This is a genomic window from Streptomyces sp. NA04227 (assembly GCF_013364195.1).
Classification (GTDB): Bacteria; Actinomycetota; Actinomycetes; order Streptomycetales; family Streptomycetaceae; genus Streptomyces.
Genome location: NZ_CP054918.1, coordinates 2,422,838 through 2,479,477 on the forward strand (window position 1 = coordinate 2,422,838; position 56,640 = coordinate 2,479,477).

50 protein-coding genes, 2 pseudogenes and 1 riboswitch (2 of these 53 only partly in view) are annotated in these 56,640 nt (G+C 69.6%); of the genes and pseudogenes, 25 read left to right on the forward strand and 27 right to left on the reverse strand.

The window, feature by feature from the left end; translation table 11 throughout:
- From HUT18_RS10140 to HUT18_RS10160, 5 genes and pseudogenes are all read left to right on the forward strand, one after another.
- On the forward strand, positions 1-668 hold the 3' portion of the coding sequence (locus tag HUT18_RS10140) for a FadR/GntR family transcriptional regulator (protein WP_176099724.1). The gene continues 97 nt to the left of window position 1, outside the view; 668 of the gene's 765 nt are visible here — the last part of the coding sequence; the start codon falls outside the window, past its left edge; it ends in the stop codon at positions 666-668.
- A gap of 309 nt (positions 669-977) precedes the next feature.
- Positions 978-2,783 (forward strand): annotated as a pseudogene (locus HUT18_RS10145) (glycosyltransferase family 2 protein); the annotation flags it as partial.
- Positions 2,784-3,560: 777 nt separating this feature from the next.
- Positions 3,561-5,423 carry a kelch motif-containing protein gene (locus HUT18_RS10150; protein ID WP_254878966.1) on the forward strand — a complete coding sequence of 621 codons (1,863 nt, stop codon included), beginning with the start codon at positions 3,561-3,563 and terminating at the stop codon, positions 5,421-5,423.
- A 153-nt stretch (positions 5,424-5,576) separates the two neighbouring features.
- Positions 5,577-6,251, forward strand: a complete 675-nt coding sequence (locus HUT18_RS10155; RefSeq protein ID WP_176099728.1) for an AIM24 family protein — start codon at positions 5,577-5,579, stop codon at positions 6,249-6,251.
- 112 nt (positions 6,252-6,363) lie between these two features.
- On the forward strand, positions 6,364-7,590 hold the full coding sequence (locus HUT18_RS10160; RefSeq protein WP_176099730.1) for an IS30 family transposase: 1,227 nt from the start codon (positions 6,364-6,366) through the stop codon (positions 7,588-7,590).
- Positions 7,591-7,728: 138 nt separating this feature from the next.
- Here HUT18_RS10160 and HUT18_RS10165 read toward each other — a convergent pair whose 3' ends face one another.
- The gene (locus tag HUT18_RS10165; RefSeq protein ID WP_254878515.1) at positions 7,729-8,850 is read right to left on the reverse strand and encodes a glycoside hydrolase family 6 protein; all 1,122 of its coding nucleotides are present in this window, start codon (positions 8,848-8,850) and stop codon (positions 7,729-7,731) included.
- Between the two features lie 170 nt (positions 8,851-9,020).
- A riboswitch (cobalamin riboswitch) is annotated at positions 9,021-9,096 on the forward strand.
- A gap of 55 nt (positions 9,097-9,151) precedes the next feature.
- Between HUT18_RS10165 and HUT18_RS10170 the strand changes: the two genes are divergently transcribed.
- Both HUT18_RS10170 and HUT18_RS10175 read left to right on the forward strand, forming a co-directional pair.
- Positions 9,152-9,364, forward strand: coding sequence for a CbtB-domain containing protein (locus HUT18_RS10170; RefSeq protein WP_176099731.1), 213 nt, complete (start codon positions 9,152-9,154; stop codon positions 9,362-9,364).
- A 20-nt stretch (positions 9,365-9,384) separates the two neighbouring features.
- Positions 9,385-10,158, forward strand: coding sequence for a CbtA family protein (locus HUT18_RS10175; protein WP_176099733.1), 774 nt, complete (start codon positions 9,385-9,387; stop codon positions 10,156-10,158).
- Between the two features lie 198 nt (positions 10,159-10,356).
- On the opposite strand, the gene HUT18_RS10180 is transcribed toward HUT18_RS10175, so the two are convergent.
- From HUT18_RS10180 to HUT18_RS10190, 3 genes are all read right to left on the reverse strand, one after another.
- Positions 10,357-11,118, reverse strand: a complete 762-nt coding sequence (locus HUT18_RS10180; protein WP_176096577.1) for a hypothetical protein — start codon at positions 11,116-11,118, stop codon at positions 10,357-10,359.
- Between the two features lie 167 nt (positions 11,119-11,285).
- Positions 11,286-12,065 (reverse strand): HAD-IIA family hydrolase, encoded by a 780-nt coding sequence (locus HUT18_RS10185; protein ID WP_176099735.1) that lies wholly within the window; start codon positions 12,063-12,065, stop codon positions 11,286-11,288.
- 87 nt (positions 12,066-12,152) lie between these two features.
- Complete coding sequence (locus HUT18_RS10190; protein ID WP_176099737.1) at positions 12,153-12,527, reverse strand: ATP-binding protein; 375 nt, start codon at positions 12,525-12,527, stop codon at positions 12,153-12,155.
- A 279-nt stretch (positions 12,528-12,806) separates the two neighbouring features.
- Between HUT18_RS10190 and HUT18_RS10195 the strand changes: the two genes are divergently transcribed.
- Both HUT18_RS10195 and HUT18_RS10200 read left to right on the forward strand, forming a co-directional pair.
- On the forward strand, positions 12,807-13,619 hold the full coding sequence (locus HUT18_RS10195; RefSeq protein ID WP_176099739.1) for a helix-turn-helix transcriptional regulator: 813 nt from the start codon (positions 12,807-12,809) through the stop codon (positions 13,617-13,619).
- Positions 13,595-13,801 carry a DUF397 domain-containing protein gene (locus HUT18_RS10200; protein ID WP_176099740.1) on the forward strand — a complete coding sequence of 69 codons (207 nt, stop codon included), beginning with the start codon at positions 13,595-13,597 and terminating at the stop codon, positions 13,799-13,801. Before HUT18_RS10195 ends, HUT18_RS10200 begins: the two co-directional genes overlap by 25 nt.
- Before the next feature lie 77 nt (positions 13,802-13,878).
- Here the strand turns inward: HUT18_RS10200 and HUT18_RS10205 are convergent, their stop codons facing one another.
- From HUT18_RS10205 to HUT18_RS10240, 8 genes are all read right to left on the reverse strand, one after another.
- Entirely contained in the window at positions 13,879-15,393 is a 1,515-nt protein-coding gene (locus tag HUT18_RS10205; protein WP_176099742.1) for an alkaline phosphatase family protein, read from the reverse strand.
- 32 nt (positions 15,394-15,425) lie between these two features.
- On the reverse strand, positions 15,426-16,337 hold the full coding sequence (locus HUT18_RS10210) for an alkaline phosphatase family protein (protein WP_254878516.1): 912 nt from the start codon (positions 16,335-16,337) through the stop codon (positions 15,426-15,428).
- 361 nt (positions 16,338-16,698) lie between these two features.
- On the reverse strand, positions 16,699-17,790 hold the full coding sequence (locus tag HUT18_RS10215; RefSeq protein WP_176099746.1) for a 2-aminoethylphosphonate ABC transporter substrate-binding protein: 1,092 nt from the start codon (positions 17,788-17,790) through the stop codon (positions 16,699-16,701).
- Between the two features lie 138 nt (positions 17,791-17,928).
- Positions 17,929-18,726 carry an ABC transporter permease gene (locus HUT18_RS10220; RefSeq protein WP_176099748.1) on the reverse strand — a complete coding sequence of 266 codons (798 nt, stop codon included), beginning with the start codon at positions 18,724-18,726 and terminating at the stop codon, positions 17,929-17,931.
- Positions 18,713-19,528 carry a 2-aminoethylphosphonate ABC transporter permease subunit gene (locus HUT18_RS10225; protein ID WP_254878967.1) on the reverse strand — a complete coding sequence of 272 codons (816 nt, stop codon included), beginning with the start codon at positions 19,526-19,528 and terminating at the stop codon, positions 18,713-18,715. Before HUT18_RS10225 ends, HUT18_RS10220 begins: the two co-directional genes overlap by 14 nt.
- Positions 19,529-19,631: 103 nt before the next feature.
- Positions 19,632-20,792 carry an ABC transporter ATP-binding protein gene (locus HUT18_RS10230; RefSeq protein WP_176099751.1) on the reverse strand — a complete coding sequence of 387 codons (1,161 nt, stop codon included), beginning with the start codon at positions 20,790-20,792 and terminating at the stop codon, positions 19,632-19,634.
- The gene (locus tag HUT18_RS10235) at positions 20,789-21,541 is read right to left on the reverse strand and encodes a phosphonatase-like hydrolase (protein WP_303246537.1); all 753 of its coding nucleotides are present in this window, start codon (positions 21,539-21,541) and stop codon (positions 20,789-20,791) included. The genes HUT18_RS10230 and HUT18_RS10235 overlap by 4 nt, the downstream gene beginning before the upstream one ends.
- Positions 21,542-21,546: 5 nt before the next feature.
- Positions 21,547-22,668 carry a TIGR03364 family FAD-dependent oxidoreductase gene (locus HUT18_RS10240; protein WP_176099753.1) on the reverse strand — a complete coding sequence of 374 codons (1,122 nt, stop codon included), beginning with the start codon at positions 22,666-22,668 and terminating at the stop codon, positions 21,547-21,549.
- 637 nt (positions 22,669-23,305) lie between these two features.
- On the opposite strand from HUT18_RS10240, the gene HUT18_RS10245 reads away from it, so the two are divergent.
- Entirely contained in the window at positions 23,306-23,830 is a 525-nt protein-coding gene (locus tag HUT18_RS10245) for a DUF2690 domain-containing protein (RefSeq protein WP_176099755.1), read from the forward strand.
- Between the two features lie 130 nt (positions 23,831-23,960).
- Here HUT18_RS10245 and HUT18_RS10250 read toward each other — a convergent pair whose 3' ends face one another.
- Positions 23,961-24,731 (reverse strand): GntR family transcriptional regulator, encoded by a 771-nt coding sequence (locus HUT18_RS10250; protein ID WP_176099756.1) that lies wholly within the window; start codon positions 24,729-24,731, stop codon positions 23,961-23,963.
- A gap of 73 nt (positions 24,732-24,804) precedes the next feature.
- Complete coding sequence (locus HUT18_RS33645; RefSeq protein ID WP_254878968.1) at positions 24,805-27,996, reverse strand: SpoIIE family protein phosphatase; 3,192 nt, start codon at positions 27,994-27,996, stop codon at positions 24,805-24,807.
- 90 nt (positions 27,997-28,086) lie between these two features.
- On the opposite strand from HUT18_RS33645, the gene HUT18_RS33650 reads away from it, so the two are divergent.
- Positions 28,087-28,257 (forward strand): hypothetical protein, encoded by a 171-nt coding sequence (locus HUT18_RS33650; RefSeq protein WP_254878517.1) that lies wholly within the window; start codon positions 28,087-28,089, stop codon positions 28,255-28,257.
- 5 nt (positions 28,258-28,262) lie between these two features.
- On the opposite strand, the gene HUT18_RS10270 is transcribed toward HUT18_RS33650, so the two are convergent.
- On the reverse strand, positions 28,263-29,186 hold the full coding sequence (locus HUT18_RS10270) for a hypothetical protein (RefSeq protein ID WP_176099758.1): 924 nt from the start codon (positions 29,184-29,186) through the stop codon (positions 28,263-28,265).
- Between the two features lie 221 nt (positions 29,187-29,407).
- On the opposite strand from HUT18_RS10270, the gene HUT18_RS10275 reads away from it, so the two are divergent.
- Positions 29,408-30,499 (forward strand): Gfo/Idh/MocA family oxidoreductase, encoded by a 1,092-nt coding sequence (locus HUT18_RS10275; RefSeq protein ID WP_176099760.1) that lies wholly within the window; start codon positions 29,408-29,410, stop codon positions 30,497-30,499.
- Between the two features lie 361 nt (positions 30,500-30,860).
- Here the strand turns inward: HUT18_RS10275 and HUT18_RS10280 are convergent.
- Together HUT18_RS10280 and HUT18_RS10285 are read right to left on the reverse strand one after the other, a co-directional pair.
- Positions 30,861-31,589: pseudogene (locus HUT18_RS10280) on the reverse strand (YidC/Oxa1 family membrane protein insertase); the annotation flags it as partial.
- A 352-nt stretch (positions 31,590-31,941) separates the two neighbouring features.
- Positions 31,942-32,310 (reverse strand): DUF6412 domain-containing protein, encoded by a 369-nt coding sequence (locus HUT18_RS10285; protein ID WP_254878518.1) that lies wholly within the window; start codon positions 32,308-32,310, stop codon positions 31,942-31,944.
- A gap of 286 nt (positions 32,311-32,596) precedes the next feature.
- Here HUT18_RS10285 and HUT18_RS10290 point away from each other — a divergent pair, with 286 nt between their 5' ends.
- The 4 genes from HUT18_RS10290 to HUT18_RS10305 all read left to right on the forward strand — a co-directional run bounded on the left by HUT18_RS10290 (position 32,597) and on the right by HUT18_RS10305 (position 36,302).
- Positions 32,597-33,616, forward strand: coding sequence for an SEC-C metal-binding domain-containing protein (locus HUT18_RS10290; RefSeq protein WP_176099762.1), 1,020 nt, complete (start codon positions 32,597-32,599; stop codon positions 33,614-33,616).
- A 217-nt stretch (positions 33,617-33,833) separates the two neighbouring features.
- Positions 33,834-34,835, forward strand: coding sequence for a NaeI family type II restriction endonuclease (locus HUT18_RS10295; protein WP_368661515.1), 1,002 nt, complete (start codon positions 33,834-33,836; stop codon positions 34,833-34,835).
- Between the two features lie 69 nt (positions 34,836-34,904).
- Entirely contained in the window at positions 34,905-35,699 is a 795-nt protein-coding gene (locus tag HUT18_RS10300; RefSeq protein WP_176099764.1) for an NgoMIV family type II restriction endonuclease, read from the forward strand.
- 153 nt (positions 35,700-35,852) lie between these two features.
- Positions 35,853-36,302, forward strand: a complete 450-nt coding sequence (locus HUT18_RS10305) for a very short patch repair endonuclease (protein ID WP_303246577.1) — start codon at positions 35,853-35,855, stop codon at positions 36,300-36,302.
- Here HUT18_RS10305 and HUT18_RS10310 read toward each other — a convergent pair whose 3' ends face one another.
- Complete coding sequence (locus tag HUT18_RS10310; RefSeq protein WP_176099765.1) at positions 36,303-37,493, reverse strand: DNA cytosine methyltransferase; 1,191 nt, start codon at positions 37,491-37,493, stop codon at positions 36,303-36,305. It abuts the gene before it with no gap.
- Positions 37,494-37,953: 460 nt separating this feature from the next.
- On the opposite strand from HUT18_RS10310, the gene HUT18_RS33655 reads away from it, so the two are divergent.
- Positions 37,954-38,424 carry an HNH endonuclease gene (locus HUT18_RS33655; RefSeq protein WP_254878969.1) on the forward strand — a complete coding sequence of 157 codons (471 nt, stop codon included), beginning with the start codon at positions 37,954-37,956 and terminating at the stop codon, positions 38,422-38,424.
- Here the strand turns inward: HUT18_RS33655 and HUT18_RS10320 are convergent.
- Positions 38,397-39,035 (reverse strand): ATP-binding protein, encoded by a 639-nt coding sequence (locus HUT18_RS10320; RefSeq protein ID WP_176099769.1) that lies wholly within the window; start codon positions 39,033-39,035, stop codon positions 38,397-38,399. The genes HUT18_RS33655 and HUT18_RS10320 overlap by 28 nt on opposite strands.
- A 203-nt stretch (positions 39,036-39,238) precedes the next feature.
- Between HUT18_RS10320 and HUT18_RS10325 the strand changes: the two genes are divergently transcribed.
- The 3 genes from HUT18_RS10325 (at position 39,239) to HUT18_RS10335 (ending at position 40,752) form a co-directional block, all read left to right on the forward strand.
- Positions 39,239-40,087, forward strand: a complete 849-nt coding sequence (locus HUT18_RS10325) for a helix-turn-helix transcriptional regulator (RefSeq protein WP_176099771.1) — start codon at positions 39,239-39,241, stop codon at positions 40,085-40,087.
- The gene (locus tag HUT18_RS10330; RefSeq protein ID WP_254878519.1) at positions 40,084-40,299 is read left to right on the forward strand and encodes a DUF397 domain-containing protein; all 216 of its coding nucleotides are present in this window, start codon (positions 40,084-40,086) and stop codon (positions 40,297-40,299) included. The genes HUT18_RS10325 and HUT18_RS10330 overlap by 4 nt, the downstream gene beginning before the upstream one ends.
- 150 nt (positions 40,300-40,449) lie before the next feature.
- Positions 40,450-40,752 (forward strand): hypothetical protein, encoded by a 303-nt coding sequence (locus HUT18_RS10335; RefSeq protein WP_176099772.1) that lies wholly within the window; start codon positions 40,450-40,452, stop codon positions 40,750-40,752.
- A 100-nt stretch (positions 40,753-40,852) separates the two neighbouring features.
- Here the strand turns inward: HUT18_RS10335 and HUT18_RS10340 are convergent, their stop codons facing one another.
- Together HUT18_RS10340 and HUT18_RS10345 are read right to left on the reverse strand one after the other, a co-directional pair.
- Positions 40,853-41,209 carry a VOC family protein gene (locus HUT18_RS10340; RefSeq protein WP_176099774.1) on the reverse strand — a complete coding sequence of 119 codons (357 nt, stop codon included), beginning with the start codon at positions 41,207-41,209 and terminating at the stop codon, positions 40,853-40,855.
- 108 nt (positions 41,210-41,317) lie between these two features.
- A complete protein-coding gene (locus HUT18_RS10345; protein ID WP_176104419.1) occupies positions 41,318-42,337 on the reverse strand; it encodes a GlxA family transcriptional regulator in 1,020 nt (339 codons plus the stop codon).
- Positions 42,338-42,555: 218 nt separating this feature from the next.
- Between HUT18_RS10345 and HUT18_RS10350 the strand changes: the two genes are divergently transcribed.
- Entirely contained in the window at positions 42,556-43,971 is a 1,416-nt protein-coding gene (locus tag HUT18_RS10350; protein WP_176099776.1) for an MFS transporter, read from the forward strand.
- On the opposite strand, the gene HUT18_RS10355 is transcribed toward HUT18_RS10350, so the two are convergent.
- A complete protein-coding gene (locus HUT18_RS10355) occupies positions 43,941-45,251 on the reverse strand; it encodes a DUF445 domain-containing protein (protein ID WP_254878970.1) in 1,311 nt (436 codons plus the stop codon). The two genes, HUT18_RS10350 and HUT18_RS10355, sit on opposite strands and share 31 nt — an antisense overlap.
- 352 nt (positions 45,252-45,603) lie before the next feature.
- On the opposite strand from HUT18_RS10355, the gene HUT18_RS10360 reads away from it, so the two are divergent.
- Positions 45,604-46,923, forward strand: a complete 1,320-nt coding sequence (locus tag HUT18_RS10360; RefSeq protein ID WP_176099779.1) for an SGNH/GDSL hydrolase family protein — start codon at positions 45,604-45,606, stop codon at positions 46,921-46,923.
- 59 nt (positions 46,924-46,982) lie between these two features.
- Here HUT18_RS10360 and HUT18_RS10365 read toward each other — a convergent pair whose 3' ends face one another.
- Positions 46,983-47,891, reverse strand: a complete 909-nt coding sequence (locus HUT18_RS10365; RefSeq protein WP_176099781.1) for an SDR family NAD(P)-dependent oxidoreductase — start codon at positions 47,889-47,891, stop codon at positions 46,983-46,985.
- 214 nt (positions 47,892-48,105) lie between these two features.
- On the opposite strand from HUT18_RS10365, the gene HUT18_RS10370 reads away from it, so the two are divergent.
- A complete protein-coding gene (locus HUT18_RS10370; protein WP_176099783.1) occupies positions 48,106-49,392 on the forward strand; it encodes a sensor histidine kinase in 1,287 nt (428 codons plus the stop codon).
- A 35-nt stretch (positions 49,393-49,427) separates the two neighbouring features.
- Positions 49,428-50,072, forward strand: a complete 645-nt coding sequence (locus tag HUT18_RS10375; protein WP_176099785.1) for a response regulator transcription factor — start codon at positions 49,428-49,430, stop codon at positions 50,070-50,072.
- 42 nt (positions 50,073-50,114) lie between these two features.
- Here HUT18_RS10375 and HUT18_RS10380 read toward each other — a convergent pair whose 3' ends face one another.
- The 4 genes from HUT18_RS10380 to HUT18_RS10395 all read right to left on the reverse strand — a co-directional run bounded on the left by HUT18_RS10380 (position 50,115) and on the right by HUT18_RS10395 (position 53,845).
- Entirely contained in the window at positions 50,115-50,975 is an 861-nt protein-coding gene (locus HUT18_RS10380) for a DUF1707 domain-containing protein (protein ID WP_176099787.1), read from the reverse strand.
- 10 nt (positions 50,976-50,985) lie between these two features.
- Positions 50,986-51,987: an ATP-binding cassette domain-containing protein gene (locus HUT18_RS10385; protein ID WP_176099789.1), complete on the reverse strand. Its 1,002-nt coding sequence runs from the start codon at positions 51,985-51,987 to the stop codon at positions 50,986-50,988.
- Positions 51,988-52,080: 93 nt separating this feature from the next.
- Positions 52,081-52,884 carry an ABC transporter permease gene (locus tag HUT18_RS10390; protein WP_176104421.1) on the reverse strand — a complete coding sequence of 268 codons (804 nt, stop codon included), beginning with the start codon at positions 52,882-52,884 and terminating at the stop codon, positions 52,081-52,083.
- Between the two features lie 160 nt (positions 52,885-53,044).
- Positions 53,045-53,845 carry an ABC-2 family transporter protein gene (locus HUT18_RS10395; protein ID WP_176104420.1) on the reverse strand — a complete coding sequence of 267 codons (801 nt, stop codon included), beginning with the start codon at positions 53,843-53,845 and terminating at the stop codon, positions 53,045-53,047.
- A gap of 285 nt (positions 53,846-54,130) precedes the next feature.
- Here HUT18_RS10395 and HUT18_RS10400 point away from each other — a divergent pair, with 285 nt between their 5' ends.
- Positions 54,131-56,640, forward strand: partial view of a transglycosylase domain-containing protein gene (locus tag HUT18_RS10400; protein WP_176099791.1) — the 5' portion only. 154 nt of this gene lie beyond the right edge of the window; only the first 2,510 of its 2,664 coding nucleotides appear in the window; its start codon is at positions 54,131-54,133; its stop codon lies off the right edge, out of view.

The window sequence follows — 56,640 nt, forward strand, 5'->3', positions numbered from 1 at the left end:
TGCTCGGGGTGAGCCGCAACTCGGTGCGCGAGGCGCTCAAAGCCCTGCAGGCCATCGGCCTGGTCGACATACGGCACGGCTTCGGTACGTACGTGGGGCCGATGTCCCTGGCGCCGATGAGCGAGGGCCTCGCCTTTCGCACCGTGGCCGGGCACCACCGCGGCGAGGACAGCCTGCGCCAGCTCCTCGAACTGCGGGAGGCCATGGAGATCGGCCTGGTCGCCCAGCACGCCTGCAAGCTGCCCGAGGAGGAGCTCGCCGTCCTGGAGGCGCTGGTCGACCGGATGGACGCGATGGCCGAGGCGGGCGCGGAGCTCGAACTGGCCGAGACCGACCGCCGGTTCCACGCCGCGCTCTACCGCGGTCTGCGCAATCCCCTGCTCGGCGAGGTCCTGGAGGCCTTCTGGGACGCGTTCCACCAGGTGCAGCGCGACCTCATGGACGTACCGCAGGATCCGCGCGTCACCTGCCGCAAGCATCGCGACATCCTGGAGGCGGTGCGCTCGGGCGACGTCCTGCGCGCGGAGCGCACCATGCGCGACCACTTCGATCACTTGCGCACCCGCGTGGGAGCCGCCGCACAGGACCGGGCACCGGACCGGGCGCCGGGCCGCGAACAGGGCGCCGAGCAGGGCCGGGAGCGGCTGCGGGCCGGACGGCCGAGCTGAACGGAGCCCCGTGTGGCGGGTGTTCCACCCTTGCGATCATGGCGCGAGGGGAGAATTCTGTGCCGGATCACGACCGGAATCACGGCTACCGCGTCGGCGCCCCGGCCGATGGCCGGGGAACGATACCCCTTTCGTATCGAATGGGCCGCGGCAGGCATGATGCAACCGGACGGTAGCTACGGCTGTCTAAGGTGACGAGTGGCCATCGACCTGACCGGTACGGCCATACCGGTCGGCCACACCGTCGGGGGGACGAGCAACACCATGAGAACGACGACTGCGCATGCGTGCGCGCGGGGGGAATGAGCGATGAAGTCGACGCCGGACGGCGGCCGGCCCGAGCGCGAGGACCCTTCGCGGACCACTCAGCTCAGGCTGCCCGGATCGCTGACCCTCACCGGGGGATTCCGACGCCTGCGCAAGGAACTTCCGCGCTACGACTACGAGCACTACAGCCGTCTGGCGGGTCCACTGCACCAGCCTGAACCGGGTAAGCCGTACAAGGTGCGGTACCGCTCGCTTCTCTCACAGGAACCGCACAAAGTCCGCGCCGCGCTCATGCTCGGCGCGGCCCCGCTGCTGTCGCTCGTCCTGCTCGCCTGGCTGCTCCAGCCCACGCACTGGACCGAACGCGAGTATCCGGCCTACGACTTCCTGCCCACGCTCGACGTCATCATGCTGGTCTCGATCGGTCTGATCGAGTTCTTCCGCTGCATGAACGTGCTCTCCAACGCGCACGCCACGCTCGTCGCCCGGGACCCGATACCCGTGGTCCCCGAGTCCGGCACCCGGGTCGCCTTCCTCACCTCCTTCGTGCCCGGCAAGGAACCCCTTGAGATGGTGACGAAGACCCTGGAGGCGGCGGTCAAGATCCGTCACCGGGGGACGATGCACGTCTGGCTGCTCGACGAGGGCGACGACCCCGCGGTCAAGGAGGTCTGCCTGAGGCTCGGCGTGCACCACTTCACCCGCAAGGGCGTCCCGGAGTGGAACCAGGCCAAGGGCCCGCACCGCGCCAAGACCAAGCACGGCAACTACAACGCCTGGCTCCAGGCCCACGGCGACGACTACGACTACTTCGCCTCGGTCGACACCGACCACGTCCCGATGCCGAACTACCTGGAGCGGATGCTCGGCTTCTTCCGCGACCCGGACGTCGGCTTCGTCATCGGCCCGCAGGTGTACGGCAATTACGACACCTTCGTCACCAAGGCCGCCGAGTCGCAGCAGTTCCTGTTCCACGCGCTGATCCAGCGGGCGGGCAACCGCTACGGCGCCCCGATGTTCGTCGGCACCTCCAACGCCGTACGCATCAAGGCGCTCAAGCAGATCGGCGGCCTGTACGACTCGATCACCGAGGACATGGCCACCGGCTTCGAGATGCACCGGGCCAAGAACCCGGTCACCGGCCGCAAGTGGAAGTCCGTGTACACCCCGGACGTGCTGGCCGTCGGTGAGGGCCCGAACGCCTGGACCGACTTCTTCACGCAGCAGCTGCGCTGGTCGCGCGGTACCTACGAGACCATCCTCAAGCAGTTCTGGAAGGCGCCGTTCACGCTGCCGCCGGGACGCTTCTTCAACTACACGATGATGGTCATCTTCTACCCGATGTCCGCCCTCAACTGGATCCTCGCGGCCATCAGTTGCGCGCTGTTCCTCGGGCTCGGCGCCTCGGGTGTGAACATCGACCCGGCCATCTGGCTGATGCTCTACGGCAACGCCTCGGCGCTGCAGATCGGCCTGTACATCTGGAACCGGCGGCACAATGTCTCGCCGCACGAGCCGGAGGGCAGCGGCGGCGTCGCGGGCATGGTGATGTCCGCGCTCTCGGCGCCGATCTACGCCCGCTCGCTGACGGATGCGATCCTGCGCCGCAAGAGCAAGTTCGTGGTGACGCCCAAGGGCGACTCGGCAAGCCCGGACACCCTGTTCGGGACCTTCCGTATCCACCTGTTCTTCATCATGATCTTCGCCGGTTCGATGGTGGCGGCCTTCGTCTGGGACCACGCCCACCCGGCGATGATCACCTGGGCCACCTTCGCGCTGCTGATCACGGCGGCGCCGATCTTCGCCTGGCGCTGGGGCATGCGCCAGGAGCGCAAGCAGCGCGGCAGCCGGGGCACGCCCCCGGCCGCGAGCGCCAGCCCCGCGCCGCCCGCCCCGGCGCCCGCCGCCGTCCCCGCGCCCTCACCCACGCCCGCGTACAGCGCGCCCGCGCCCGCGTCCGCGTCCGACGGGGGCTACGGCGCGTACGCCCCCGAGCCCACCGTCCAACTGCCGTACGTGCAGGAGCAGTACGCACAACCGTCGTACACCGAGCAGTCGTACACCGAGCAGTCGTACGCGCAGCAGCCGTACGCCGAGCCTTCGTACGCGGACCAGCCGCACGCACAGCAGTCGTACGCGGACCAGCAGTACGCGCAGCAGTCGTACACGCAACAGCCGTACGCCCAGCAGGAGCACCAAGCTCCCCGGGTACCCCAGCAGTACGGGGACCCCGAGCAGGGCGGGCAGTACGGGTCCGGGCAGTACGAGTCGGGGCAGTACGGGTCCGACCACTACGGGTCCGACCGGTACGGCGCCGAGCAGTACGGATCCGAGCAGGCGCCCCGGGTGCCCGGTCGGCAGCAGCCGTCCTGGTCGGAGGCGGACCCGACGACACCCATGCCACGCATCCACGAGTGAGGGCGGCGGCGCGCCCGGACCGGCACCGTCCGTCCCCGCGCGCCGCCCGCACCACTCCCCCGCGGCCGGACGATCCCGGCCGCCGCGCACCACCCACGACCACGAACTGCTCTCGAGTACCACGGGGTTCCAGTGAAAGTCAGCTTCCGAAGCCGTCGGATACGTCGCATCGCGATCGTCTCGGCGGTCGTCGTCGCGCTCGCGGGGATGAACGGGCCCGCGCTGTTCCGGTTCGCCTCGGAGGAGTACCACGACTACAAGATCAACAGGCCCGAGTACAAGGCGGACAACGGGCACTGGGACGTCCTGGAGTTCTCCGAGAAGGACCGGCTGAACACCATTCACGCGGCCCTTCTGCGCACCGGCAAGGTGCTGCTCGTGGCGGGCAGCGGCAACAACCAGAAGAACTTCGACGCGAAGAAGTTCGACACCCGGCTGTGGGACCCGGCCACCAACACGGTCAAGAACATCCCCACCCCGACCGACCTGTTCTGCACCGGCCACACCCAACTGGGCAACGGCAACCTGCTGATCGCGGGCGGCACCAAGCGCTACGAGAAGCTCCAGGGCGACGTCACCAAGGCGGGCGGCCTGATGATCGTCCACAACGAGGACCCGGACAAGCCGATCACGCTGCCCGCCGGGACCCGCTTCAGCGGCCGCAAGAACGGCAAGACCTTCGTCTCCAAGGACCCGGTCGTCGTCGAGCGCGCCAAGAAGGTCTTCGACCCGGTCACCGGCGCCTTCGAGCGCACCGAGCCGGGCCTCGGCCGGATCTACGTGGAGGCCCAGCGCAGCGGCACCCAGTACGAGACCGGCACCCAGGACAACTACCGCGTCCAGGGCCTGACCGGCTCGGACGCGCGCAACGTCTACGGCATCGCACAGAAACTCGCCCTCGACAAGAAGGACTTCCAGGGCATCCGCGACGCCTACGAGTTCGACCCGGTCGCCGAGAAGTACATCAAGGTCGACCCGATGAAGGAGGCGCGCTGGTACCCGACGCTGACCACGCTCTCCGACGGCAAGGTGCTCAGCATGTCCGGTCTCGACGAGATCGGTCAGCTCGTGCCGGGCAAGAACGAGGTGTACGACCCGAAGACCAAGAAGTGGACGTACACCGAGGGCATCCGGCAGTTCCCGACCTACCCGGCCGTCTTCCTGATGCAGAACGGCAAGCTCTTCTACTCGGGCTCCAACGCCGGATACGGCCCCGACGACGTCGGCCGCGACCCGGGCGTCTGGGACCTGGACACCAACAAGTTCGACAAGCTCCCCGGCCTGAGCGACGCGGACCTGATGGAGACCTCGGGCACCGTGCTGCTGCCGCCCGCGCAGGACGAGAAGTACATGGTGGTCGGCGGCGGCGGCGTCGGTGAGTCGAAGGAGTCCAGCGCCAAGACCCGCCTCATCGACCTGAAGGACGACGCGCCGCGCTTCACCGACGGGCCCGAGCTGGACAAGGGCACCCGCTACCCGCAGGCCTCGGTGCTCCCCGACGACACCGTCCTGCTCTCCGGCGGCTCGGAGGACTACCGGGGCCGCGGCGGCTCCGACATCCTCCAGGCCCACCTCTACGACCCGAAGTCCAACTCCCTTGACCGGGTGGCCGATCCGGCGATCGGACGCAACTACCACTCGGGCTCGCTGCTGCTGCCCGACGGCCGGGTGATGTTCTTCGGCTCCGACTCGCTCTACGGGGACTCGGCCAACACCAAGCCGGGCACCTTCGAGCAGCGCATCGAGATCTACACCCCGCCCTACCTGTACCGCGACTCGCGCCCCACGCTCAGCGGCGGCCCGAAGACGGTGGCCCGCGGCGCCTCGGCGACCTTCACCTCGCCGACCGCCTCCGAACTGAAGAACGCGCGCCTGATCCGGCCGAGCGCCTCCACCCACGTCACCGACGTCGACCAGCGCTCGATCGCCCTGGACATGAAGGCCTCCGGCGACGACGTCACGGTGACCATTCCGAAGAACCGCAACCTGGTCCAGTCGGGCTGGTACATGCTCTTCGTGACGGACGAGAAGGGCACGCCGTCCAAGGCGCAATGGGTGAAGGTGCCGTAGGGCACGGGCGGTTGACGGGCCCGTGCCGACCTCGGCCGGGGCGGGCCCACGGGCACCGACAGCAGCCGACGGAAGCCGACGGATTCGGCTCAGGACGGCTCGGGACGACTCGTAAGACGATGGACGCAAGAGGGATGAAAGAGAGATGAGCGTATGAAGGGCGATCTTTTCTCCGCGGAACACCTGGTGCAGCCCGCGACCGCTCCCGGAATGAGCGTGCAGAACTCCAAGTCCATCCGGTACACCGTGAACGGCGAGATGTACGCGCGGCAGGGCGCGATGATCGCCTTCCGCGGGAACCTCCAGTTCGAGCGGAAGGGCCAGGGCGTCGGGGGCATGCTCAAGCGGGCGGTCACCGGTGAGGGACTGGCGCTGATGGCGGTGCGCGGGCAGGGCGAGGCCTGGTTCGCGCACGAGGCGCAGAACTGCTTCATCGTGGACATCGAGCCCGGCGACGTCTTCACCGTCAACGGCCGCAACGTCCTGTGCTTTGACCCCACGCTCTCGTACGAGATCAAGACCGTGAGGGGCGCCGGCATGACCGGGGGCGGCCTCTTCAACAGCGTCTTCTCCGGCCAGGGCAAGCTCGGCCTGATCTGTGACGGCAGCCCGCTGGTCATCCCCGTCTCGGCGCAGGCGCCGGTGCTCGTGGACACCGACGCGGTGGTCGGCTGGTCCGCCGCGCTGCAGACCTCGCTGCACCGTTCGCAGTCCATGGGCTCGATGCTGCGCGGCGGTTCGGGCGAGGCCGTCCAACTCAAGCTGGAGGGCGAGGGGTTCGTGGTCGTCCGCCCGAGCGAACTGACCCAGCAGCACGCGAAGCAGTAGCAGAAGCAGTGGCCAGTAGGCAGTAACAGCAGGAGTTACGGCGAAGGGCCCGAAGCCGACCCGGTGGCTTCCGTTCTAGTGGTCGTCGCAACACCCCAGTTCAGGGGTTGCGATGGACTTCGAGATTCGGAAGGTGCGGAGCCCTCAGGGCCGCAGGAAGCTCTCTGCTGAGCGGGCCGCATACTTCCAGCTCATGCAGCAGGGTGTGAGCAACGAGGAAGCGTGCCGGATCGTCGGGGTGAACTCGAAGACCGGCAGGCGCTGGCGCAACGGACGTCGACCGTCCGGCCGGAGCAAGGAGGCGCGACCGGTTCGTCCGGTGGTGCCTCCTTCGGCTTCCTCGCAGCGGTACCTGAGCCAGGACGAGCGGATCTACATTGCCGACCGGCTGCGGGAGAAGGCGCCTGCCAGGGCCATCGCCACCGAGCTGGGCCGCAGCCCGTCCACCATCAGCCGCGAGATCCGCCGCAACCGCACCACGGGCGCCAACGGCCGGTGGCACTATCGGCCCTACGCCGCGCAGGCTCGCGCGGACAGCCGCCGCCCCCGCCCCAAGCCGCGGAAGATCCACCAGAGTCCTGAGCTGCGAGACTTCGTCCAGGCCGGCCTGGACCGCCGGTGGAGCCCGGAACAGATATGCCACGCTCTGAAGGCACAGTTTCCCGACCGGCCGGAGATGCATGTGGTCCACGAGACGGTCTACCAGGCTCTCTACGTCCAGGGCCGAGGGGAACTGCGCCGTGAGCTGGTCCGCGCACTGCGCTCGGGGCGCACCCGCCGCAAGCCCCAACGGCAGACCCGCAGCCGGCAGCCCCGCTTCCGGGACCCCATGGTCATGATCAGTGAACGTCCTGCCGAGGCCGAGGAGCGGGCAGTGCCCGGCCACTGGGAAGGCGACTTGATCATCGGCAAGGACGGTGCCTCGGCCATCGGCACCCTCGTCGAACGCGCCACCCGCTACGTGATGCTCCTGCACCTGCCAGGCGGCCGCAGCGCCGAACTCGTCCGGGACGCGCTGGTGGACACCGTCCGGACACTGCCCAGGCATCTGGTCCGCTCGCTCACCTGGGACCAAGGCGCCGAGATGGCCACCCATAAGAGCTTCAGCATCGCCACCGACGTCCCGGTCTACTTCTGCGACCCCGCCAGTCCCTGGCAGCGCGGCTCCAACGAGAACACCAACGGCCTGCTTCGCCAGTACTTCCCCAAAGGCACCGACCTCTCGGTCCACACCCACGAGCACCTGAACGCGGTCGCCGCCGAACTCAACGGCCGCCCACGCAAAACGCTCGGCTGGGAAACCCCAGCCGAGCGCCTGCATAAACTGCTCGCGGCCTGATCAACACGACCACGTGTTGCGACGACCCCTAGAAACCGCCTGGGGTTGCGGCTTCGGGCCCTTCGCCCGTTCACGTCCCTTCGGACATCACGTCTCTTGGCACATCAAGTCCCTTCGGACACTCGGCCCTTGGGACGCTCAGCCCTTCGCGCCCTTGGCGCCCTTCGCGAGGCCGAGCGCGTACTCGGGCCACCAGTCACCGGCCTTCGGCCCGCCCTTGCAGGTGCCGTCGGACTCGCCGGGGCGCTTGACCCACAGGTAGGCCTTCACCAGCGGGTCGCCGGTCTTGGTGGTGGGCGGTTCGCCGAGTGCGCGGCCGGGCGGGTTGCACCAGCGTTCCTTGGGGTCCCCCGCGGTGTACGGGCCGTTGCCGTTGCGGCTGGTGTCGACCACGAAGGGCTTGCCGCCGACCTTCGCCGAGAGCTGCTTGCCGTAGTCGACGGACTGCGAAGTGGCGTAGAAATTCGAGACGTTGACGGAGAAGCCGTCCGCTTGGTCGAGACCGGCCCGCTTCAGCGGCTCGAAGAGCTGGTCGGGCTTGCCCCATCCGGCGTTGCCCGCGTCCAGGTAGACGGTGGTGTGCGGCAGCGCGCCGAGGCGTTCGACGGCGCCCTTGAGCAGGTCGAAGCGCTCCTCGTGGAACTCGCCGGGGGTGCAGCCGTCCACCAGGTGCAGTACGGCGTCCGGTTCGAGGACCACGGTGGTCGGGCGGTCCCCGATGCCCTTGGCGACCTGGTCCACCCAGTCGCGGTAGGCGTTGCCGTCGGCCGCGCCGCCGCCCGAGTAGTTGCCGCAGTCGCGGTGCGGGATGTTGTAGAGGACGAGCAGCGCCTCCCGGTCGGCCTTCGCGGCGGCCTCGGTGAAACCGCGGGCCTGCTGCTCGGCGTTCTCCGGGCCGATCCACTCGGCGGCGGGCTGCTCGGCGATCCGGCGTACGAGCTCCGCCTCGTCCCCGCGGCCGTCCTTGGTGTACGCGGCCACCTGCTGTGCCGCCTTGCCCTGGGGGTTCACCCAGTACGGGTCGCTGCCCTTGGGCTGCTGGCGGACCGGCGCCGCCGAGTCGTTGCCGTCGTCACCGCCGTCGGAGGAACAGCCCGCCAGGAAGAGCGCGGCACCCAGGGCCGCGACGCACCCTCTGACTCCGGTACGCGCAAAGCCGGTTGTGCGCTCGCTCAGGGGGACGCCGCGGTCCCCGTCCCGGCAGGTCGATGTGCTGCCGTACATCCACTCCCCCTCGGTGTGCTCCTGGGCAGAGCCCATCGTGGCACACGCGTCTGAACGTACTCTGCCCGGATACGTCCCAACTCGGGAACGGCGTCCGGAGGGAGAAGTTCCGGAGCCGGACGCAAGTGTGACCCAGTTGGTTGACAGGTGCACCGCAGCGCTGGGACTCTCCGGACGACAAATCCATACGTCGAGGCGACATGCGTCAGGAACCCGGTGCGAATCCGGGACGGTCCCGCCACTGTTACCGCACGGCAATCGCCGTACGGGAGTCAGGAACTGACCCGTCGTCCTCCTGCCATGGGGCGTGGAAACCCCAGTGAGGAGACCCATCGGTATGTCCCTGCACACCGCGCAGCCCACCGAATCGGCGGCCGCTGCCGCCACCGCGACCCGCGATTGGATGATCGCGGCCGCCGCGGCCATCGTCGCGCTGATCGCCCTGTACGCCGTCTTCCTGGACCAGGGCACCCTGATCTCGGCGACCGGTGACTACCTGCACGAGTTCGCCCACGACGGTCGCCACCTCTTCGGCGCTCCCTGCCACTGATCCCCGGAGCGCACACAGCCATGTCCACACCCATCCTTCCCCTGCTCGGGCGCGGCGTCACGGCGGGAGGAGCGGCCGGTCTCGCGGCCGGTCTCTTCTCCCTGCTCGCCGCCGAACCCCTGATGGACCGTGCCATCCGCGACGAGGAGGCACGTTCCGCCAAGGAACACGCGCACGAGCACGCCCATGAAGCCGCCGCCACCGCTCACACCCACGAGGAGCTGTTCTCCCGCTCCACACAGCACTTCGGCCTCGTGGTCACCGCCGTCGTCGCGGGCATCGCCCTCGGCGTCTTCTTCGCCATCGCCTACGCCCTGGTCCACCGTCGCGCGCCGCTGGCCAACCCCTGGCCGCGCGCCCTCGTCTTCGCGGCCTCGGCCTTCCTGGCCGTCTCGCTGCTGCCCGCCCTGCGCTACCCGGCCAACCCACCCGGTGTCGGCGACTCGGGCACCGTCACCGACCGGCAGGAGCTGTGGCTCGGCGCGGTGGCGATCGGCGTCCTCGGCCTCCTGCTCGCCTGGCAGGTCTTCGTGAAACTGGCCGAACGCCCGGCCCCCGTACGGCACATCGCGGTGGCGCTGACCGTGGTGGCCGTGCTCGGAGTGCTGTTCCTGCTCCCCGGCAACCCCGACGAGGTCCCCGTGGAGGCCAGCCTCCTGTGGGACTTCCGCGTGCTGTCGATCGGCACCCAGGTCCTGCTCTGGGCCGTCTTCGGCGCGGTCTTCGGCGCACTCGGCCTGCGTGCGGCGTCCCGGACGGCCCCTGCGCAGGTGGCCGAACCGGCGACCGCCTAGAGGTCAGGTCGCCACCTCGGCACGTTCGCACGTCGCCAAGTCCCTTCGGGGGGGGGCAAGGCTTTTCGGCTCCGGTGTCCGGTTCCCTTCGCGGGGCGGGCGCCGGAGCCGAGTCGTTGCGGGGGTCAGCCGCCGGGTTGTTACGGGGTTCAGCCGTCGGGTCGTTACGGGGCTCGGCCCGGCCAGTCGCCGCGGGACTCAGCCGCCGTTGCCCCCGCCGGTGCCTTCCTCGCGTCGGCGCCGGACGCTGCGCAGGGCTACGGCCACCGCCGCGACCGAGGCGAGGGCCAGTCCGGTGACCGCGTGCGGGGCGCCGGGGCCGGCGAGTTCGGGCTGGGCGGCCAGTTGGGTGGCCGGGTCCGCGTGGGTCCCGGGTGCGCGGTGGTCCGCGTCGTCGCCGTGCCCGCCGCCCTCACGGGCCCCGGCACCCGCCCCGGCCTCGGCCTCGGACCCCGCCACGTCGATCACCCGGAACGTGCTGCTCAGGGCGCGCTCCCCGTCGGAGGGCCGGCCGGGAGCCCGGTCGGTTGCCCGGTCCGCCGTCCGGTCAGCCGTCCCGTCCGCCGTCCCGTCCGCGTTCCCGCAGGCGATCCGTACCCGATGCTCGCCGGACTTCGCGGTCTGCCTGACCCTGGCGTCGGCGAGGAGGGCGGAGTGGCCGTCCTTTGCGGCGGGGCCGAGGTCGGCGGGGGCGGCGAAGGCGGGTGAGTAGGCGCGGGCGGTGGTGCCCGGGCAGCCGGTGACCGTGATCTCGACCTTCGCGCCGCGGCCGACGGCCGCCGGGTGGAGCGAGGCGGCGCCCTCGCCGGACGCCGGACGGTCGGCCGGACTCTCGGCCCGTACCGTCACCTGTCCTTCGCCCGCGGTGTCGCCGGGCGAGGCCTCGGCGGCGGTCGCGGGGGCGGCGAGCAGGAGCGCGGTCGCGGCGGCGGCCCTCAGCGGGAGCTGGCCTATGTGCATCGTGAACCTCTGGGCATCGTGGACCTCCTGATACAGGCAGGTTCACCCGCGCGAGGACGTTCCGCATCCCGGGCGTGACCGTACGTGAGGGAGGTGCGGGTGCCCGCGCCCGCTCGCGCCGCCGCCGGGCGGGCAGGCGGGCGGGCAAGCGGGCAGGCCGGTGACGCTCAGACCAGAGCGACCAGATCCGCGATGGAGTTCACGACCTTCCCGGGCCGGAACGGGTACTTCTCGACGTCCGCCTCGCTGGTCAGGCCGGTCAGCACCAGGAAGGTCTCCATGCCCGCCTCCAGGCCGGCGAGGACGTCGGTGTCCATCCGGTCGCCGATCATCGCGCTGGACTCGGAGTGCGCGCCGATCGCGTTCAGGCCGGTGCGCATCATCAGCGGGTTGGGCTTGCCCGCGAAGTAGGGCTCCTTGCCGGTGGCCTTGGTGATGAGGGCGGCGACCGAGCCGGTGGCGGGCAGCGGCCCCTCGGTGGAGGGGCCCGTCTCGTCGGGGTTGGTGCAGATGAAGCGGGAGCCCGCGTTGATCAGCCGGACCGCCTTGGTCATCGCCTCGAAGGAGTACGTACGGGTCTCGCCGAGGACGACGTAGTCGGGGTCGGCGTCGGTCAGGACGTACCCGATGTCGTGCAGGGCGGTGGTCAGGCCCGCTTCCCCTATGACGTACGCGGTGCCGCCGGGGCGCTGGTCGTCCAGGAACTTCGCGGTGGCCAGGGCCGAGGTCCAGATGTTGTCGACGGGGACGTCCAGGCCCATGCGCCGCAGCCTCGCGTGCAGGTCGCGGGCGGTGTAGATGGAGTTGTTGGTGAGGACGAGGAAGGGCTTGCCCGACTCCCGCAGCCGCTTGACGAAGGCGTCGGCGCCGGGGATGGGCACGCCTTCGTGGATGAGCACACCGTCCATGTCGGTGAGCCACGACTCGATCGGTCTGCGGTGGGTCATGTGCGGTTCTCCTGCCGTACGCCGTGCTGCTGAGCTGCTGACCTGCCGGGCGCCGTCACCGCGCTGTGCCGACTCCTCCCACCTTAATCAGGCGAGGCGAAACTTCGCCCATACCGTCTTGCCGACGTACTCGCGGGGCCGGTGACCGAACTCGTCCGCCAGTGCCGCGACGAGCGCGAGTCCCCGGCCGCTCTCGTCCTCCGGGGCGGCGTGCACGTGCTCCGGCACCCGGGAACTGGCATCGGACACCTCAAGCAACAGGCCGCCGTTGGGCTCGACCGTGAGCCGGACCTCGAAGAGCCGGTCGGGGACGCGGCCGTGCTGGACCGCGTTCGTGGCGAGTTCACTCGTGACGAGCACGGCCCGTTCGATGTCCGGGGTGCTCAACTGCCAAGCGATGAGGGTCCTTTCGACCTGGTGCCGGGCGAGCGCCACCGCCTTGACGTTCGCGGTGAACCGCATGCTCCAGGTGTCGCACCGTGTGTCACGGCCACCCGTTTCCGACGGCGGGGGCTGACGCACCCAGGACAGGCTCAGCACGCCTTCCCCCGTCACGGTCTCCGCCAACGCCCCTGCGCACTGCCGGTATGCCATGTCTCCTGCCTTCCCTTACGCCCTACTTCGGACTTCCGGTGTCAAGCATCGGACCGTGGCACTACGCTCACTAGGGGTAACCGCTTGAATCCGTGGACCGGAAAGTGGGAGGCAACCTCCATGCCCGCAAAGGAACTTGACCCGACCGTGAGCGTGGCCCACCTGCTCGGCGCCAAGGTGCGCAAGCTCAGGGAGGCGGCCGGACTGACCCAGAAGGATCTCGGCGACTGCGTACACGTGTCGCACACCCGTATCGCGAAGATCGAACTGGCTACGGACCCACCCGGCCAGACGCTGACTGCGGACTTGGACGAAGGCCTCAACGGAGGTGGGAGTCTGGTGGAGTTGTGGCCGCACATCGCGCAGAGTCCGTACCCGAACTTCTCCCAGAAGTACATCGAGTTGCAGGCGAAGGCGTCGGTGATCCACCAGTTCACCCAGGAGGTGCCGGGACTCCTGCAAACGCCGAGGTACGCCACCGCGCAGCTCAAAGCCGGTCAGGTGTACGGAGATTGGGACCTCGAAGCCACGGTCGCCGCGCGGCTGGACCGACAGGTGATTCTCGCTCGTGAGACTCCGCCGTGGATGTGGGTGATCCTCGACGAGGCGGCCCTGTACCGGCAGGTCGGCGGGCCGGACGTCATGTCGGAACAGCTTGAGCATCTATGCAAGCTCAGCGCCGAGGACCGCATGACCATCAGGGTCTGCCCCCGGAAGAAGGTCGACCCGGCAGCCATGAGTGGCTCCATGACCATCCTGACCATGCCGGACGGTACGCGTGTTGCGTACCTGGAAGGCATCAACTCCGGCTCATTGAGCGACACTCCGGACGATGTCACCCGCCACGCGGTCGTCTACGATCGCCTCCAGGCGAACGCGCTGACGCCCGAAGCGTCCCTGGCATTGATCAGCAAGGTTGTGGAGGAAGAGTACTCATGCCCACCGAGCGACCGGATCTGATCGCCTGCACTTGGCGCAAGAGCAGCTACAGCAACGCCTCCGGCGGCGACTGCGTCGAGGTGGCGGACGGCTTCACCACCGTGCCTGTCCGCGACAGCAAGCAGAACAGTGGCCCGGTGATGGTGTTCGGCGCCGAGGGCTGGACGTCCTTCATAGGCGCCGTCAAGACCGGGCGGCTCTGACTTACCGGCAAGTTCCGACTTGGGCGCCGCCCCGCGTGATCCAATGCGAGGCGGCGCCCTTGTTCACAGTCGCGCGCTCAGCCGGACGTAACAGAGACCTGGTCGACGACCCAGTACCAGTTGTTGCCGCCGGTGTAGCGGAAGCGGACGCGCACCCTGCTCGCGCCGGAGGGAACCGCGAGGGCGATCCTCTCCACCCGCGAGGACACGTCGCCGGTGTAGGCCTTCACCAGCTGCGGGGCCCCGTCGTCGTAGGAGACCAGGACCTCGCCGCGCTGCGGGGCCTCCTGGCGGTAGAACGTGGTGTACGTGAGGGTGGCCTGCCTGCCGCCGGTGACCGGGTAGGCGGGGCTGACCAGGGTGGAGTCGAAGGTGCCGGTGAGGGCCTTGTCGTACCACTCGTCGCCGTCGGCGACCGCGAAGACGCCTCGGGCCCGGATGTTGCACTCGCGGTTCTGGTCGCGCTGCGCCTTGGTCCAGAACTCGTCGGTGGTGAAGCTCCAGCCCCGCCACTCGGTGACCCCGCCGCCGCCCATCTTCGTGTTGTCGACCGACCATCCCGCGGGCGGAGTGTGGGTGAAGCCGAGGACGGAGGGGTCGATGTGGGTCTCGTCCACGCGCGGCTGGAGCTTGTCGCGCAGCGCGTCGAAGTCGTCCGGACGCGGCTGCTGCACCGGGCGGCCGTCCAGGCCCCAGGCCGGGTCGATCGGGACGCCGAGGTGGGCGAGGGCGGTCGCGGCCACGTCGGGCATCTTGACGTCGTGCCGGACCGAACCCGCGGCGAGGGTGCCGCCGGAGGCGATCAGGAAGGTCTGGCGCTCGGCCCAGGAGGAGCCGCCGTGGCCCCCGCCGTCGGTGTGCCCGTGGTCGGCGGTGATCATGATCAGCCAGTCCTCGGTGCCGTACGTGGCACGGGACTTGACGGCGTCGAGGATGCGGCCGACCTGGGCGTCGGCTCCGGCGAGGGCGTCCAGGTAGGCCTGGCTGGCCGCGCCGGACGCGTGACCGGCGTGGTCCACGTTGTCCAGGTGGACGAAGACCGCGTCCGGGTTGGTGGTGGCCAGCTTCTCCACCGCGCGCGTCGTGGTGCCCTCGTCGTACTCGGCCTCCGGGGTGGAGATCCGGGTGTCGGCCTTCGCGGAGACGATGATGTCGGTGATCGGGTTCCAGGAGCAGATGGCCAGGGTGCCGAGGGCGGGCCTGACGTTCTCGATACGGGTGAGGAAGTCCGGGTACGCCGCCAACTGGTGGCCGGTGAAGTCGTTGTTGAGGACCTTGTGCTTGTCGGGCCAGACACCCGTCAGGATCGTCGACCAGCCGGGGCCGGAGGAGGTGGGCGCGAGCGGGTTGGCGTAGATGCTGCTGGGCGCGGTGAGCCCGGCGGCCATCAGGCCCTTCAGAGCGGGGGCGTTGGCGTCCTTGATACGGCGGAGCAGGGCGCCGTCGATGCCGATGACCAGCACCTTGGGCGTTCTGGCCGCGGCCTTGGCGGCGGTGGTGAGCGGTCCGGCGGCGGTGGCGAGGGCGGCCGCGCCGAGGAGCAGGGAGCGGCGGGACACGGACGCGCGGGAGGCACGGAATACGGGGGACATGGCGGTCACTTGGGTCCTTGTCTGGTGGGTGGTCAGGCGAGGGGCTTGCCGTCGAGGTCCCAGGCGGCGTCGACCGGGATACCGAGGTGGGTCAGGGCGATGACGGCCACGTCGGGCATCCGTACGTCGTCACGGGTGGAGCCCGCCGCGATGCCGCCGCCGGAAGCGATCAGGAAGGTCTCGCGCTCGGGCGCGCTGGTGCCGCCGTGGCCGCCGCCGTCGGTGTGGCCGTGGTCGGTGGTGATCAGGATCAGCCAGTCCTCCTCGCCGTACGTGGCACGGGACTTGACTGCGTCGAGGATGCGGCCGATCTGCCCGTCCACGCCGTGGATGGCGTCCAGGTAGGCCTGGCTGGCGGCGCCGGAGTCGTGCCCGGCGTGGTCCACGTTGTCCAGGTGGACGAAGACCGCGTCCGGGTTGGTGGTGGAGAGCTTGTCCACCGCCGACTTCGTGGTGCCCTCGTCGTACTCGGCCTCCGGGGTGGGGATCTCGGTGTCGGCCCTGGCGATGATCTTGTTGGGGATCGGGTTCCAGGAGCAGACGGCGAGCGTGCCGAGGGCGGGCTTGGTCTTCTCGATCCGGGTGAGGAAGTCCGGGTACTTCTTGAGCTGGTGGCCGGTGATGTCGTTGTTCAGCACCCGGTGCTTGGCGGGCCACACACCGGTGAGCAGGGTCGACCAGCCCGGCCCCGACAGGGTCGGCGCGGGCGAGTCGGCGGGCATGCTGCTGGGCGCGGTGAGCCCGGCGGCCATCAGGCCCTTCAGGGCGGGGGCGTCGGCGTCCTTGATACGGCCGAGCAGAGTGCCGTCGATGCCGATCAAGAGGACCTTCGGGGTCTTGCCCTCGGCGCCGCGTGCGGTGGTGGCGACGAAGGGGAGGACAGCGGCGGTGGCGGCGGCAGCGGCGGCGCCGGTCAGCAGCCTGCGGCGGGAAAGAGTGGACACGCGTTTCTCCAACAGTGGGGGTCTGGCGGGGCGTTGTGCGCGGTTCGGTCCGGGGCGGCACTGTTCGCAGCAGGCCGCGTGCGCCCGACTCCCGTGGGCTCGTGCGGAGTTGGGCGGCCCGTGTCGTGTTCTGCCTATCGAGGATCCGGACTCCGGTCCAGACTCGTTACGCATTCGCGATAATGCCGGGCGGGATTCACGTGACCCATGTCTCCCGGTGAAGACTTGGGGAACGGGGCACGAAAGCTGCGTACCGCCCGGGTGAGGGCATGGCGAAGAGCGGGACGGCCGGTGCTCCGCCGTCCCGCTCTGCCCGTAACTTCCCTCCCCTACCGCCCGGTTGGCGCCGGAGGGGTCAACTTCAGCTGCCCGTCGCCGACTTCCAGCCGTCGACGTACTCGCTGAGGTTCTCGTCGATGTCCTTCCAGTCCGGCTCGAAGACCTTGACGCCCTTCATCACGGCCTTCAGGCCCTGGGCGTTCTTGTCCGCGGCCACGATGTCGCCACGGGCCGCGAAGCCGCCGCCGACCGAGCTGACCTGGGACTGGGCGGCGCGGCTGAGCATGAAGTCGAGCAGCTTCTTGCCGTTCTCGGTGTGCGGGGCGCCCTTGACCAGACCGGCCGCGTAGGGAAGCGCGAAGGTGGTGGGCCTGCCGCCCTCCCGGGCCGGGAACCAGATGCCGAGGTTGGGCATGGACTTGGACTGCGCGAAGTTCATCTGGACATCGCCGTTGGCGACGTGCAGTTCGCCCTTGTCGACCTTGGGCGCGAGCTTGCTGGTGGACGAGGACGGGCCCACGTTGTTCTTCTGCAGCTTGCCCAGGTACTCCAGGGCGGGCTCCTCGCCGCCGAAGTCGTTCATCGCCTTGATCAGTACGGCGGTTCCGTCACCGGCGATGCCCGGGGTGGAGTACTGGAGCTTGTTCTTGTAGCGGGAGTCGAGCAGTTCCTCCCAGGTCTTCGGGGGGTTCTTCAGCTCCTTCTTGTTGTAGATGAAGCCGAAGTAGTTGTTCACCACCGAAGTCCACTTGCCGTCGGGGGACTTGTCGGCGGTCGAGACCTGCTCGGAGCCCTTGGGCCTGTACGCGGTGAGCAGCCCCTTGCCGTCCGCCTGCTGGATGAACGGGGGCAGCGTGACGAGTACGTCGGCCTGGGTGTTGCGCTTCTCGCGGACGGCGCGCTGCACCATCTCGCCGGAACCGCCCTCCACGTAGTTGACCTTGATACCGGTCTCCTTGGTGAAGTCCTTGAAGACCTGGTCGTACCAGCCGTCGCCCTTCTCGCCCTTGAGGCCGTCGGCGCTGTAGACGGTGACGGCCTTCTCGTCGGAGGCGGCCGAGCCCGCGTCGCAGGCGGACAGGGAAGCGGTCAGGGCGAGGCCGCAGCCGGTCGCGGCGAGGACCTTGAGGTGACGGGAGCGGTACAGGGAGCGGGACTTCGAAATGACGGACATGACGGGGTCGTCTCCTGGCTGAACTGAGGTGAGGGAGCGGTGAGATGGGGTGTGGGGGCGGTGAGCCGGGGTGTGGAGGGTTCAGCGTGGGGGTGCGGGGAGCGGGGCCGGGTTCCGCGGCCCGGGCCGGTTACCGGATCAGCGGTACGTGGCCCGGTTGCGGATGCGCGACATGGCGAACAGGACGAGCAGGGTGGCCGCCATGAGGACGACCGCGAGCGCGGAGCCGGTGAACAGCGCGCCCCGGTCGGTGGCCGTGTAGATCTGCACGGGAAGCGGCACCCAGCCGGGCGGGTACAGCATCATCGTGGCGCTGAGCTCGCCCATCGACAGGGCGAAGCACAGCCCCGCGGCCGCGTTCAACGAGGGCAGCAGCAGCGGGAGTTTGACGCGCAGCAGGACGTACGCCGGACGGGCGCCGAGCGAGGCGGCGGCCTGTTCGTAGGCGGGGTCCAGGCGGGCGAGGGCGGCGGTCACCGACTGGTGGGCGAAGGCGGTGACCAGGATGGTGTGGGCGACGATGACGATCCAGCGGGTGCCGTTGAGCAGGAACGGCGGCTGCGAGAACGCGACGAGCACGGCGAGCCCGACCACCACCGAGGGCACCGCGAGCGGCAGCAGGAACAGGGCGTCCATCACGCGGCGCCCGCGCTTGCCGAGCGCGTGCGCGGACAGTGCCGACCAGGTGCCCACGAGCAGCGCGAGCAGGCTCGCGGTGAGCGCGGTGACCAGGCTGGTGGTGAGCGCCTCCAGGGACGAACCCCGGGTCGCCGCACTGTAGTTGGCGGTGGTGAAGCCCGAGGGCAGCACGCTGGACCAGTTGGTCGAGAAGGAGGCCGCGAGGATCACGCCGAGGGGCAGCGCGAACAGCGGCACGAACAGGACGAAGAAGAGCAGGCGGGCCGCCCACCTTCCGCCGCGGCTATGCACCAACACGTCGGCTCACCACCCGGTAGAGGCCGTAGAGGCCCACGGAGATCGCGATGTTGACGACGGCGACCACACAGGCGCCCGGATAGTCGGACTCCAGGATCGCCTTGCCGTAGACGAGGGTCGGCAGGGTGGTGACGCCCTTGGCGCCGGTGAACAGCACGATGCCGAACTCGTTGAGGCACATGACCAGGACCAGGCTGCCGCCCGCGGCGAGCGCGGGCAGGGCCTCCGGCAGGATCACCTGCCGGATGATCCGCGCGGGCCGGGCCCCCAGCGAGGAGGCCACCTCCAGCTGCGCGGTCTCGATCTGCGAGAAGGCCGCGAGCAGCGGACGCACCACGAACGGCGTGAAGTACGTGATCTCCGCGAGCAGCACGCCCCACGGCGTGGTCAGGAACTGGAAGGGCCCGTCCGCCGCGCCGGTCACATCCGTCCACATCCCGTTGGCCATGCCGACCGTGCCGTAGATGAACAGCAGGGCCAGGGTGACCAGGAAGGACGGGAAGGACAGGAAGACGTCGATGAACTTGGCGAGCGCCCGCCCGCCGGGCATCGGCACGAAGGCGATGATCAGCGCGAGCACGAAGCCGAGGACCAGACAGCCCGCGGTGGCCGCGAGCGCCAGCCACACCGTGGTGAACAGCGCCTCGCGGAAGGCCTCGGAGGCGAAGACCTCGGTGTACGGAGCGAGCGAGGTGCCGCCCTCGTCGGGCTGGAAGGACTGCTTGACGACGAGGTACAGCGGATAGAGGAAGACCACGCCGAGCGCGGCGACCGGTGGCAGCGCCCAGAGCCAACTCGGCATCTTGGCGGGCGCCTTGGCCGGGCGGGGGCCGGGGTTGCCCCCGGCCGCTCCCGCCTCCGGGGAGCCCTCGGCCGCCCCGGTTCCCTCGCTCTTCAGGGCGAGCTCAGCCATCCGCGCTCCCCGGGCCTGCCGAACTGCCGCTACCGGCAGCCGACTTGGCGAGCGCGGGAGCGGCGGCGGCCGCCGGCCCGGCGGCGGCACGGCCGCCTTCCGGGCCGGCGACACCCGCGCCGAGCAGTACCGCGTCCTCGGCGGCGAAGTGCACGAGCAGGTCGTGACCGATCTCCGGCGGGGTACGCAACTCCCGTATGTCCGCCTTGAGTTCGTGACCCGCGACGTCGATGTGCAGACGGTGGGTGGCACCGCGCCACTGCACCTCGGTGACCGTGCCGCGCAGGGCGTTGGGGCCCTCGCCGATGCCGACCAGGTGCGGCCGGATGCACAGGGTGGCCCCGGCTCCTGCGCCCGCGTTCCCGGTCGCGACCTCGATCCGGTTGCCGTCGAACTCGACGCCGCCCGCGTCCCTGACCGTCACCGGCAGCAGGTTCGCGTTGCCCACGAAGGACGCGGTGAACTCGGTGCGCGGGGAGCGGTACAGCTCCTGCGGGGTGCCGACGTCCCGGAGGCGGGCCTTGTCCATGACGGCGATCCGGTCGGCCAGGGTGAGCGCCTCGACCTGGTCGTGGGTCACGTACAGGATCGAGACGTCCGGCAACTCCCGGTGCAGCCGGGCGAGTTCGCCGAGCATCTCGGAGCGCAGCCGGGCGTCGAGCGCGGACAGCGGCTCGTCGAGGAGCAGCACGTTCGGCCGGATGGCCAGCGCGCGGGCGATGGCCACCCGCTGCTGCTGGCCACCGGACAGCTCCCGCGGGTAGCGTCTGGCGTAGTCGGCCATCCCGGTCAGCTCCAGGGCCTCGGCGACCCGGCCGGGTATCTCCCGGCGGGGCGCCTTCTGCGCCTTGAGCCCGAAGGCGACGTTCTGGTCGACGCGCAGGTGCGGGAAGAGCGCGTACTGCTGCACGACCATGCCGATACCGCGCCGGTAGGGCGGCAGATCGGTGACGTCCTGTCCACCGATCCACACCCTGCCCGCCGCCGGGCGCACGAACCCGGCGACCGCGCGCAGCGCCGTCGTCTTGCCGGAGCCCGAGGGCCCGAGCAGCGCCATGACCTCACCGGGCTCGACGGTCAGGTCGAGGGTGTCCAGGACGGTGGCGCTGCCGTAGGCGACCGAGACCCCCTCGAAGCGGATACCGCTGCTCATGCCGGAGCCCCGTCGGGTCCGGCGAGCCGGTCGAAGAGAGCGGGCAACTCGGCGACGGAGCCGAGGACTTGGGTGGCACCGGCCGCCCGCAGCGCGTCCTCCTGGTGGGCCCCGGTGAGCACCCCGGCGACCACAGCGGCACCGGCGCGCCGCCCGCTGAGCATGTCGTAGGAGGTGTCACCGGCGACGGCGACCTGGTGCACGCCCTCGGCGGCCTTGGTGCGCAGGAAGGCGTCCAGGACCATGTCCGGGTACGGGCGGCCGCGGCCACCCGCGTCCGCCGGGCAGAGGGTGAGCTCCACCAGGTCCTGCCAGCCGAGCGCGTTCAGGATGGCGTCCTGGGTGGGCCGGGCGAAGCCGGTGGTCAGCACCACCGTGCGGCCGGACTCCTTGAGCGCCTCGATGGTCTCGCGGGCGCCCGGGATCGGGGCGATGTGCCCGGCGTCGACCTGCTCGCCGTAGGCCTGCTCGAAGGCCTTGTTCGCGAGCTGCGCCCGCTCCTCGTCCCCGAACAGATGCCGGAAGACGGAGATCTTGGACTCGCCCATGGTGGCGCGGACGTGCGCCAGCTTGTGGGCGTGGTCCTCCGAGCCCGGCTCGACGCCGAGGCGGGCGGCTGCGGTGGAGAACGCCTGCTCCACCAGACCGCCGTCGGCGACCGTGGTGCCCGCCATGTCGAGCACCACGAGCCGGATGTCGTGGACAGCGGCGCCCGGGGTCGCCGTGCCGTGAAGGTTGTTCGTGCTCACTGTTGTCACCAGCCCAGTTCGTCGGCGGTCTGCTCGGCGATGGCGGGTGAGCAGGTCATGCCGCGCCCACCGGGCCCGGTGACCAGCCACGCGCCCTCGCGTACCTGCTCGCGGTGCACCACCCGGCCGGTCTCGGTGCACTGTGCGTACACCCCGGCCCAGCGGTGCCTGATCTTCGGCAGCGGCCGCCCGAGAAGGCGCTCGGCCACCTGCTTGACGTGCTCGTACGGCTCCTCGACCACGTCGAAGTTGAACGGGTGCTCGTACTCGTGGGTGTCGCCGATGGTCAGCCCGCCGCCCTGGCGCTGCACCACGAGGAGCTGCATCTTGTGCGCGGCGGCGATCCCGGGCTGCGGCTGCTCGGCGTTGAGGGCGTCCAGGGAACCGCCCGCGTACGCCGGGTAGTAGCGGAAGCTGTCCGCGTCGGCGACCGAGGTGGTGAGCGTCTCGCCCAGCGGCTCGGTCTGCATCATCTGCAACCGCACGCGGCGCACCGGCAGTTCGGGCGCCAGCTCGCGGACCAGACCGCCGAGCCAGGCGCCGGTGCACAGCACCACACTGTCGCCACGGTGCACGTCGCCGTGGTCGTCACGGACCGCGTTCTCACCGACGACCTCGCGGACCTCGCGCCCGCCGAGGAAGGTGTAGCGCCCCGACTTCGCCAGCTCCGCGCGCAGGGCGCGCTGTGCGGTGCGCGGCTCGACCTGCGCGTCGCGCTCGCAGTACAGGGCACCGAGGAGCTCGCCGCGCAGCGCCGGGTTCAGGGCCCGGGTCTCGTCGGCACTGAGGAACTTGTGCCCGCGCGCCGCGGCCTCGGGCCGGGTCAGGACCTCCTCGGCCACGGCCAGCTCGCGCTCGGTGCACACCGGGGTCAGCGAGCCACTGGCACGGAACCCGAGGTCCGGCACCCGGCCCCCGATCCCCTCCCAGAGCTCGCGGGCACGCAGGGCCACCTCGAGTTCCTCGCCCGCGGCACGACCGCCGACCCAGACGAGACCGAAGTTGCGCAACGAGGCCCCGCGGGCCTCCGCCTCACGCTCGATCTGTACGACCTCGTGGCCGCGTTCCACTGCATGCCAGGCGTGCATGGTCCCGACCACGCCGCCTCCAACAACTATGACTCTCACGGCCGCAACGCTCCTTGGAATATGTGGACTGAAGCCGTCCGCTCGGCGACCGGACGGTTAACTGGCCGCCAAACTTGGCCTAGACCCGTTACCTTAGCGTGACCAATTTGCGTAACCGGCGTCCTTTTTTGGGCAGTTGGGGAACTTTGCGCGGGCCCTGTGCGGCGGATCCGGCGATCACGAATGCATCACAGTCGACTCGGCGGGCCGGGATCGTCACGGCGAGTGCGGTCGGTGACACTTTGGCCGAAATTCTGACGCCGCTGCGTCATTTACCCGTCACACTGGGCCACAACTCGACAGCGGGTGCGGCCGGTTCCGCCAGCCCGCTGAAGTCGGCCGGTACGGCCCGGACGTTCGGCGGGAGCGCCCGGGGCACCGGCATCTGGAGGGAGTCATGACATCCCAGAACAACGGGGCACCTGAGCCGCTTGGCACTTCTGGCACTTCTGGCACTCCTGCCACTCCTGAGGCTGTGGCTGTTCCGGCCGCGAGCGGTACGGGTGGCGTGAGCGGTGCGGGTGGCGCGGCCGGTACGGGTGGTGCGACTGGTACAGGCACCGGAAGCGGGGACGCCGCCGGCAGCGGGAGCGGGAGCGGGAGTCGTAGGACCGCGAGTGAGTGGCTGCGGGATCAGATGAATCCGACGGCCTTCATCGGGGCGGCGTTGCTCGTGATCATCGGCGCGGTCGCCACCGCCTTCTTCACCGGCGTCTTCGAGGACGGTGGCGGTGCCGGTGGCGAGGAGGACAAGGGCCGGGCGGTCTCACCCTCGGATGCCGCCGGGTCCACCTCCGGGGAGTGCCGGGGCGCCTCCTGCCAGGGCAAGAGCGCCAACGACTACGGCTGCGCGGGCGATGCGAAGGTCCTCGCGCACGCGGAGAAGGGTGTGTACCTGGAACTCAAGTACAGCCCGGAGTGCGCGGCCGCCTGGGGCAAGATCACCCAGGGCAGGGTGGGCGACGTGGTGCGGATCGACCGGGGCGTGGGCAAGAGCGCCCAGGCCGTGATCACCTCCGGCTACGACAACCACACCACGATGATCCCGGCCGAGGGCGACTTCGCCCTGGAGGCCTGCGCCGAGCCGAACGACACGGACGGTACCGCGGACTGGGATCGCTTCTGCGTCAAGGCGACGGCTGCCGATGTGACCGGTAGATGAGGGTCAACTTCTCTGGCTCCGCGGGCTGTTGAGCGTTGCGTGCCCGTGGAGTCGTACAGCCGATGGCGCACTCGGCCCGAGGCAATCCGGCCTGGGCAACTCGGCCCAGGGCGACTCGGGCCGAGGCCGTTCAGCCCGACGTACCACTGCCGAGGCGAGTGGAGAACGAGAACCGGTCACCTCGGTAGAGGCTGCGTACCCGTTCCAGGGGGCGGCCCTCGGTGTCGCGCGAGACGCGGTGGATCAGCAGCATCGGCAGCGCGGGCGGGGTGCCGATGAGCAGGGCCTCGCGGGGTGTGGCGAGGACGGTCTCCAGGCGCTCGTCGGCGTCGCCGAACGCGATCCCGAGCCGCTCGTGCAGATACGAGTAGAAGGAGGAGTCCGGGTCGAAGTCGGTGTCGAGAGCGGGCACCCGCTCGGCCGCCACATAAGTCGATTCCAGGCCCATCCGTTCGTCGTCGGCGAGCAGCACACGCTCCATGTGCCACACCGGCTCCCCGACCCGCAGCCCGGTCTCGGCCGCCAGCGCGGCGTTGCACGGGAAGCGGTCGAGACCGATCAGGTTTCGCCCCGGCGCACGCCCCTGCCTGCGCACCCCCTCCGTATAGCTGACCAGCGAGAGGGGCTGCTCCAGCTTGGGTCCCGCGGCCACCGTGCCGCGTCCCTGCCGACGCAGCTTGCCCTCCAGGAGCAGGTCGCGCAGCGCCTGCCGGACGGTCTCCCGCGCTACCTCGTAGCGCAGGGCGAGGTCGCGCTCGGTCGGCAGGGTGTCCCCCTCTCCCAACTCCTCGACGAGCAGGGCGATTTGGGCCTTGACGGCGTAGTACTTGGGAATCCGGCCGTGCTCGGGGATGCCGGATCGTACGGGTGCGCCGGGGGCCTGGTCGTTCGGGTAGTCCACGGGAAGATCGTGTCAGACGTGCGGCCGTGGTCATGGCGCGGGCCGTCCGGCGGCCGTCGGTTGTCACCGCCGCTCAGGCCGGGGGGAGGTCCCCGGGGAGGTCCTGTTCGGCCCAGATGGTCTTGCCCTCGCGGTGGTGCCTGGTCCCCCACCGCTGGGTGAGCTGGGCGACCAGGAGCAGGCCGCGCCCGCCCTCGTCGAAGGTGCGGGCGCGGCGCAGATGCGGAGCCGTACTGCTGGTGTCGGACACCTCGCAGATGAGAGCGCGGTCGCGGATCAGCCGGAGCCGGATGGGCGGGTGGCCGTAGCGGATGGCGTTGGTGACCAGTTCGCTGACGACCAGTTCGGTGGTGAACACGGTGTCCTCCAGGCCCCATCGGACGAGCAGTTCGGAGGCGGACTTGCGGACCCCCGCCACGGCCGCCGGATCGTCGGGAACGTCCCAGGTGGCGATGTGCTGCGCGTCGAGCGACCGGGCACGCGCGAGCAGCAGGGCCACGTCGTCCTCGGGCCGGGCGGGGAGCAGGGTGTGCAGGATGGTGTCGCAGAGGGTGTCCAGGGGGACGGGGTGGGGCGGTCTGGCTTCAGCGGGGTGTCCCGGGGTGGCCTCTTCGGCGGGGTGTCCCGGGGTGGCCGGGGCGGGGGTGGCAGCGTCCGGTCCGGTGGCGCGGGCGTCCGGTCCCGTGGTGCGGGCGGAAGGTGTGGGTGAGGCCAACAAGCCGCGCAGAGTCTCCAGTTCGGCGTCGATGTCGCGGCCACGGGTCTCGATGAGGCCGTCGGTGTAGAGGGCCAGGAGGCTGCCCTCGGGCATGTCCACCTCGACGCACTCGAAGGGCAGGCCACCCACTCCCAGCGGTGGACCGGCAGGCAGCGACAGGATCTCGGCCGTGCCCGCGGGGCTCACCAGAACGGGCGGCGGATGCCCCGCACGCGCGAGCGCGCAGCGCCCGGAGACAGGGTCGTGGACGGCGATGAGGCAGGTGGCTCCGATCTCACCGGAGGCTCGCTCCAGGTCGGGGAATGTGCCCGGTGCGGTGCTGTCGGTGTCGGCGTTGCTGTCGGTGTAGGCGTCGGTCTCGGTGTTGCTGTCGGTGTCGGCGTCGCTGCCGGACTCGGTGTCGGTGTCGGACTCGGCGTCGCTGTCGCTGTCGGTTTCGTTCGCGGAGTTCGCTGCCCGGGAGTTCGCGGTGGGGCGCGAGTCGGTCGGTCCGAAGCCGGTGGGCCCCGAGTCGGTCGGCCGGGGGCTGCTGGTCGCGGTGCCGCTCTCCTCGGAGACCGTGGCGCGTGCCCTGTCGCCCGCGTCGCGTACCGCCTCGGTGCTCAGGCGCAGGACGACGTCGTCGAGGTGGGTGAGCAGTTCGTCGGGCGGCAGGTCGATGTCGGCGAGGGTGCGCAGGGCCGCGCGGAGCCTGCCCATGGTGAACGAGGCGTGGATCCCGTGCCCCACCACGTCCCCGACCACCAGGGCGACCCGGGCCCCGGACAGCGGGATCACGTCGAACCAGTCGCCGCCCACTCCGGCCACCGCGGGCTGATAGCGGTACGCGACGTCGACGGCGCTCTGCTCGGGCGGTACACGTGGCAGCAGACTGCGATGCAGAGTGATCGCCATGCTGTGCTCACGGGTGTAGCGGCGGGCGTTGTCCATACAGACCGCCGCCCTGGCCACCAGTTCGTCGGCCATCGCCAGGTCGTCCTCGTCGAAGGGCTCGGCACCCTCCCCGCGATACAGCACCGCCCTCCCCATCACGGTGCCGCGCGTCCGCAGCGGGACGGTGACACGGGAGTGGAACCCCAGCGCTTCGAGCCGCCGGGCTTCGTCGGCCTCCGCCGCGTCACCGGTGCGTTCCTCGGTGAGGGGTGCTTCGACGGCGGGTTCTCGGGCGGCGGGTTCTCGCGCTGCCGGTTCCCGGGTGGCGGGTTCTTGCACTGCCGGTTCCCGGGTGGCGGGTTCTTGAGCTGCGAGGTCTTGGGCGGCAGGTTCCTCGACGGCGGGTTCTTCGACTTCCTCGACGGCGGGCTCTTCGACGCCGGGCTCTACGGCGATGCGTTCCTCGCCACGTCGCCCCGCACCATGGACGCCGACCTGTGTGCCGGGCGGCCGGAGGGGATGTTCGGCGCGGGGGGACGCCACGGCGGTGCGCCGCAGGCGCCGTTCCCCGCCGGTGGCCTCCTCGCCGTGCAGGACCGGCTCGGCCAGGTCGACGGCGACCAGGTCGGCGAGGTGCGGGACGATCGCGTCGGCCAGTTCCTGAGCGGTACGGGACACGTCCAGGGTGGTGCCGATGCTCATACCCGCCGCGTACAGCACGTCGAGACGGCGGCGGGCGGCGAGCACACGTCCGGCGAGCGCCCTGAGTTCGGTGGTGTCCCGGAAGGTCGCGACGGTGCCCGCCGCTTCCCGGTGGCGCGCGAGGGGCCGCTGGTTGACGGCGAGCCGCCGGTCCCCCGCCGTGTGTACCGCGTCCGTGACCTCACGGCCCGAGACGAGCAGCTCGGTGAGAGGCGCGTCGAGACCCAGTTCCGCGACCTCGCACCCCGCTGCCTCGCCGGGCAGCCCGAGCAGCCGGTGCGCCTCGTCGTTGGCGAGCAGCAGCCGCCGGTTCGCGCCGACGATCAGCACTCCCTCCTTGACCGAGTGCAGCACCGCGTCGTTGTGCTCGTACAGCCGGGTGATCTCGGCCGGTCCGAGGCCACGGGTCTGGCGCAGCAGCCGTCTGCCGAGCAGCCAGGTCGCCCCGGTACTGACCACGACGGCGACCGCCGTGCCCGCGAGGACGCCCGGCAACTGGTCGGCGACCATACCGCTGACCCGTTCGGTGGTGACCCCGGCGGCCACGGCCCCGACCACCCGCCCGCTCGTGTCGCGTACGGGGACGGTGGCACGCACCTGCGATCCGAGGCTGCCTCGGCTGAACCGCTCGGTCGTGGTCCGCCCGGCCAGTACGCGCTCCAGGTCGCTGCTGAACCGCTTGCCGATCTGCGCGGGATCGGGATGGGTGACGCGGATGCCCTCGCGGTCCGCGACGACGATGAAGTCCATCCCGGTGTTCTTCCTGGTGATCTCGGTACGCGGCTGCAGCACCCGGGTGGGGTCCGGCGACCGCAGGGCCTCGGCCGTGCCAGGGGCGTGCGCGAAGCTCTCGGCCACACCGAGGGACCGCCGCTCGGCGTCCCGGTAGGCCTCCCGCTGGTCCCGCAGCGACAGGGCGAAGAGGGCCGCCGCGGCGAGCAGCAGCACCAGGACCAGTACGAAGAGGAACATCTGTCCCACGACCGTGTGCACGCTGAACACGGACCGGGGCCGCACCGGCCCGTCACGCCACGCACGCCGCCCGTCACGAGGACCGACGCGGTGACTGTCGCGGTGACTGTCGCCATGGCCGTTGCGGCGACCATCGTGATGACCGTCGCGGCGACCGCCGTGATCTCCGTCGCGATGACCGTTGCGGCGGAGGTTGCGGCGGCCTCGCGGCGACCCCCGGCCGTCGGCCCTGTCGACCGAGGCGCCGGATCGCCGCTTTGATCCCCTCATGCCCTCTTTCTACCCATGGGGCCTGCCGACGCGCCTGTCGTCGTCGTCCCCGTCCCCGTCCCCGTTCCCGTCGCCGTTCGGTCGAGCGGGGCGACGGACCGGCGAAACCGCCCGCCCCTGTCGGCCCGGTACAGCAGCACCGTTCCGGCGAGGAGGAGTACGACCCCCGCCCCGGCCGTCCCGGGAAGGTGACGGGACCCCGTACGGGCCAGTCCGCCCTGCCGGTCCGGGGCCACGGGTTCGAGGCCGCCGCCGGGCCGACGCGGATCAAGTCGCCGCTCGTGGCCCGGAGTCGAGTCGGCCGAGGGCTCCGCCCGCTCCGCTTCCCGGCCGTCGGCGGGGCGCACGGCGAAACGGTACGAGCCGGACTGGCCCAGCCAGTCACCGTCGCCCCCTCGGCGTCGTACGACCGTCGTGGCGGCGGTCACCTCGTCCGCCGGTACGCCGGCGCCGAAGCCGAGCCGGACCCGGACCCCGGCCCGCTGCCCGCCCTCCAGCCGGAAGCCGTCGAAGCCCGGTGCCGCGAGCACGGCGATGTTCTCGTCCCGGTCGGTGTGCTCCACCTGGGCCGGACGCCACCGCCGACCGTCGTGGAACTCCAAGTGCACGTCCCCGGGCCGCAGTTGCCGAGCATCGTCGACCAGGACGAGCAGCGGATGCAGCGCCTGACAGGCGGAACCGGTGACATTGCGCAGCTCGATCGTCCAGGACCGCGGCGCGGCCCCCGCACGGTAGGACGCGGGACCGTCGAGCATCCGCGTACGTACGGGGAAATCGTCACCTCGGCTCGAACAGCCGGCGGCGGGGAGAGCCGCCTCGGGGAAGGCGGTCGCGTGCCGTACGGCGGCTACGGAACCGGACGCCGCGTACGCCTCGGATCCCGCGCCCGAGAGGGCGGCGCAGGTGACCAGGGAGAGCATGGTCCCAGCGAAGGCGAGACGGACCAGGCCGGGGCGCACGGGCCCGGGATGAGCGGGCCCGAGATGAGTGACTCCAGGACGGTTCGGGTGGGGCGGTCGCATGCCATGTCCGTCCCGCGTCCCGGCGTACGCCACACGCGAACCCCTCCGATCGGCGGCGTGATTCCGCCCGATCAGCGGTCCGCCACCGACGCCCCGGCGCCCGTACCTAAGCTGCTGTCATGACTGCGACTGGTACTGGTACTCCTCCCCTCCGCGTCGGTCTCGTCGGGTACGGCCTGGCGGGCTCCGTGTTCCACGCTCCGTTGATCGGTGCGAGCGAGGACCTCGTCCTCGACACCGTGGTCACCTCGAACCCGGACCGGCAGGAGCAGGCGCGTGCCGCGTTCGGGCAGGTGCGGTGTGCCGCGAGCGCCGACGAGCTGTGGACGCGCGCCGGTGAACTCGACCTGGTGGTCGTCGCCTCCCCGAACAAGACCCATGTCGCGATCGCCAGGGCCGCGCTCGAAGCAGGCCTGCCGGTCGTGGTCGACAAGCCGCTCGCGGGCACGGCACGGGAGGCACGCGAACTCGCCGCCCTCGCCGAGGAACGCGGCCTGCTGCTCTCGGTCTTCCAGAACCGGCGCTGGGACAACGATTTCCTCACCCTGCGCAAACTGCTCGCAAAGGACGAACTCGGCGACGTATGGCGCTTCGAGTCCCGGTTCGAACGCTGGCGTCCGCGCCCCAAGGGCGGCTGGCGCGAGTCCGGCGACCCGGGCGAGATCGGCGGGCTCCTCTACGACCTCGGCAGCCATGTGGTCGACCAGGCGCTGACGCTCTTCGGCCCGGTCGAGTCCGTCTACGCGGAGTCGCTGGTGCGCAGGCCGGGCGCGGAGGCCGACGACGACACCTTCTTCGCGCTCACCCACACCAACGGCGTCCGCTCGCACCTGTGGGTGAGCGCGACCACGCCCCAGCTCGGCCCGCGCTTCCGGGTCCTCGGCTCACACGCGGGCTACGTCAAGTACGGACTCGACCCCCAGGAAGCGGCCCTGCGCGAGGGCCTGCGCCCCGACTCGGAGGCCGACTGGGGCGCCGAGCCCGAGGCCCTGTGGGGCAGGGTCGGCGCGGGCGAATCCCCGCTGACCGGTGGCGGCAGGCCCGAGCCGACCCTCAACGGCGACTACCCCGCGTACTACACGGCGGTCGCAGCCGCCCTGCGCGGCACGGGCCCCAACCCGGTGACCGCCCTGGAGGCGGCCCGGGCCCTGGACGTCCTGGAGGCGGCGCGCCGCTCGGCCCGGGAGGGCGTGACCGTGCGGCTTGCGTGAGGGGCACGCCCCCCCACCTGTTGAGGAGTGAAGCTGGGGGTTGAGGGCTGGGGGCTGGGGCTTACGGCTGTGGCTGCGGTTGGGGCTTCTTCTTGCCCTGCTGTTGCGGTTGCGGTTGCGGCTTCTGGTTCTGCTGTTTCTTCTGCTGCTGCTTCTGCTTCTGTCGCGGCTTCTGCTGCGACTGGGGCTGGGGCTTTGGATTCCGGTTCGGATTCTGCTTCGGATTCTGCTTCGGCTGTTGCTTCGGCCTCGGCTTCGGCCGGGACTTCGGCTGTGCCGTATCGATGTTGCCGGTGTCCGAGTCGGGGGTGCTGTCGGGAGTGCTGTTGCCGGAGGTGCTGTCGTCCGTGGCCCGGGTGGTGTCGCGGTAGAGGACGGCCCGTTCGATGGCGCTCCAGGTCGTACTGGTGACGACGTAGAGCGCGGCGGCGAGCGGTACGACGGCGACGGTGACCAAGGTCAGGAAGGACATCAGCGGCATCACCTTGGTCATCGCGCCGAACCCGGGAATCGCCTGCCCGTCCGCATCGCGGGGCATGCTGCTCCCGGCGGCCGCCATGGTCCGCTTGGTCCGGCGGTACGAGAAGGTCGCCACGGACGCCACCAGGACGAAGAGCCCGAGATAGACGAGCCCGTGCGGGCCGAAGAGGCCACCGTCCCCGAGCGCGTCGTGCCACCGTCCGCCCAGCGGGACACCGAGCAGTGTGTGGCGAAGCAGGTCGTTGGGCTCGCCACCGATGCTGCCGCTGGAGAACAGGTGGTAGAGGAGGAAGAAGGCGGGCAACTGCAGCAGACTCGGCAGACACCCGGCGAACGGCGACACCTTCGCCTCGCCGTACAGCGCCATCGTCGCCTTCTGCAGCGCCGCCGGATCGTCCTTGTGCTTCTTGCGCAACGCGGCCACCTGCGGCCCGAGCGCCGTACGTGCCCGCTGCCCACGGGCCGCCGCGAGCGACAACGGCAGTACGAGCAGCCGTACGAAAGCGGTGAACAGCACGATCGCCGCGGCGGTCGCGGAGGCGTGGAACAACGGATCGAGCACGTCGGCGAGCCGCCCGACGAGATCGGCGAACAGGGACATGAACGGCATGGGTGGAGCCCTCCGGGCAGGGTGCGATCGCGAGGCGAGCGATGCGATGCGAATGCGAGCGATGCGGGGTCGGATATCTGCGTGCCGCGCCGTCGCGAGATCCGGGCCGAGGCTGGTCAGGACCGAAGGCCCGAAGAGCAAGCGTCAGCATGGATTCCGGGACGGTTCCGCACATGGCGCACCCAAAGGAAGACAGGTCACGGGAGACCTGAAAGGGAGCCCTGAGCCCGCATGGACATGGGCGTGCCCCTGGGCATGACCCTGGATCTGGATCTGGTGGAGCTGGATCTGTTGGATCTAGATCTGGATGTTGGGTGCGCGGAAGCGGAAGGTGGCCGACCGTCGCCGTTCGTCAGGCGGCGGCCGTCACCAGGGAGCGGCCGCCCGGAGCACGGGGCCTGCGGCGACCGCGGGCATCCGGATCGCGTTGCGAGAGGAAGGCGGTACGCATCGCGCGGTCTCTGAGCGCGGTACGGACACGTGCGCGAGGCACGGCGGGCGCGCTGCGTGCGGCGTGCACCGCACAGAGCACCAGGGCGGAACCGACGGCCGCGGTGGCGGCCAGGGCCACGGCGGCGGTGAGCATGCCCGACTCGACGAGCAGCACATCGGAGAGGACGAGCACCAACACGGCGAACAGCCGCCGCAGGTACGCCAGCCCGCGCGCGGGCACCGAGTAAGCCGGTCCGGACCGGGAGGCGGAAACGCGTCCGGTACTCACCAGACGACCTCCCCTCCACTCGCCGCAGAACGCGGCATACGAACAACTCATCCTGTTATACCGGACAGGGCCGACACCGCGATCCCCCCAGAGGAGGAGACGGCCAAGGGGGAGACAGCGAGAGGAGAACACGGCCAGACAGCGCGAGGAAGGTACGGGCACGGACACGGCCGGAGGAGGACACGGCCAGAGGCGCGCCACCGCACGGAGCGTCCCTCCATGCCACGCTCCTCACACTCCCGGCACTGTTCGGTTCGCCTCGGCGTGACCGCAGTAACGTGTCCGCATGCGCCCCGACACGTCAGCAGATTCTGTCGACCACATCGCCGAAGCCGAACGCCTGGAGCGCACTGCCGGGCTCTACCCAGAAGACGCGGAACAGCTCCTGTTGCAGGCGGCTGCCCACCTGGAACTCGCGGGTGCCCGGGAACGGGCGAGCAAGCTGTACGACCTCCTGCTCGCGGCGTCGCCCGCGGTGCCGCTGGAGCGTCCCGACCTGGTCAAGGCCCTGAAGGCGGCCAACCTGTGGGAGTACGGCCACGAGGCCGAGGCCCGCGCGAACCTGGACGGGGTGCGGCTGGCGGCGCCCCGTGCGGCGGCGCCCTGGGTGATCGCGGCGGAGGCGTACGAGGCGCACGACGACCTGGAGGCGGCGCACCAGACCTTCAGCGAGGGCGCCCAGCGACTGCTCTCGGCCGAGCCGCCCGCCGAGAAGGACCTCCAGCCGCTGCTCGTGGGACGGCACCGGGTGCGCAGGCTGATGGGCTCCGAACACGACGAGTGGGACCGACTGGCGCAGGAGCGCCACGCTGGCCCGGTCCCCCTGGACGAACTGCACGACCCGAAGCGCATCTGGTCCCTGGGCTCGAACAACCCCGAGGAACTCCAGGCCGAAATCTCCCGCCTCCACGCCGAACTCGGCGCCTACCGCGCGGCCTTGTCCCGCCCCTTCCCGGTAGCGGTCCTCCACTGGCCGGCCGACGAACTCTCCGAACTCACCGACTCGTACCCGACCCTGGCCGACGAATACCCCTCCCACGAGGCCCACTTGGCCGCCATAGAGTCGGCCCTCCGCGAACTGGCCGCCTCGGGCACGCAGAACATCGGCATCGTCTCGGCGACGGTCCCGTCGTACGAAGCCTTCGCGGCTTCGGAGGGGGCTTCGCCTGCGGATACGGAGCTGTTGCCGCTGTATGCGACGACGTTGGCGGCACGGGGGCGGGCGGTGGCTTGGCCGCCGACGTCGACGGAGGATTGCTGGTGTGGGTCTGGGCGGGCTTATGGGGAGTGCCACGGGGTGATCTGACCGGCTACGCATTTCGCCGGTGCAGTTTCCAGCACTCTGATTTATGCCAACTCCGAGCCCTGTCGATTGCGGAGATCTCACGGAAGCGGCAACTCCACTGAATGTGAGACCTACAGGCGGGGTCTGAAGTATGCCGCCACATAGCCTTCGGAAAACTCACTTCACAACCAAAGCCCGCTGAAGTGTCACTTACACCACACGCCGAGGAGACACAATCGTGCGCGAGGAACAAGAGATGCTCCCCGAATTACGGGACCTCTCGGCCGCCAACCACATCGCCACAACCGGAGAAGGAGAGGACTCCGAGTTAACAATTGTTGCAGAACGAATTCTGAGCTTGGATCCGCACGGCGATCGGTTCGCCGCCGTCCTGAGAGACACCATAGATCAACTTTTGAATGGAGAAGTAACGGGCCGCTACGACTGGAAGGATCTTTTCAAGACCGAGAGAACTCACGCCGGGACCCTCGTCGAAATAAATCTACAACGAGAGTTTCGCAGAAGCGATGAGTTCCTGGACGGCACGAAGATGGATTACCGAATCGCCGGCATCGAGGTGGACTGCAAGTACTCTCAGAAATTTGGGTCGTGGATGATCCCCCCGGAAGCCATGGGCCACCTTTGCCTGCTCGTATGGGCAGATGACTATAAATCCCAGTGGAGTGCCGGCCTCATGCGCATCAGAGATGAGTGGCTGAACCCTGGAAGTAATCGCGACATGAAGCTCACCGTCAAGGCCGAGCACCGTAACAAAGCAATATGGCTCTGGCGTAACGCTCCCCTCCCCGAGAACACGCTACTTCACATGGACCCCGAAGATCGCAGCCTAGTGTTCTCTCACCCATCAGGCCAAGCGCGCCTCAATGAACTATTTCGCCGGGCCCAGAACCGCAGAATCGGCCGGAATGTGGTGAGAACCGTAGCCCAACAGAAGGACTACATGAAGAGGGTTCGCGGAAACGGCGGCGCCCGTTCGCGGCTCCGTGACGAGGGAATCATCATTATGGGTGACTACGAGAGTCACAGGAAGGTAGCCCGGGCACTCAACCTTCCTGTACCGCTTGAGGGGCAGTTTGTCAGCACTCGGGTTGTGCGGGCCAATCCGACGCACGCCGAATCGGCAGTAGCGCTGATCGATGGAGAGTACTGGACGGTCGCTACACACGGCGACCCGAAAGAGTGCGCCCCAGTCCTGCCGGAAACAAAAAAGTCGCCGTAAATTTCTCGATGAGCCCAACCAGACCCTACGGGTCGATTAAATCTAGATTCTGCACTCAAGGGAAGAACGTTGACAGCACCCGTTTGGCTGCACCCTCTCTTCGCCTGGAAGAATTCCAGCAATAAGAAGGTACTGGAGGCTTGCGGAAAGGCGTTTGCACCGAATATTGCTGACGTTGACAACAAGCGAAGCCTACTTATCGCGAGATCTGTTTTTGACGACCTCCAGGTGACTCGCCTTATTAACGCGAACTCCAGTGAAGCGAAGGAAGAGAATAGGGGTACCGCACTTGAGAACGCCGTGACCGAAGAGATTGAAGCTCAGCTTTCACTCAAGGCCCCTCACACCTCTTACAACGTGGCCCGCGGCGTGGACGTTTGGACCTACGAGCAGTACAAACACCTTTCCGAGCTCCGCAAAATCTTGTCCGACACCCCCAGCCTGAGAGTCACCCTCGGGACCGACTATCAGATCACTCCTGACATCACTGTAGGGATCGGCATTCCGGGAAATCCTCTCCACGCAGTAATCTCCTGCAAATGGACACTGCGTTCTGACCGCGCTCAAAATATCCGGCATGAATTCAACTTGCTTGTCCGGTCACGTCGAGGGCGCGCCCCCCATCTGGTTGCCGTCACTGCCGAGCCACTCCCAAGCCGACTTGCTTCACTCACGCGCGGCACAGGGGAAATCGACAGCGTGTACCACGTGGCCTTCAATGAGATGCAGAAGGCCGTAACGGCCCATGGATCAATCCGTCACAATCGGAACGTGCCATCACAATTGGAGTACTGGCAGGAAATGACTGAACAGAACCGTTTGAGAGACTTCAACGATCTAGTCAGTGATCTATTGAGATACTGATCGCAGCGTCACTCCAGAACTCTCAGGCGATGCTCACCTTCCACCGCTGCCATCCGACCTCGTGAGCGCCGCTCAAGCGGGTTGGCTATAGGCCGCCGCTCCTGGTAGACGGTAGGTGTGAACGAGCAACGCGACGCAGCCGACCAACACTGGATTCCGCCTGCCGGCTCATGGGCTTCCTCAGCCGGCCGTAGGCGGAACATGCAGGCGATCCGGAGCCGAGATACAAAACCGGAGCGGCTAGTTCGCAGCCTGCTGCACGCCCAGGGATTGCGATACCGGGTCGCCGCCCAGCCTCTCCGCAATCTGCGACGCACAGCGGACATCGTCTTCCGTCCTGCGGAAGTCGCTGTTTTCATTGACGGGTGCTACTGGCACGGCTGCCCCGAGCACTACGTGCCACCGAGGACCAACGAGGGGTATTGGTCAGCGAAGGTCGAGCGCAACATGGCCAGGGATCGGGATACTGACAGCAAGCTCAAGGCAGCTGGCTGGCTGGTCCTGCGGTTTTGGGAGCACGAGGCTCCGGAGGAATGCGCCCTTCGCATCGCTGCCGAAGTAAGCAAACGACGCCCACCGAGCCCCGGCCGAGGAAATCGCTGACTACGCCGGTTCTCGGCCAAGCTCCCGGTGAGCTCGCAGCACCTCAGCGATTGACTGCCCGACTGCTTCTGCGACCGGCGGCGGGAAGGCGTTACCTACTTGCCGATACCTCGCAGTCTTCCCTCCGGAGAAAACCCAATCAGAGGGAAATCCCTGGATGATGGCCGCCTGCGCCACCGTGAGCATCGGGCCGTCTTCCCCGAAAAGATCACGACCTTCAGTTTCTTTCTTGGCACACACATCGGGGTCGTTTGCCACGCCCATGCCGGAGATACCGAGATGCTTCCATGCCGCCTTGGCGCGACTCGGACCGAGATCCGCGCCGCCATGCTTCTTGGAACCACCAACAAGGGTCGGAGCGACTCCTCCACCCTTGCCGTGCAATTCGCTGTCGCGTCGCTTCGCCGTCTCCAGCCAACGCTCGTAGCCGCGCCGAGCCTGTTCCGCGTATGCACCTTCGAAGTAGGGCTCAAACCTGGCGAGCATGCTCGGCTGCAGCGCCTCCGCCACGCTGACAGGCTGGTCGGTTGTGACTGTGGGCCATTCATATTTGAGGTCCTTTAGGACATCTTCACGAAACGCCACCAGAATTGCGCGCGGCCTCAGTTGAGGGGTTCCGAAGTCACTGGCCTCAAGTACATCCCATTCGCAGACCTTGTACCCCATGCCCGGCTCGGTGCGCATGCTGCCGTCCTGGTCCCGGTACCGGCCGCCTTGCAGCATCGCTTCGATCCAGTCCCGGTAGTCAGCAAACTTCGGATCTTTGATGCCCCGGACGTTTTCGATCATTACTGCGCGAGGTTTTAGCTGATCCACCAACTCAAGCATGCGGGGAAACAGGTCACGTTCGTCGTCCCGCCCCAGCTGCTTGCCGGCATGAGAGAACGGAGGACAAGGAACCCCGCCAGCTAGCAGGTCCAGGTCGCGTTCCTTCAGCCCAAGGCCTGCCTTGGTCAAATCCCGGTATGGCTCGAAGTCCTTGACGTCCTTCAGCAGAACGTCACAGTTCTTCGACTCCCAGGACCAACTGCCCTGCGACTCGAGATTCGCAACGAGCGTCGCGTGTGCGTGTGGATCCAGTTCAACCAACGCCAGGTGCCCGAACCCCGCCCGGTGCAGCCCGATGGCCTGGCCTCCTGCGCCAGCGCAGATCTCGATCGACGTGAACTCCCGCCCAGTACTACTGGTCATGCACCCTCCTTCCATATGTGCTCCGCCGACGCCACACGGCACCAGCAACTACAGAGGGTGACACTCCCCACTGACAACAAGACAACCGCAAGTCTGCGCCATGGCGGCCGTCTCGACTGACGCCACCCGCGGACCCACGGACACTCATACGATATGGCCTGTGGCGAGAACCCCTTGGACCAGGGACGAACTGCTGCTGGCCTGCGCCCTCGTGATGGAGAACGACTGGCGTGAGCTCCGGCAGCACGACGTCCGCACACTCGAGCTTTCCGATCTTCTGCGTTCGCTTCCGCTCCACTCGGCCGTGGACAGAGCTGACCCCAGATTCCGCTCGCCGAACAGCGTCAGCAGGAAGACCACAGACATCGCCACAGCCGTGCCGGGCTATACCGGTGCGCGGACGAAGGGCGGAGAGCTCACCCGCCAAGTGGTGCAGGACTTCTGGGATGCCCCCGCAGCCATGCGGGCCTTGTCGGAAGCTCTCCGCGCCAGCATTGGATCTGGTGAACTCCACCTCATACCCTCTCAGCCCGATGAGCGAGAGGAGGAACCCGGCGCCACTGCCAGAGAAGGACGCCTTCTGACTCGCCTGGCGCTCTACCGGGAGCGGGATCCCAGACTCCGTCGGCGAAAGCTCGAACAAATCAGGCGCCTGAGAGCCGCGTTCCGCTGCGAAGTATGTGAGTTCGACTTCGCCCAGGCCTTCGGCGCCCTGGGCGCTGGTTACATCGAGGTGCACCACGTGACGCCTCTCCATATTGCCGGGCCCTCCGAAACTCATCTGCACGACCTCGCCCTGCTCTGTGCCAACTGCCACCGCATGTGCCACAGAAGCTTCAACGGGGAATCCTGGCGTACCCCAGCGGCACTGCGAGCCCTCATCGCGACTGCGGGGCAGAATCCTCACGCGGCACCGGTCTCCGCTTCGTAGCGCATCTGTGCCTTGTCCAGGGCTTCGTCGAGGTCCGCCCCTTGCGCCGCAAGCCAGTGAAGAAGGTCCGTGATCACATCCGATGCAAGGCTGTGAAGTACCACTCCCGCCGACCGGGACACGGCTGGCTCCGCCCGCGCTCCTTCTCCGTAGGTGTCCAACAGCGCGGCCGCGCGCAGGACTTGGCGTGGCACGCAGTTCGCAGGGAGAGCCAGTTCGCACCAGACTGACTTGCCGCCCTGGGTGAGCCTTGCGCCCCACCGGTCGCACAGCGCCGAGATCAGGTGCAGCCCCCGGCCCGCTTCTTCCCGCTGGTCTCCGGCGTCCCCTGTCCGGACAGGAAGAGCGCTGGCCGTGTCATGCACTTCAACACGGAGCTGATGTCCGTGCAGTTCGAGTACCACGGCGGCAGAAGCACCCTCGCCGACGTGCCGCACGACATTGGTCGCGAGCTCGGTGACGACAACTTCCGCCTCAGCCACGACGACGGTTGCTCCCCAGTCGCCGAGCACAGTTCGCACTGCCCTCCGCAGGGCAGCCATCTGGACGGGCAGAGCCGCGAACGGGAGGACGCAACGCAGTGGTCGGTGCACGTCGGTTTGCAACCGCATGAAAGGCCCCCTTCGACAGACAGGATTGACACGCCACGCACAGCAGACGTGACGCTGTGTTGCCAAACCGAGTATGGCACGAGAATTCCCTCTGTGTAACTTCTCATAATGAACCCAACCCGTTCCGGTGAAGCAGAGGCCGAGTGCGCCCTAGCCTGATTGCCGCCCGAGAACAGGGAGTTCAGGGCGTAGGAGGTAACGAGGTGCCAGAGCGGCCGACTACTCGCCGCCGTCAGCTTGGGGCGACCCTTCGTAAGCTGCGGGCGCGCAAGGGCATGACTCTCGAAGAGGCTGGCGGGCACGCAGGCGTCTCCAAGGCGACCGTCAGCCGGTACGAGACACAAGAAGGCCCGGTGAAGTGGCTTGTAGTAGAAGCGCTTTGCCGTGCCTACGGCGCGACCGAGGCCGAACGGGAGGCGCTTGTCGCCATGGCCAAGAACGCCAAGGAACAAGGCTGGTGGCGCTCGTTCGCCGACTCGATCCCCGAGAGCATGAACCTGCTGCTCACGCTTGAGGACGAAGCGGTCCGCGAAGACCATTTCTCCTGTGTCTACGTGCCCGGGCTGCTCCAGACACGGGCCTACACCCGTGCCGTCCAGCTTGCGAACGAGTTGGAGCGGTCCCCGGAGGACGTCGAGCGGCTTGTGGATATCAGGATGAAGAGGCAGGAGATTCTCACCCGCCCCGAGCCGCCACGGCTGTGGGCCATCCTCGACGAATCCGTGATCCGCAGAGTGGTCGGCTCTGCCAGCGTCATGCGCGAGCAACTCGACCATCTGTTGCAGGCGAACGCCTCCCCGCACATCACACTTCAGATCCTGCCGTTCGCCAAGGGGGCTCACGCCGCCGCTCTCGGCAGCTTCGTCATCCTGGGCAGCAGAGAGCCCTCACTCGATGTTGTGTACGTCGACCTGCACGTCGGCTCCTACTTCATGGAGAAGGATGAGGAACTGGACAGGTACCGTCTTGCGTTCGACTATCTGCGCGCACAGTCGCTGGACATGTCGGCTTCGTCGGACCTGATCCGGCAGGTACGCAAGGAGATGAAGTGAAGCGCGAGATCCGGTCAGACTCCGGCATCAGCCTCATATGGTTCAAGTCGTCCTATAGCGGTGGCAACGAGACGGAGTGCCTTGAGGTGGCCATCGAAGCAGGGGCCTTGTTGCTACGAGATTCCAAGTGCCCCGAGGAGGCGCGTGTCGCCGTGTCCACCCACTCATGGCAGCGATTCCTGGCAGCTCTGGATGACGGCCGCTTCCGCTGAACACGTCTGGTGCCAGGCTTCAACGCCTGGGCTTCGAGCTCGGCTGGTGAAGTGAGTCACTGGTCCCCAGTCCGCACACTTCATCGCCCATACGTCGCGTTAGCCTGCGCGGGTAGGCACGTATGGACACGTACGCACCAGGAGGCAGGCATGGCGAAGGTTCCCTCGGCGGCTGTGGCGGCGGCCGGGCTGGTCGGCGGCTACGCCACAGCCCGCTACACCAAGAAGCGGGAACTCGGCGGTGCCGTGCTCGCCGTGGCCGGGGCCGCCGCCGCGACTCAGTGGCGGGCGCGTGCCGGCGGGAAGGCTGCTGGAGCACTTACCGCCGCCTACGTTGCCGCCTTCGGGGCTTCGCATCCGCTGGCCAAGAAGATTGGGGCCTGGCCGTCCGTCTTCGCCGTGACCGGAGCCGTGGCGCTGGCCTCGTGGGCGGTCGCCGACCGGCACGGCTGAGGCCTTCGCATCGACGCAGAACCCGTGACCGGCAAGGCCAGGCAGAACACCCAGGCCGCGCCGGTCACTTGTGTGTCAGCACGTTGACCACCCAGCACAGCTACTTGTGCTGCAACACGTTGACCACCCACCCACCGGGATCCCGTACAAAGAAGCGCCGTACCCCCCACTCCTCATCCCTGAGTTCGCGAACGATTTCGGCGCCCGATGCCTGGACCGTGGCGTACACCGCGTCGACGTCCTCGACCTCGATGCTCAGGTCGGGGACGACCGGGCCGGTGCGTTCCTCGGTGAAGAAGGAGAGTTGGGCGGTGGGGTTGGAGGGGGAGGCGAGGGTCGTGACCCAGCCCATGTTCATGACTTCCTCGAAGCCCAACTGGGAGTAGAAGTCGCGGTGTTGGGTCATCGACTCGGGTGAGTCGGTGTGTTTGTTGGGCACTACGCGGCGCACGGTCATCGTCGACTCGATTCCTCGGTTCCTCGGTTCCTCAGGTCCTCGGCCATTGGGCCGATCCTTGGGGTTCCCGGTATTGCCTGCCTATCAGGCCCCTCCGACAACAGCCCCTCAATCGGCAGCGCCCCCTCCCCCGCGAACTCCGCGAAACGTCGCCCGGTACGCCCCCGGCGACACCCCCACCCCCGCCTGGAAGTGCTGGCGCATCGACGCGCCCGTGCCGAAGCCGCACTCCGCCGCGATGCGGTCGATCGTGTGGTCCGTCTCCTCCAGGAGGGCGCGGGCGCGGTCCAGTCTCCGTGCGGTCAGCCAGCGCACCGGGGTGAGGCCGGTCTCCTCACGGAAGCGGCGGCTGTAGGTCCGTACGCTCATGCCGTCCTGGGCTGCCAGTTGTGCCAGGGTCAGGGGCTCGGACAAGCGGTCCAGTGCCCAGGTGCGTGAGGTGGCCGTTGAGCTCAACTCCGGTTCGGGGACGGGGCGTTGGATGTACTGGCCTTGTCCGCCCTCGCGGTGTGGGGGTACGACCGTGCGGCGGGCGACGTCCGTGGCGATAGCGGCGCCGTGGTCCTTGCGGATCAGGTGCAGGCACAGGTCGATGCCCGCCGCCTCGCCCGCCGAGGTGAGGACCTGGCCCTCGTCGATGTAGAGGGCGTCGGGGTCGACGGTGACGTACGGGAAGGTCCGGGCGAAGTGGTCCGCCGAGAGCCAGTGGGTGGTCGCGCGGCGACCGTCGAGCAGGCCCGCTGAGGCCAGGACGTAAGCACCGGTGCAGATCGAGGCGATGCGGGCAGTACGAGAGGTGCGGGAGGCGCGGGAGCCGGTCACCACCTCACGCAGGACGTCGGCCAACTCCCCTTCCACAGAGCCCGGTTGAAGTACCTCGTCGAGTTCGTGGGAGGCCGGGACGATCACCGTGTCGGCCACCCGTACCGTCTCCAGGCCGTGGGCAGCGTGGACGGGGAAGTCCGCGTCCGTGCGGATCGGGCCGGGTTCGGGGGCGCAGGTGAGGACTTCGTACAGGGCCTGACCGTCAGGGGTTCGCGCGGTGCCGAACAACTGGTGGACCAGGCCGAGTTCCATCGGCAGTACGCCATGGCGGATCAGCACGGCGACCCGGTGCGGCCGGACCATTCCCGGTACAGGACGCCCGCGCAGAGACGGCGGCGACAGCGGCGGCGGCGGCAGAGCCTGTGGCGGCGGCCGCAGGCGCTGCCGCCACCGCTGGCCTTCACGAGTCTCGGTTCGTTCTGACGCCATGGCGTGATCCTTGCACATCGTGGCCATCTGGCCACTCGTGAGGCACCAGCTCCGAGGCGCAGGCTCACCACATGGCGACGAAATGCAGCAGCATGACCACGAAACGCGGCAGCGATACGCAGTCGCCCCAGGTCGGCGCAGTGCCCCGCAATCAGCCCGCCCCCGCCTCGCGCCACCTCCCCTGGCTGATGGCCGCCCTAGCCGCCCTCGCCCTGATCACCGCCGGCGCCGCAGGCACCCTCGGTGGGCTTCTGGTCGGTCCCCTGCACCGGGACTTCGGCTGGTCACGGTCCGCGATCAGTGCCGGGATGCTGGTGGGGATGGTGGTGTACGGGGCGGGGGCGCCGTTCGCCGCGGCGCTGATGGACCGGTTCGGGATGCGGCGGGTGGTGGGTGGGGGTCTCGGGCTTGTCGGGGTGGGGGCGGGGCTCACTGTGACCATGTCGGCGGCGTGGCAATTCGCCCTGTACTGGGGAGTGTTGGCGGGGGCGGGTTCGGGGGCCGCCGCGCTCGCGTTCGCCGCGGCGGTGGCCGAGCGGTGGTTCGTGCGGCGGCGGGGGCTGGTGACCGGGATGCTCACCGCGGCGGGCGTGGTGGGGCAGTTCGTGTTTCTGCCCGTGTTGTCCGAGGTGATCGGGCGGTTCGGGTGGCGGGCGGCGGTGCTCGGGCTCGGTGTCGTGGCGGTCGCGGTGGCGGGGATGGTGCTGCTTCTCCTGCGGGACCACCCGGCCGATGTGGGTCAACGGCCTTACGGGGCGAGTGAGTTCGTGCCCCGGCCGGTGGCGGGGGCAGGGGCTGCCCGCCGTGCCGTACGGGTGCTCGTACGCAGTGCGCGTACGGGGCCGTTCTGGCTGCTGGCGGGGACGTTCGCGGTGTGCGGGGCGTCGACCAACGGGATCATGTGGACCCATTTCGCGCCCGCCGCGCACGATCACGGCATGTCGGTGACCCTTGCGGCCTCGCTGCTCTCGCTGGTCGGGCTGTTCAACATCGCCGGGACGATCGGTTCCGGGTGGCTGAGCGACCGGGTCGACGTACGGCGGCTCCTTGCCGCGTACTACGCGCTGCGCGGGCTTTCGCTGTGCCTGTTGCCGATGCTGCTCGGGGCCACCGCACGGCCCCAACTGCTGGTGTTCGTCGTGGTGTTCGGGCTGCTCGACGTGGCGACGGTGCCGCCGACCATCGCGCTGTGCCGACAGCGGTTCGGCGCGGACGCGACCGTGGTCTTCGGCTGGGTCAACGCCGCGCACCAGCTCGGGGCGGGGCTGCTCGCGCTGCTCGGCGGCGCGGTCCGGGACGTGTTCGGCTCGTACGACCCGATGTGGGTGGGCACCGGGGCCCTGTGCGGCGCCGCCGCGCTGTTCGCCCTCACCGTGCCGCGGCCGGGCGGAAACAGGGTGCCCGCTGTCCGGCCCCAGGCCTCCACCGCCCGGACTCAGGCGCCCACCGCCCGGCCTCAGGCCCCCAACCTCCGGCCTCAGGCCCCCAGCCCCTGCGACACCGCGTAGATCACCAGCCCCGCCATCGATCCCACCACCGTGCCGTTGATGCGGATGAACTGCAGGTCGCGGCCGATGTGGGCCTCGATCTTGCGGGAGGTGTGTTCGGCGTCCCAGCCGGCGACGGTCTCGGTGATGAGGGAGGTGATCTCGTGCTGGTAGGTGGTGACCACGTAGACCGCGGCGCCCTCGACCCAGCCGTCGACCTTGGACTGGAGGGCGGTGTCCTTGGCCATCCGGGCGCCGAGGGAGAGCAGTGAGGCCCGGACGCGCAGGCGCAGTTCGCTGCGTTCGTCCTCGGCGGCGGCGACGATCATGGCGCGGACGGCGGACCAGGCGGAGGCGATGAGGTCCTGTACTTCGTCGCGGGCGAGGATCTCGCTCTTGAGGCGTTCGACGCGGGCGCGGGTGTCCGGGTCGGAGCGCAGGTCGGTGGCGAAGTCGGCGAGGAAGCGGTCCAGGGCGCCGCGGGCGGGGTGTTCGGGCATGTCGCGCATCTCGGTGACGAAGCGCAGGAGTTCGCGGTAGACGCGCTCGCCCACCTTGCGGTCGACGAAGCGCGGGGTCCAGCCGGGGGCGCCGCCCTCGACCGCGTCCATCACCGAGTCGCTGTGCAGGACCAGCCAGTCGTGGGCGCGGGCGCAGACCAGGTCGACGAAGCGGTGGTGGCCGCCGTCCGCGACGATCCGTTCCAGCATGCCGCCGAGGCCGGGGGCGATCTCCTGGGCGTCGGCGCGGCGGGTGATGGCCTCGCCGACCACGGCCTGGACGTCGGAGTCGCGCAGTACGGCGAGGGCGCCGCGCAGGGCGGTGGCGAGTTCGGCGGTGACGCGGTCGGCGTGTTCGGGCTGGGCGAGCCAGTTGCCGAGTCTGCTGCCGATGCCGACGGAGCGCAGGCGGCTGCGTACGACGTCGGAGGAGAGGAAGTTCTCGCCGACGAAGTCGCCGAGGGAGACGCCGAGTTGGTCCTTCTTGGTCGGGATGATCGCGGTGTGCGGGATGGGCAGGCCCAGGGGGTGGCGGAACAGGGCGGTGACGGCGAACCAGTCGGCGAGGGCGCCGACCATGCCCGCCTCGGCCGCCGCGGCGACGTATCCGGCCCAGGCGCCCGCGCCCTCGTGTTCCGCCCAGGTCGCCAGCGCGTAGATCACGGCGACGGACAGCAGCAGGGCGAGCGCCAGGGTCTTCATGCGGCGGACGCCGCGGAACTTCTCCTCGTCGGCCGCGCTGTATGTGAATCCGCTCACATGACGCCCGGCGGTTCCCTCGCCGGAGGGCTTCGTCTCCAGGGTTTCGTCCACTTTCGCCAGTCCGTTCGCCGTGCGAGTGCGCAGGTCCCGACCGCATTGTGCCCTGCCGGGGGCACGCGGCCCGGAGTGTGGCCAACTCCTCATGTCCCGGGGGCCACCAAGGCCCGGGATTACGCGTCCTGATCAGTGCCGCATCATGGAAACAGCAGTACCGAAGGCCACAGCTTCACCACCTGTCACACACAGCACGTGAACCTCCGCTTTACGCAGTTCAGACGGATCCGGTTCGTTCGGACGGACACAGTTCAGACGGACTCGGTTCGGGACAGCACCGGTACCGCCCATCACAGGAGCTCGACATGGCTCCCCTGCTTGAGGAGACCCGCACCGCATGACCAGGCGCAACGGTTATGCCTTGCTCGCCGCCATCGTCGCCGTCGTCGTCGTGATCTCGACGGCCATCTATCTCGGTGTCTCCCGTACCACGGGCAACGACCGGGACGATGTGGCCGGTTCCCGCAGTCAGCAGAACCGGGCCGCACCCGCCTCCAACGGGGCCTGGGTCGGCGCCTGGTCGAGTGCGCCCGCGGGCGCCGAACCGGGAACCCGCCTCGCCGGACACGCGGGGCAGTCGCTGCGCAACGTCGTGCACACCAGCGTCGGCGGGTCGGGCGCCCGGGTGACCCTGTCCAACCTGTTCGGGCAGCGGCCGCTGAGCATCACGCACGCCTCCATAGCCCTGGCCGCCGCACCCGACTCCGCAGCGGCCGCACCCCGCACCATGCGCCGTCTGACCTTCGCCGGGCACCCGAACGTGGTCATCGCGCCCGGCCGCCAGGTCGTCACCGATCCGGTACGGCTGACGGTGCCCGCCGACACCGACGTCATGATCACCACGTACTCACCGACCCCCTCGGGCCCGGTGACGTACCATCCGCACGCCCGGCAGACCTCCTTCGCCGCGCTCGGCGACAACACCGAGTCCCTGGACGGCGCCCCGTACACGCGCGCGACGCAGACCTGGCGTTATGTGACCGCGCTCGACGTGCTCAGCCACGAGAGCGAGGGCACCGTCGTCGTCCTCGGCGACTCGCTCACCGACGGCATCAGCTCCACCACCGACGCCAACCACCGCTGGACCGACTTCCTCGCCGACCGGCTGCGCACCGAGCGCGACGCGCCCCGCTACGGCGTCGTCAACCAGGGCATCAGCGGGAACCGGGTGCTGTCGGACGGGAACGGGCGGCCCGCCGTGAACCCGAGCGGCCTGTCCCGCTTCGAGCGCGACGCCCTCGGCCGCAGCGGCGTGAAGGCCGTCGTGATCGTGCTCGGCGTCAACGACATCCTGCGCACCCCGCACGAGGTCAACGCCGACCGCATCGTCGAGGGCCTGCGCCGGATGACCGGCCAGGCACATGCCCGTGGCATACGCGTCGTCGGCGCGACCCTGATGCCGTTCAAGGGCCATCGCGGCTTCACCCCCGAACTCGACCGGGTACGGCAGAGCGTGAACGAACAGATCCGCTCCGGCCAGGTCTTCGACGCCTACACCGACTTCGACAAGGCCGTACGCGACCCCTACGACCCGCGCCGCCTGCTCGACCGCTACGACGCGGGCGACCACCTGCACCTCAGCGACGCGGGCTACCAGCGCATGGCGGAGACCTTCGACGTGACGGACCTCAAGGGGCGGGCTCCGGCGCGGCTTTAGCCCTCGGGAACCCGCCCCGTGCGGGCGGGACCCAAAACGCGCCGGGCCCCGCCCGCACCTCACAGGCCGGCGAGCTGCCCGCCGTCCACCAGATGCGTGGAACCGGTCTGGAAGCCGAAGTCGGGTGAGGCCAGGCCCAGTGCGGCGGTGGCGATCTCCTCGGGGCGGGCCGCCCGTTTGAAGGCGTCCACACTCCGGCTCGCCAGATCGGCCTTGAGCCGGGCCCACTCGCCGTCCGAGATGCCGCCGGGCCGGTGCACGTCCAGCATCGGGGTGTCCGTGATCCCGGGGGCCAGCGCCACCACGCGGATGCCGTGCGGCCCGTTCTCGATCGCCGCGGCCTGCACCAGGCCGGTCACCCCGTTCTTGCTCGACGTGTACGAGGCGAGACCGGGGCGGGTCTGGAACTGGTTCGAGGAGCCGGTCACCACGATCACCCCGCCGCCCAGCCGCCGCATGTGCGGGATCTCGTACTTCATCGCCAGGAAGACGCCACGGATGTTGGTGGCGTGCACGTCGTCCCAGTCCGCGACCGACACCTCGTGCAGATCGGTGAACGGCCGTTGCACACCCGCGTTGTTGAGCGCCACGTCGAGTCCGCCGTACGTGGTCACCGTCCGGTCGACGAAGGCCGCCACCTCGGCGGCCTGCCGCACGTCCGCGCGGATGTAGGTGGCCTCACCGCCCGCCTCGCGGATCTCCCGCTCCACCGCGCGGCCGAGTTCGGCCGTCCGCCCGCAGAAGCCGACCTTGGCGCCCTCACGGGCGAAGGCCACGGCCATCGCCCGGCCGATCCCCTTCGTCCCACCGGTGACCAGCACCGTCTTGCCCGCGTACCGGCCCCGCCCGCCGGCCTGGCCGTCCGCCGCCCTGGCCGACGCGGCGCCCACGGCCAGTCCGGTCGCCGCCGTCGCGGCGCCGCCCAGTACGGCGCGGCGGCTCAGCGGCCCGTTCGTGCTGCCCCTCACGTGTGTCCCCTTCCGGGTCCCTGCTCGGACGCGGCATGGGTCCGGCCCCCACCGCGCGCCGGTCCGTACCGGCACCCCGCACTCTGTGGCACCCCGCGACCGCTCACATCCCCCCGGCGTCGGGGCCAGCGCCCCACCAAGGACGGTGGACAGCTCTCCGCTCCCCCTACTTTGGTCGCATGTGCCGTGCGCCGACGCTCCCTACGATGACCGGGTGCCGATCACCGAACTGCACGGCCGTATCCCGCACTTGACGTGCCGTCACCTCCAGTGGCTGACCGGTGCCGGGTTCGTCCTCGTGCTGTACAAGTCCGTGTACGACGCGCTCACCGTCCCGGCGGGGCTGCTCCCCGGCGCGGCGGCCAGCGCCGTCGTCGCGGCACTGCTGTGCGCCGCGCTGCCGCTGTGCCTCAGGCTTCCCGTGCCGGTGGCCGTGGTGACGCTGGCCGGGTTCCTCCTCGACAACCATGTGTGGCCGCTGCTCGTCGCCCTGTACGTGGTCGCGCTGCGCCGCTCGGCGCCGGTCGCGCTCGCGCTCACCGGCACGGCCTACGCGCCCGCCTCGATCGGCCCGTTCCGCGAGTTGGTGGACATGCCGCAGCTGACGTTCATGCCGTGCGCCGCGCTGCTCGTCCCCCTCGCCTTCGGCATCGCGGCCCGCAGCCACCGCGAGGTCGCCCGGTCCCTGGCCCGCCAGCTGGAGCACTCCGAGGCGGCCAACCGGCTGCGGGACGACCGGGTACGGATGGCCGAACGGGCCCGTATCGCACGGGAGATGCACGATGTGCTCGCCCACCGGCTCAGCCTGCTCGTCCTGCACACCGGAGTGCTCCAGCGGCGCGGCGCCGAGATACCCGAGCCGGTCCGCGAACGCCTCGGCCTGCTGCGGGACACCAGCGCGCACGCCTTGGACGACCTGCGCGACCTACTCGGTGCCCTGCGTGACCGGGCGGATCCCGCGCCGCTGACGCCCACCGGGGAGGACCTGCCGTCGCTGATCGCCGAGTCCCGGGCTGCGGGCACACAAGTGCGCGCCCATATCGCGGAGTTGGGTGCGCTCCCGACCGCGGTCCGGCTCGCGGTGCACCGCATCGTCCAGGAATCCCTGACCAACGCCCGTAAGCACGCGCCGGGGGAGCCGGTGGATCTCACGGTCACGGTGGGGCCGCGCGAAGTCGGCGTGCGGGCGGTCAACGCCTGTGCGGCTGCCCCGCATTGGGCGCAGGCCCCGACAGCCGCCGCACCCGACCGCAGGCAACTCGGCGGCTCACAAGGGTGGTTCACCGCCTCCGGCACGGAACTCACCACCGGTGGCTACGGGTTGATCGGTGTGGCCGAGCGCGTGGCAGCCCTGCACGGACAACTGACCGCACGGCGCACCGCCGACGACCGGTTCCTGCTGCTCGCCCGGCTGCCCGTACCCGTCCACCCCCAGGAGCCGCCGCAGTCACGGGAGGCACCAAAGCCGGAACCGGTCACGCTCCGGGGAGCGACGGGATGAGCGGCGGGGAGCGGGACGGCCGGGCAGGAGGAAACGTGATCAGGGTGCTGATCGCCGACGACGATCCGCTGGTGCGGTCCGGGCTCACCGATCTCGTCGCCACCGACGAACGTCTCGTCCTGACCGGCGAGGCGGCCAACGGCAGTGAGGCCGTGGAGCTCGCACGGCGCCACCGTACGGACGTGGCACTGGTCGACATCCGGATGCCCGTCCTGGACGGCATCGCCGCGACCGGCGCCCTGCGCGCCCTCCCACGGCCGCCCGCCGTCGCCGTGCTCACCACCTTCGACCTGGACGAGTACGTCTACGGCGCGCTCCGCGCGGGCGCGGCGGGCTTCCTGCTCAAGGACACGCCGCCGGACGACATCCTCCGCGCGGTACACGTCCTCGCCGACGGCGGGGCGATGCTCTCCCCCACCGTCACCCGCACCGTCATCAACCGCTTCCACAGCCCCGACGCCGCGCGCGCACGCGCCGCACGGAAGGCGGTGCGGCGGCTCACCCCCCGCGAACGCGAGGTCCTCGCCGCGCTGGCCGACGGGCTGACGAACGCCGAGATCGCCACGCTGCTACGGCTGCGCGAGTCCACCGTGAAGGCACACGTCAGCCGCGTTCTCGCCGAACTGGGTGTGACCAACCGGGTCCAGGCGGCACTCCTCGCGCGCGACGCTGTCACGTAGGCACGCGTCGGCAGCCGTCCGTCCGCGATCAGCGATCAGCGATCAGCGATCGCCGTACTCGCCGCTGCCGTTGTCTCCGTCGCCCCGCGCACGGCCGTGCCCCGACCCGTGACCGTGCGCTCCGTACCCGCCGTGCGTTCCCTGCCCGCCGTGCCGGTCCCGGCCGAGGCGGTCCGCACGGCGTTCGAGCTGCCGTTCGCGGCGCTCCTCCCGGGCGAGACCGCGGGCCTCCCTGCGTTCCAGACGCTCGGCGCGGCGCTCCTCCCGCAGCCGTTCCCGCTCCGCGCGGCGCAGCTTGCGCTCGATGGCGACGCCGCCCATCAGGGCGAAGCCGGTGACCGTCACCTGCGGCGACCCGGGAGTGCCGGGGCCCGAGGCCTCGTCGCCGAATCCGCCCATGACGCCCACACCACTGACCCGTACGGTCAGCTCGGGCGGGACGGTGACCTGGATGCCACCCATCACGGAGAAGCAGCGGAGCACCACCTCCTCCGCCTCGAAGTGGGCCTCGCGCAGGTCGATTTCGCCGCCGCCCCACATCGCGAAGGCGGTGAACAGGCGCGGCACCGTCCAGGTTCCCCTGCGGGTGAAGCCACTCCAGAAGGCGAAGGCGCCCCGCGAGGTGGCAGGGCCGCCGATACGTGCGGGCCAGTGCACCCCGTCGTCCGCCGCCGTGGCCGCGACGCCACCGGGGCTCTTGACCAGCGAGGTCGCCCCGGCAGCCGGAAGGTCCCGGGTCAGCGGCGCCAAGTCCCCGTAGGTGCGCGCCCGGTAGGCCGCTTCGAGGCGCTCCTCGAACTCCTCCATGTCGAGCCGTCCCTCGGCGAGGGCGTCCCGCAGGACCTCGGCGACCCGGTCACGGTCGGCGTCGGAAGCGCGCAGCTCGGGGTGTTCCTCCGTCATGGCGAGCAGCCTATGGTCTCGCCCGGTCCGCGTACATCCGGGCGATGACCGCCTCGATGTCGGGTTCCCGCACCGACAGGTCCACCAGCGGGTAGCGCGCCGCCACCTCGGCGACCAGCGGCGCCGCCGAGGTGGCGGCGGGGAAGGCGAGCCACTGGCGCGGCCCCTCGGTACGGACCACGCGCGCACCGGCCACGTCCAGCGGCGGCAGTTCGCGTTCCAGGTCGACGACGAGCGTGCGCTCGCTCTCGCCCGCCTCGTGCAGGCCGTCCAGCGGACCGTCGTACATCAGTCTGCCGTGGTCGATGACCATGACACGGCCGCAGAGCTGCTCGATGTCGGTCAGGTCGTGCGTGGTGAGCAGCACCGTGGTGCCGCGCTCCGCGTTGAGTTCGGCGAGGAAGGAGCGCACCTTCGCCTTGGAGAGCACGTCCAGGCCGATGGTCGGCTCGTCGAGATAGAGGATCTCCGGGTCGTGCAGCAGTGCCGCCGCGATGTCGCCGCGCATCCGCTGGCCCAGCGAGAGCTGCCGTACCGGGACGTCCAACAGCTCGCCCAGTTCCAGGAGTTCGACGCAGCGGTCGAGGTTCTCGCGGAAACGCGCCTCGGGGATGCGGTACATGCGGTGCATCAGCCGGTACGAGTCGATCAGCGGCAGGTCCCACCACAGAGTGGTGCGCTGACCGAAGACGACGCCGATACGACGGGCCAGACGGGTGCGCTCACGGCTGGGGTCGATGCCCGCGACGCGCAGGGTGCCGCCGGACGGGGTGAGAATGCCGGTGAGCATCTTGATGGTGGTGGACTTGCCCGCGCCGTTGGGGCCGATGTAGCCGACCATCTCACCGCGCGCGACCTCGAAGCTCAGCGAGTCCACCGCCCGCACCAACTTCTTCTCACGCCGCAGCAGACCGGCTCTGCGCCGCACCTCGAAGACCTTCTCCACCGCCTCCAGACGGATCAGCCCCGCGGCCCGTCCGGCGGGCGCGGCGACGGTTTCGGTGCTCGTCATCTCCCCAACTCCCGTGTGTCTTACGAGTCTTGTGCATGGCATGGCATACGGCAGGTGTCAGGCGGCAGGTGTCGGACGACAGGCGGCCGCAGGTCAGCTTCCGGTGCTGCGGTACGTACGCAGGCCCGCGCGCCAGGCGAGACCCGCGAGCGTGCAGCAGGCCACCGCGACCAGCGGCGGGCAGAAGGCGAGCGCCTCGGGCAGGTCCAGCGGGTAGTCGCGGCCCAGGATGTACAGCGCGGGCAGCCAGTTCACGAAGGCCAGCGGAATCACGCAGGTCACCGACCGCACCAGATCCCGGCCGAAGACGCTCGGCGGATACTGCAGCAGCGTATTGCCGCCGTACGTAAAGGAGTTCTGCACCTCGGCCGCGTCCTGGGCGACGAACTGGAACGCGGCACCGGCGACGAACACCGACACGAAGATGCCCGTACCGCTCAGCAGCATCATCGGGACCATCAGCACCTTCAGCGGCGACCAGTCCACCTCCACGGCCCAGAGCGCGTATCCCAGGACCAGCAGTCCCTGCGTGATCCGGCCAAGTCTGCGCAGCGCGAACTTGTCCGCGGCGACCTGCGCGAGCACCGGAACAGGCCGCACCAGCAAGGTGTCCAGGGTGCCGTCCCGCACCCGGCGGCCCAGCCGGTCCATCGAGCCGAACAGCAGGTCCGCCAGGCCGAACGCGGTACCGGCACTCCCGTAGAGCAGCGCCACCTCCGCCAGGGTGTAGCCGCCGAGCGAGTCGACCTGCGAGAACATCAACAGGATCGCGACGAAGTCGAGCCCGGTCGCCGCGAAGTTCCCGAACAGGGTCATCGCGAAGGAAGCCCGGTAGGTCATCGTGGAACGGACCCACATCGCCACGATGAGGCCGTAGGCCCGCAGCCCCTGCGCCATCAGGGCCGCGCGGCCCGTCACCGCCTCTGCCGCCTCTGTCGCCTCCGCTGCCTCTGCCGTCCCGCCGATCTCGGTGATTTCGGCCGTCTCGGTTGTCCCGCCGCTCTCGGTAGCCCCGCCGCTCTCAGTCGTCCCGGCGATCCCCGTGGTCTCGGCCGCGTCAGCCACCCTGGACCACCACCCGTCGCGTCGCCGCCGACTGCACGAGGCGGCCCAGGGCCAACAGCGCGGCCGCCCAGCCGAGTTGGAAGGCGTACCCGGCGACCAGGTCCCCACCGGTGCGCTCGCCGAGCAGGATGTCCGCGGGGAGCTGCATCAGGGCCGCCCACGGCAGGAGTTGGGCGATGTCACCGAGCAGCCCCGGGAACACGTTCAGCGGCAGCAGCATCCCGGAGAAGAAGATCCCGGCGAGCCACGCGATCTGCGCCACGCCCGCCCCGTCCATCAGCCAGAAGGCGGACAGCGCGACCAGAAACCTCAGCGCGAAGCTCACGAGCGTGCCGAGAACCAAGGCGGCGGCGAACGCCAGCCACCGCAACGGGTCGGCCGGGAGCGCCAGTTCGAACATCAGTGCCCCGAACAGCATCGGCGTGATCCCCCGCGCCAGCAGATGAAACGCCGCCCGCCCGAGGTCTCCGGCCAGCCACCACAGCTGAAGGTCGACCGGCCGGTACAGATCGATGGCGATGTCACCGGTACGGATCCGCTCGATCAGCTCATCCTCGAAGCCGCCGCCGAGCAGCGCGAACGCCATGTGCAGCGCCTGCCCGATCCAGACGTACGTCAGGGCCTGCGCCTGGTCGTAGCCGCCGAGGCCGGGCCGCTCCTCCCACAGCGCCACGTACGTGTACGCGAGGATCAGCCCGAAGACGGTGTTCGTGAACACCCCGGCCGCCGTCGCCGTGCGATACGTCGCGTACCGCCGGAACCCACCCCGCGCCACGGCCGCGTACATGCCCACCGCCCCGGCCACCCTGCCCCCTCGCCTCGCTGCCCGCCCATCGGCACCAAAGCGCACGAGCCTAGCCGCGACCACAGCACACCGCGACGCCTTTTCCCCGGGCGGACCACGCCGGAACGCGAGCCGCCACACACGGTGCGAAAGTGTCCCAGAAGGGTGATGCCCGGCGTTTCGGACGCACGAGTGCCGCATCCGCCCACCGGCACGCACCGGTACGCGGACCCGCGGCACGCCGACGGACGACAGCGCAGCACACGGCAACGGCGATCGGGAGTTCGGTCCGACATGAGCGACGACGAGCCGCAGCACCGCGAAATCCCAGACGCAGACAAAGACGCAGGCGCAGGCGCAGGCGCAGAGGCAGACGGAGGTGCAGGCGCAGGCGCGAACGCCGACGCGGGCTCAAAGGCGGGGGCGGGGGACACAGCCGGAGCGGAGGCGGGCGCGGGCGCGGGTGCAGGTGCGGGCGCGGGTGCAGGTGCGGGCGCGGACGCCAGCGCGGACTCCGGCGCGGAATCCGGCGCGGACGCGGTCGCCAACGCCGGAGCAGGCGACAAACCCCCCGCCACCCCACAGGGCTGGGCCCCCCGCACCACCCTCGCCCACGACGGCCCCGGCACCCCCTCCCCCGACGCGAAACCGAACGGCCGCCCACGACGGACCGGACTGCGACGGCTCGTACCCGCCCTGCGCCTGCTGCTCGGCGCCTTCCTCGGCCTCATCCTGCTCGGCGCCGGCGCCTTCCTCGCGGGCTACCTCCTCGTCGACATCCCCGCCGCCAACGCCAACGCCACCGCCGAAAGCAACGTCTACCTCTACGCCGACGGCAGCCAACTCGCCCGCGACGGAGACGTCAACCGCGAGAACATCCCGCTCTCCCAGGTCCCCGAACACGTCCAGCACAGCGTGCTCGCCGCCGAGGACCGCGACTTCTACGACGAATCAGCCGTCGACCCCCAAGCCATGGTCCGAGCCGGCTGGAACACCGCCACCGGAAAAGGCCGCCAATCCGGATCCACCATCACCCAGCAATACGTGAAGAACTACTACCTGGGCCAGGAACAAACCATCACCCGAAAGTTCAAAGAATTCTTCATCGCCATCAAACTCGACCGCGAGCAGAGCAAAGAAGAAATCCTGGAGGGCTACCTCAACACCAGCTTCTTCGGCCGCAACTCCTACGGAATCCAGGCCGCCGCCCAGGCCTACTACGGCGTCGACGCCGCCCACCTGACCCCCGCCCAAGGCGCCTACCTGGCCTCCCTGCTCAACGCACCCAGCGTGTACGACGTCGTCGCCCACCCCCAGAACATGCAACGCGCCGTCAACCGCTGGAACTACGTACTCGACGGCATGGTCAAACAGAAATGGCTCAGTCACACCGAACGCGCCGGACTCACCTTCCCCGTCCCGCACCGCGCCAAAAACAACACCGGCACCGGAATGGCAGGCCAACGCGGCTACATCGTCCGCGCCGTAAAAGACCACCTCGAACAGAACGACATCATCAGCGAAAAGAAACTCGCCACCGGCGGCCACCGCATCACCACCACACTCCAACGAGGAAAACAGAACGCCCTCGTCAAAGCCGTGAGCGACCAACTCCTCGACTACCGCAGCGACGACCGGCCCCAGGACCGCACCGTCCGCGTCGGCGGCGCCGCCCTCGACCCGCACACCGGCAAAGTCCTCGCCCTGTACGGCGGCACCGACTACCTCAAACAATTCGTCAACAACGCCACCCGCCGCGACTACCAAGTCGGCTCCACCTTCAAGCCGTTCGTCTTCACCGCCGCCGTCGAACACCGCTCACGCACCCACAACGGCCGCCTGATCACCCCACAGACCAAATACGACGGCACCAGCGCCCGCACCGTGCAGGGCTGGACCGGCGAGCACTACGCACCCGAGAACGAGGACGACAAGTCCTACGGACACCTCTCCGTAAAGGAAGCCACCGGCAAGTCCGTCAACGCCGTCTACGCCCAGATGGCCGCCGACGTCGGACCACAAAAGGTCCTCGACACCGCCGTCGCCCTCGGCATCCCCGCCAAAACCCCCGACCTCACCGCCACCCCCTCCCTCGCCCTCGGCACCGCCACCGCCAGCCCCCTCGACCTCGCCCAGGCCTACGCCACCCTCGCCGACCACGGCACATACCGCCCGTACTCCCTGGTCACCAAGGTCGCCAAAAAGGGCGAGGACACCATCGAGCCGCCCCGGCCCAAGGCCCACCAAGCCGTCAGCAGAGGCTCCGCCGACACCACCACCGCCGTCCTGCGCGGCGTCGTCGAGCGCGGCACCGGCACCGCCGCCCAGACCGCCGGACGCCCCGCCGCGGGCAAGACCGGCACCGCCGAAGAGGACACCGCCGCCTGGTTCGCCGGATACACCCCCGACCTCGCCACCGTCATCTCCGTCATGGGCCAGGACCCCGACTCGGGCACCCACAAACCCCTCTACGGCGCCCTCGGCCAGGCCCGGATCAACGGCGGCGGCTACCCCGCCGCCATCTGGGGCCAGTTCACCGAAGCCGCCCTCAGCGGCCGCCCCGTCAAGGACTTCGACCTGCGCCTGGCCCCCGGCGCCACCCGCCCCGACCGCACCGGCCCCGACGAGGACGAGCACGACGAACACGGCGACCACGACGAACACGGTGAATCCGCGGACGAAGCCCACGACGCCACCGGCCAGGACCAGCACTCCGACGGCACCGGAACCCAGGACTCGTCCCGCACCCCCGGCAACCAAGACGGCGGCCGGCCCAGCGAAACCGGCGCAACGGACGACGGCAA

What these genes read in the sequence shown, in the direction of transcription:
- HUT18_RS10180 (WP_176096577.1), bottom strand. Translation starts at nt 11,118, where the DNA reads ATGCACATAGGCCAGCTCCCGCTGAGGGCCGCCGCCGCGACCGCGCTC.
- HUT18_RS10345 (WP_176104419.1), bottom strand. Translation starts at nt 42,337, where the DNA reads ATGGTCCGGCCGCACCGGGTCGCCGTGCTGATCCGCCATGGCGTACTG.
- HUT18_RS10160 (WP_176099730.1), top strand. Translation starts at nt 6,364, where the DNA reads ATGGACTTCGAGATTCGGAAGGTGCGGAGCCCTCAGGGCCGCAGGAAG.
- HUT18_RS10380 (WP_176099787.1), bottom strand. Translation starts at nt 50,975, where the DNA reads ATGACGGAGGAACACCCCGAGCTGCGCGCTTCCGACGCCGACCGTGAC.
- HUT18_RS10320 (WP_176099769.1), bottom strand. Translation starts at nt 39,035, where the DNA reads ATGCGGTTGCAAACCGACGTGCACCGACCACTGCGTTGCGTCCTCCCG.
- HUT18_RS10165 (WP_254878515.1), bottom strand. Translation starts at nt 8,850, where the DNA reads ATGGGCTCTGCCCAGGAGCACACCGAGGGGGAGTGGATGTACGGCAGC.
- HUT18_RS10245 (WP_176099755.1), top strand. Translation starts at nt 23,306, where the DNA reads ATGAATCCGACGGCCTTCATCGGGGCGGCGTTGCTCGTGATCATCGGC.
- HUT18_RS10225 (WP_254878967.1), bottom strand. Translation starts at nt 19,528, where the DNA reads ATGCCGAGTTGGCTCTGGGCGCTGCCACCGGTCGCCGCGCTCGGCGTG.
- HUT18_RS10340 (WP_176099774.1), bottom strand. Translation starts at nt 41,209, where the DNA reads ATGACCGTGCGCCGCGTAGTGCCCAACAAACACACCGACTCACCCGAG.
- HUT18_RS10270 (WP_176099758.1), bottom strand. Translation starts at nt 29,186, where the DNA reads ATGCTCTCCCTGGTCACCTGCGCCGCCCTCTCGGGCGCGGGATCCGAG.
- HUT18_RS10335 (WP_176099772.1), top strand. Translation starts at nt 40,450, where the DNA reads ATGGCGAAGGTTCCCTCGGCGGCTGTGGCGGCGGCCGGGCTGGTCGGC.
- HUT18_RS10310 (WP_176099765.1), bottom strand. Translation starts at nt 37,493, where the DNA reads ATGACCAGTAGTACTGGGCGGGAGTTCACGTCGATCGAGATCTGCGCT.
- HUT18_RS10170 (WP_176099731.1), top strand. Translation starts at nt 9,152, where the DNA reads ATGTCCCTGCACACCGCGCAGCCCACCGAATCGGCGGCCGCTGCCGCC.
- HUT18_RS10215 (WP_176099746.1), bottom strand. Translation starts at nt 17,790, where the DNA reads ATGTCCGTCATTTCGAAGTCCCGCTCCCTGTACCGCTCCCGTCACCTC.
- HUT18_RS10275 (WP_176099760.1), top strand. Translation starts at nt 29,408, where the DNA reads ATGACTGCGACTGGTACTGGTACTCCTCCCCTCCGCGTCGGTCTCGTC.
- HUT18_RS10190 (WP_176099737.1), bottom strand. Translation starts at nt 12,527, where the DNA reads ATGCGGTTCACCGCGAACGTCAAGGCGGTGGCGCTCGCCCGGCACCAG.
- HUT18_RS10385 (WP_176099789.1), bottom strand. Translation starts at nt 51,987, where the DNA reads ATGACGAGCACCGAAACCGTCGCCGCGCCCGCCGGACGGGCCGCGGGG.
- HUT18_RS10155 (WP_176099728.1), top strand. Translation starts at nt 5,577, where the DNA reads ATGAAGGGCGATCTTTTCTCCGCGGAACACCTGGTGCAGCCCGCGACC.
- HUT18_RS10230 (WP_176099751.1), bottom strand. Translation starts at nt 20,792, where the DNA reads ATGAGCAGCGGTATCCGCTTCGAGGGGGTCTCGGTCGCCTACGGCAGC.
- HUT18_RS10205 (WP_176099742.1), bottom strand. Translation starts at nt 15,393, where the DNA reads ATGTCCCCCGTATTCCGTGCCTCCCGCGCGTCCGTGTCCCGCCGCTCC.
- HUT18_RS10185 (WP_176099735.1), bottom strand. Translation starts at nt 12,065, where the DNA reads ATGACCCACCGCAGACCGATCGAGTCGTGGCTCACCGACATGGACGGT.
- HUT18_RS10360 (WP_176099779.1), top strand. Translation starts at nt 45,604, where the DNA reads ATGACCAGGCGCAACGGTTATGCCTTGCTCGCCGCCATCGTCGCCGTC.
- HUT18_RS33655 (WP_254878969.1), top strand. Translation starts at nt 37,954, where the DNA reads ATGCGGGCCTTGTCGGAAGCTCTCCGCGCCAGCATTGGATCTGGTGAA.
- HUT18_RS10200 (WP_176099740.1), top strand. Translation starts at nt 13,595, where the DNA reads ATGCCCACCGAGCGACCGGATCTGATCGCCTGCACTTGGCGCAAGAGC.
- HUT18_RS10175 (WP_176099733.1), top strand. Translation starts at nt 9,385, where the DNA reads ATGTCCACACCCATCCTTCCCCTGCTCGGGCGCGGCGTCACGGCGGGA.
- HUT18_RS10150 (WP_254878966.1), top strand. Translation starts at nt 3,561, where the DNA reads ATGAACGGGCCCGCGCTGTTCCGGTTCGCCTCGGAGGAGTACCACGAC.
- HUT18_RS10350 (WP_176099776.1), top strand. Translation starts at nt 42,556, where the DNA reads ATGACCACGAAACGCGGCAGCGATACGCAGTCGCCCCAGGTCGGCGCA.
- HUT18_RS10290 (WP_176099762.1), top strand. Translation starts at nt 32,597, where the DNA reads ATGCGCCCCGACACGTCAGCAGATTCTGTCGACCACATCGCCGAAGCC.
- HUT18_RS33645 (WP_254878968.1), bottom strand. Translation starts at nt 27,996, where the DNA reads ATGTTCCTCTTCGTACTGGTCCTGGTGCTGCTGCTCGCCGCGGCGGCC.
- HUT18_RS10390 (WP_176104421.1), bottom strand. Translation starts at nt 52,884, where the DNA reads ATGGCGCAGGGGCTGCGGGCCTACGGCCTCATCGTGGCGATGTGGGTC.